At 54.2% G+C, this 57,671-nt stretch carries 52 protein-coding genes and 2 tRNA genes (1 of these 54 running past the window's edge); 29 read left to right on the top strand and 25 right to left on the bottom strand.

All coding sequences use genetic code 11. The features are described from left to right. The 3 genes from FDK21_RS06335 to FDK21_RS06325 form a co-directional block, all read left to right on the top strand. A protein-coding gene (locus FDK21_RS06335) for an amino acid ABC transporter permease (protein WP_114011208.1) crosses the window boundary here: on the top strand, window positions 1-1,251 show its 3' portion. Its footprint begins 57 nt before the window's first position; only the last 1,251 of its 1,308 coding nucleotides appear in the window; its start codon lies off the left edge, out of view; the stop codon is at window positions 1,249-1,251. 16 nt (window positions 1,252-1,267) lie between these two features. After that, window positions 1,268-2,068, top strand: a complete 801-nt coding sequence (locus tag FDK21_RS06330; RefSeq protein WP_114011207.1) for an amino acid ABC transporter ATP-binding protein — start codon at window positions 1,268-1,270, stop codon at window positions 2,066-2,068. A 92-nt stretch (window positions 2,069-2,160) separates the two neighbouring features. Beyond that, window positions 2,161-2,679 carry a formyltransferase family protein gene (locus FDK21_RS06325; RefSeq protein ID WP_138147834.1) on the top strand — a complete coding sequence of 173 codons (519 nt, stop codon included), beginning with the start codon at window positions 2,161-2,163 and terminating at the stop codon, window positions 2,677-2,679. A gap of 14 nt (window positions 2,680-2,693) precedes the next feature. On the opposite strand, the gene sseA is transcribed toward FDK21_RS06325, so the two are convergent. The 3 genes from sseA to FDK21_RS06310 all read right to left on the bottom strand — a co-directional run bounded on the left by sseA (window position 2,694) and on the right by FDK21_RS06310 (window position 5,472). Continuing rightward, window positions 2,694-3,545, bottom strand: a complete 852-nt coding sequence (gene sseA / locus FDK21_RS06320) for a 3-mercaptopyruvate sulfurtransferase (RefSeq protein ID WP_138147833.1) — start codon at window positions 3,543-3,545, stop codon at window positions 2,694-2,696. Window positions 3,546-3,743: 198 nt separating this feature from the next. After that, window positions 3,744-4,088: a carboxymuconolactone decarboxylase family protein gene (locus FDK21_RS06315; protein ID WP_114011204.1), complete on the bottom strand. Its 345-nt coding sequence runs from the start codon at window positions 4,086-4,088 to the stop codon at window positions 3,744-3,746. 343 nt (window positions 4,089-4,431) lie between these two features. Then, the gene (locus FDK21_RS06310; protein ID WP_138147832.1) at window positions 4,432-5,472 is read right to left on the bottom strand and encodes a cysteine synthase A; all 1,041 of its coding nucleotides are present in this window, start codon (window positions 5,470-5,472) and stop codon (window positions 4,432-4,434) included. A gap of 409 nt (window positions 5,473-5,881) precedes the next feature. Between FDK21_RS06310 and FDK21_RS06305 the strand changes: the two genes are divergently transcribed. The 4 genes from FDK21_RS06305 (at window position 5,882) to FDK21_RS06290 (ending at window position 11,326) form a co-directional block, all read left to right on the top strand. Next, complete coding sequence (locus tag FDK21_RS06305; RefSeq protein ID WP_138147831.1) at window positions 5,882-8,488, top strand: ABC transporter ATP-binding protein/permease; 2,607 nt, start codon at window positions 5,882-5,884, stop codon at window positions 8,486-8,488. A gap of 64 nt (window positions 8,489-8,552) precedes the next feature. Continuing rightward, the gene (locus tag FDK21_RS06300) at window positions 8,553-8,996 is read left to right on the top strand and encodes a Crp/Fnr family transcriptional regulator (RefSeq protein WP_114011201.1); all 444 of its coding nucleotides are present in this window, start codon (window positions 8,553-8,555) and stop codon (window positions 8,994-8,996) included. 47 nt (window positions 8,997-9,043) lie between these two features. Continuing rightward, window positions 9,044-9,892: an MBL fold metallo-hydrolase gene (locus FDK21_RS06295; RefSeq protein WP_246657515.1), complete on the top strand. Its 849-nt coding sequence runs from the start codon at window positions 9,044-9,046 to the stop codon at window positions 9,890-9,892. Between the two features lie 54 nt (window positions 9,893-9,946). After that, entirely contained in the window at window positions 9,947-11,326 is a 1,380-nt protein-coding gene (locus FDK21_RS06290) for an adenylate/guanylate cyclase domain-containing protein (protein WP_210238683.1), read from the top strand. Between the two features lie 9 nt (window positions 11,327-11,335). Here the strand turns inward: FDK21_RS06290 and FDK21_RS06285 are convergent, their stop codons facing one another. The 3 genes from FDK21_RS06285 to FDK21_RS06275 form a co-directional block, all read right to left on the bottom strand. Further along, window positions 11,336-12,394, bottom strand: a complete 1,059-nt coding sequence (locus FDK21_RS06285) for a metal-dependent hydrolase (RefSeq protein WP_171021961.1) — start codon at window positions 12,392-12,394, stop codon at window positions 11,336-11,338. A gap of 209 nt (window positions 12,395-12,603) precedes the next feature. Next, window positions 12,604-13,623 (bottom strand): TRAP transporter substrate-binding protein, encoded by a 1,020-nt coding sequence (locus FDK21_RS06280; RefSeq protein ID WP_245418534.1) that lies wholly within the window; start codon window positions 13,621-13,623, stop codon window positions 12,604-12,606. A gap of 218 nt (window positions 13,624-13,841) precedes the next feature. Further along, window positions 13,842-14,540, bottom strand: a complete 699-nt coding sequence (locus tag FDK21_RS06275) for a GntR family transcriptional regulator (protein ID WP_210238682.1) — start codon at window positions 14,538-14,540, stop codon at window positions 13,842-13,844. A 464-nt stretch (window positions 14,541-15,004) separates the two neighbouring features. Between FDK21_RS06275 and FDK21_RS06270 the strand changes: the two genes are divergently transcribed. From FDK21_RS06270 to FDK21_RS06255, 4 genes are all read left to right on the top strand, one after another. Further along, a complete protein-coding gene (locus tag FDK21_RS06270) occupies window positions 15,005-15,853 on the top strand; it encodes a TRAP transporter small permease (RefSeq protein WP_114011197.1) in 849 nt (282 codons plus the stop codon). Next, window positions 15,853-17,481: a TRAP transporter large permease subunit gene (locus FDK21_RS06265; protein WP_138147828.1), complete on the top strand. Its 1,629-nt coding sequence runs from the start codon at window positions 15,853-15,855 to the stop codon at window positions 17,479-17,481. The genes FDK21_RS06270 and FDK21_RS06265 overlap by 1 nt, the downstream gene beginning before the upstream one ends. A gap of 174 nt (window positions 17,482-17,655) precedes the next feature. Continuing rightward, window positions 17,656-18,636 carry a D-erythronate dehydrogenase gene (gene denD, locus FDK21_RS06260; protein WP_210238681.1) on the top strand — a complete coding sequence of 327 codons (981 nt, stop codon included), beginning with the start codon at window positions 17,656-17,658 and terminating at the stop codon, window positions 18,634-18,636. Between the two features lie 66 nt (window positions 18,637-18,702). Continuing rightward, entirely contained in the window at window positions 18,703-19,635 is a 933-nt protein-coding gene (locus FDK21_RS06255) for a sugar phosphate isomerase/epimerase family protein (RefSeq protein ID WP_138147827.1), read from the top strand. A 162-nt stretch (window positions 19,636-19,797) separates the two neighbouring features. On the opposite strand, the gene FDK21_RS06250 is transcribed toward FDK21_RS06255, so the two are convergent. The 4 genes from FDK21_RS06250 to ltnD all read right to left on the bottom strand — a co-directional run bounded on the left by FDK21_RS06250 (window position 19,798) and on the right by ltnD (window position 23,504). Then, window positions 19,798-20,559 (bottom strand): TIM barrel protein, encoded by a 762-nt coding sequence (locus FDK21_RS06250; RefSeq protein ID WP_138147826.1) that lies wholly within the window; start codon window positions 20,557-20,559, stop codon window positions 19,798-19,800. Beyond that, a complete protein-coding gene (locus tag FDK21_RS06245) occupies window positions 20,559-21,206 on the bottom strand; it encodes an aldolase (protein WP_114011193.1) in 648 nt (215 codons plus the stop codon). The genes FDK21_RS06250 and FDK21_RS06245 overlap by 1 nt, the downstream gene beginning before the upstream one ends. After that, window positions 21,203-22,480, bottom strand: a complete 1,278-nt coding sequence (gene otnK, locus FDK21_RS06240; RefSeq protein WP_138147825.1) for a 3-oxo-tetronate kinase — start codon at window positions 22,478-22,480, stop codon at window positions 21,203-21,205. Before otnK ends, FDK21_RS06245 begins: the two co-directional genes overlap by 4 nt. A gap of 124 nt (window positions 22,481-22,604) precedes the next feature. Further along, window positions 22,605-23,504, bottom strand: coding sequence for an L-threonate dehydrogenase (gene ltnD, locus FDK21_RS06235; RefSeq protein ID WP_138147824.1), 900 nt, complete (start codon window positions 23,502-23,504; stop codon window positions 22,605-22,607). Between the two features lie 218 nt (window positions 23,505-23,722). Here ltnD and FDK21_RS06230 point away from each other — a divergent pair, with 218 nt between their 5' ends. Next, a complete protein-coding gene (locus FDK21_RS06230; protein WP_171021960.1) occupies window positions 23,723-24,718 on the top strand; it encodes a LacI family DNA-binding transcriptional regulator in 996 nt (331 codons plus the stop codon). Window positions 24,719-24,800: 82 nt separating this feature from the next. Here FDK21_RS06230 and FDK21_RS06225 read toward each other — a convergent pair whose 3' ends face one another. Further along, the gene (locus tag FDK21_RS06225) at window positions 24,801-25,628 is read right to left on the bottom strand and encodes a phosphogluconate dehydrogenase C-terminal domain-containing protein (RefSeq protein ID WP_138147822.1); all 828 of its coding nucleotides are present in this window, start codon (window positions 25,626-25,628) and stop codon (window positions 24,801-24,803) included. A gap of 196 nt (window positions 25,629-25,824) precedes the next feature. Between FDK21_RS06225 and FDK21_RS06220 the strand changes: the two genes are divergently transcribed. Further along, window positions 25,825-27,162: a four-carbon acid sugar kinase family protein gene (locus FDK21_RS06220; protein ID WP_281405406.1), complete on the top strand. Its 1,338-nt coding sequence runs from the start codon at window positions 25,825-25,827 to the stop codon at window positions 27,160-27,162. An 85-nt stretch (window positions 27,163-27,247) separates the two neighbouring features. On the opposite strand, the gene nanR is transcribed toward FDK21_RS06220, so the two are convergent. Beyond that, window positions 27,248-27,973, bottom strand: a complete 726-nt coding sequence (gene nanR, locus FDK21_RS06215; RefSeq protein ID WP_171021959.1) for a transcriptional regulator NanR — start codon at window positions 27,971-27,973, stop codon at window positions 27,248-27,250. Between the two features lie 232 nt (window positions 27,974-28,205). On the opposite strand from nanR, the gene oiaX reads away from it, so the two are divergent. The 6 genes from oiaX to FDK21_RS06180 all read left to right on the top strand — a co-directional run bounded on the left by oiaX (window position 28,206) and on the right by FDK21_RS06180 (window position 35,948). Then, the gene (gene oiaX / locus FDK21_RS06210; protein ID WP_138147821.1) at window positions 28,206-29,474 is read left to right on the top strand and encodes a 3-oxo-isoapionate-4-phosphate decarboxylase OiaX; all 1,269 of its coding nucleotides are present in this window, start codon (window positions 28,206-28,208) and stop codon (window positions 29,472-29,474) included. A 495-nt stretch (window positions 29,475-29,969) separates the two neighbouring features. Continuing rightward, window positions 29,970-30,869: a dihydrodipicolinate synthase family protein gene (locus tag FDK21_RS06205; protein ID WP_138147820.1), complete on the top strand. Its 900-nt coding sequence runs from the start codon at window positions 29,970-29,972 to the stop codon at window positions 30,867-30,869. A 23-nt stretch (window positions 30,870-30,892) separates the two neighbouring features. After that, complete coding sequence (locus FDK21_RS06200; protein WP_138147819.1) at window positions 30,893-31,570, top strand: GntR family transcriptional regulator; 678 nt, start codon at window positions 30,893-30,895, stop codon at window positions 31,568-31,570. A 548-nt stretch (window positions 31,571-32,118) separates the two neighbouring features. Next, window positions 32,119-33,717 (top strand): FGGY-family carbohydrate kinase, encoded by a 1,599-nt coding sequence (locus FDK21_RS06190; protein WP_138147817.1) that lies wholly within the window; start codon window positions 32,119-32,121, stop codon window positions 33,715-33,717. 28 nt (window positions 33,718-33,745) lie between these two features. Beyond that, window positions 33,746-35,386: a signal transduction protein gene (locus tag FDK21_RS06185; RefSeq protein ID WP_138147816.1), complete on the top strand. Its 1,641-nt coding sequence runs from the start codon at window positions 33,746-33,748 to the stop codon at window positions 35,384-35,386. Between the two features lie 247 nt (window positions 35,387-35,633). Then, window positions 35,634-35,948 (top strand): DUF1272 domain-containing protein, encoded by a 315-nt coding sequence (locus FDK21_RS06180; RefSeq protein ID WP_138147815.1) that lies wholly within the window; start codon window positions 35,634-35,636, stop codon window positions 35,946-35,948. A 98-nt stretch (window positions 35,949-36,046) separates the two neighbouring features. Here the strand turns inward: FDK21_RS06180 and FDK21_RS06175 are convergent, their stop codons facing one another. Beyond that, window positions 36,047-36,403, bottom strand: a complete 357-nt coding sequence (locus tag FDK21_RS06175; protein ID WP_114011182.1) for a cupin domain-containing protein — start codon at window positions 36,401-36,403, stop codon at window positions 36,047-36,049. A 141-nt stretch (window positions 36,404-36,544) separates the two neighbouring features. Between FDK21_RS06175 and FDK21_RS06170 the strand changes: the two genes are divergently transcribed. Then, entirely contained in the window at window positions 36,545-37,339 is a 795-nt protein-coding gene (locus FDK21_RS06170; RefSeq protein WP_246657495.1) for an AraC family transcriptional regulator, read from the top strand. 334 nt (window positions 37,340-37,673) lie between these two features. Here the strand turns inward: FDK21_RS06170 and FDK21_RS06165 are convergent, their stop codons facing one another. The 6 genes from FDK21_RS06165 to FDK21_RS06140 form a co-directional block, all read right to left on the bottom strand. After that, window positions 37,674-38,885 (bottom strand): ABC transporter permease, encoded by a 1,212-nt coding sequence (locus FDK21_RS06165; protein ID WP_138147813.1) that lies wholly within the window; start codon window positions 38,883-38,885, stop codon window positions 37,674-37,676. A 5-nt stretch (window positions 38,886-38,890) separates the two neighbouring features. Beyond that, a complete protein-coding gene (locus FDK21_RS06160; protein ID WP_138147812.1) occupies window positions 38,891-40,027 on the bottom strand; it encodes an ABC transporter permease in 1,137 nt (378 codons plus the stop codon). Beyond that, window positions 40,024-40,734 (bottom strand): ABC transporter ATP-binding protein, encoded by a 711-nt coding sequence (locus FDK21_RS06155; protein ID WP_138147811.1) that lies wholly within the window; start codon window positions 40,732-40,734, stop codon window positions 40,024-40,026. Before FDK21_RS06155 ends, FDK21_RS06160 begins: the two co-directional genes overlap by 4 nt. Beyond that, a complete protein-coding gene (locus FDK21_RS06150) occupies window positions 40,731-41,873 on the bottom strand; it encodes an efflux RND transporter periplasmic adaptor subunit (protein ID WP_138147810.1) in 1,143 nt (380 codons plus the stop codon). The genes FDK21_RS06155 and FDK21_RS06150 overlap by 4 nt, the downstream gene beginning before the upstream one ends. Before the next feature lie 105 nt (window positions 41,874-41,978). Next, entirely contained in the window at window positions 41,979-43,067 is a 1,089-nt protein-coding gene (locus FDK21_RS06145; RefSeq protein ID WP_138147809.1) for a helix-turn-helix domain-containing protein, read from the bottom strand. Window positions 43,068-43,402: 335 nt separating this feature from the next. Beyond that, window positions 43,403-44,443 carry a zinc-dependent alcohol dehydrogenase family protein gene (locus tag FDK21_RS06140; RefSeq protein WP_138147808.1) on the bottom strand — a complete coding sequence of 347 codons (1,041 nt, stop codon included), beginning with the start codon at window positions 44,441-44,443 and terminating at the stop codon, window positions 43,403-43,405. Between the two features lie 139 nt (window positions 44,444-44,582). Here FDK21_RS06140 and FDK21_RS06135 point away from each other — a divergent pair, with 139 nt between their 5' ends. Further along, entirely contained in the window at window positions 44,583-45,050 is a 468-nt protein-coding gene (locus tag FDK21_RS06135) for an Lrp/AsnC family transcriptional regulator (RefSeq protein WP_138147807.1), read from the top strand. A gap of 16 nt (window positions 45,051-45,066) precedes the next feature. Here the strand turns inward: FDK21_RS06135 and FDK21_RS06130 are convergent, their stop codons facing one another. After that, a complete protein-coding gene (locus tag FDK21_RS06130) occupies window positions 45,067-45,978 on the bottom strand; it encodes a LysR family transcriptional regulator (RefSeq protein WP_138147806.1) in 912 nt (303 codons plus the stop codon). Window positions 45,979-46,068: 90 nt separating this feature from the next. Here FDK21_RS06130 and FDK21_RS06125 point away from each other — a divergent pair, with 90 nt between their 5' ends. Further along, window positions 46,069-47,058, top strand: a complete 990-nt coding sequence (locus tag FDK21_RS06125; RefSeq protein ID WP_114011173.1) for an aldo/keto reductase — start codon at window positions 46,069-46,071, stop codon at window positions 47,056-47,058. Window positions 47,059-47,211: 153 nt separating this feature from the next. Here FDK21_RS06125 and FDK21_RS06120 read toward each other — a convergent pair. Then, window positions 47,212-47,287, bottom strand: a tRNA-Asn gene (locus FDK21_RS06120). A 277-nt stretch (window positions 47,288-47,564) separates the two neighbouring features. Between FDK21_RS06120 and FDK21_RS06115 the strand changes: the two genes are divergently transcribed. The 3 genes from FDK21_RS06115 to FDK21_RS06105 are packed head-to-tail and all read left to right on the top strand — an operon-like array spanning window position 47,565 to window position 49,919. Next, window positions 47,565-47,828: a hypothetical protein gene (locus tag FDK21_RS06115; protein WP_138147805.1), complete on the top strand. Its 264-nt coding sequence runs from the start codon at window positions 47,565-47,567 to the stop codon at window positions 47,826-47,828. Between the two features lie 16 nt (window positions 47,829-47,844). After that, window positions 47,845-48,399 (top strand): bifunctional adenosylcobinamide kinase/adenosylcobinamide-phosphate guanylyltransferase, encoded by a 555-nt coding sequence (gene cobU / locus FDK21_RS06110; RefSeq protein ID WP_138147804.1) that lies wholly within the window; start codon window positions 47,845-47,847, stop codon window positions 48,397-48,399. A 50-nt stretch (window positions 48,400-48,449) separates the two neighbouring features. Next, window positions 48,450-49,919 (top strand): cobyric acid synthase, encoded by a 1,470-nt coding sequence (locus FDK21_RS06105; protein WP_138147803.1) that lies wholly within the window; start codon window positions 48,450-48,452, stop codon window positions 49,917-49,919. A gap of 71 nt (window positions 49,920-49,990) precedes the next feature. Here the strand turns inward: FDK21_RS06105 and cbiB are convergent, their stop codons facing one another. Both cbiB and cobD read right to left on the bottom strand, forming a co-directional pair. Next, window positions 49,991-50,992 carry an adenosylcobinamide-phosphate synthase CbiB gene (gene cbiB, locus FDK21_RS06100; protein WP_246657494.1) on the bottom strand — a complete coding sequence of 334 codons (1,002 nt, stop codon included), beginning with the start codon at window positions 50,990-50,992 and terminating at the stop codon, window positions 49,991-49,993. Continuing rightward, window positions 50,989-52,017 carry a threonine-phosphate decarboxylase CobD gene (gene cobD / locus FDK21_RS06095; RefSeq protein ID WP_245418381.1) on the bottom strand — a complete coding sequence of 343 codons (1,029 nt, stop codon included), beginning with the start codon at window positions 52,015-52,017 and terminating at the stop codon, window positions 50,989-50,991. The genes cbiB and cobD overlap by 4 nt, the downstream gene beginning before the upstream one ends. A gap of 214 nt (window positions 52,018-52,231) precedes the next feature. Between cobD and FDK21_RS06090 the strand changes: the two genes are divergently transcribed. Then, on the top strand, window positions 52,232-52,960 hold the full coding sequence (locus tag FDK21_RS06090; protein ID WP_138147802.1) for a hypothetical protein: 729 nt from the start codon (window positions 52,232-52,234) through the stop codon (window positions 52,958-52,960). A 226-nt stretch (window positions 52,961-53,186) separates the two neighbouring features. After that, window positions 53,187-54,161 (top strand): sensor domain-containing diguanylate cyclase, encoded by a 975-nt coding sequence (locus tag FDK21_RS06085; RefSeq protein ID WP_114008676.1) that lies wholly within the window; start codon window positions 53,187-53,189, stop codon window positions 54,159-54,161. A gap of 40 nt (window positions 54,162-54,201) precedes the next feature. Here the strand turns inward: FDK21_RS06085 and FDK21_RS06080 are convergent. Continuing rightward, window positions 54,202-54,275, bottom strand: a tRNA-Cys gene (locus FDK21_RS06080). Between the two features lie 273 nt (window positions 54,276-54,548). Here FDK21_RS06080 and FDK21_RS06075 point away from each other — a divergent pair. Together FDK21_RS06075 and FDK21_RS06070 are read left to right on the top strand one after the other, a co-directional pair. Next, window positions 54,549-55,202, top strand: coding sequence for a protein-L-isoaspartate O-methyltransferase (locus tag FDK21_RS06075; RefSeq protein WP_114008677.1), 654 nt, complete (start codon window positions 54,549-54,551; stop codon window positions 55,200-55,202). Window positions 55,203-55,543: 341 nt separating this feature from the next. Continuing rightward, complete coding sequence (locus tag FDK21_RS06070) at window positions 55,544-56,995, top strand: TolC family outer membrane protein (protein ID WP_245418382.1); 1,452 nt, start codon at window positions 55,544-55,546, stop codon at window positions 56,993-56,995. A 153-nt stretch (window positions 56,996-57,148) separates the two neighbouring features. Here the strand turns inward: FDK21_RS06070 and FDK21_RS06065 are convergent, their stop codons facing one another. Beyond that, complete coding sequence (locus tag FDK21_RS06065; protein ID WP_171021977.1) at window positions 57,149-57,640, bottom strand: CinA family protein; 492 nt, start codon at window positions 57,638-57,640, stop codon at window positions 57,149-57,151. Window positions 57,641-57,671: the final 31 nt, after the last annotated feature.

Genomic DNA, 57,671 nt, shown 5'->3' with positions numbered 1-57,671 from the left:
GAAAAACCTGCGCCTTCCAGCATCAGAGGGCCCGTGCATTGGATGAAAGAAAGCCTCTTTTCCTCCGTGTCCAATACCTTGCTGACATTGTTGGGGGTATACCTGATCTATCTTCTGGTGCCGCCGCTTATTCAGTTCGCTTTTGTTGACGCCGTCTGGGAGGGCACCAACCGCGAAGCCTGCGTTGACACGCATGGGGCCTGCTGGGCCTATGTGAAGGCCTATTTCCCGCAGTTCGTCTATGGTCGTTATCCAGTAGAGGAATACTGGCGGGTTAACATTGTTTTCCTCGTTGGTGCTCTGGGACTGGTCCCCGCGCTCATTCCAGCTTTGCCATTCAAGCGTGAAAACATTCTTTTCATGGTGCTGGTCTATCCAGTGATGACCTTCAAGCTGTTGACCGGGGTGTCCCTGTCTTTCGAGACCTGGATTGCCGAATTTGTGATTGCAGTTGCCATTCTGCTCGGCATCGGCGCGGTGACTGCCTACGCAACCAAAAGCCCGATCAAGCCGCTTATGATCATCATCGGCGTCATTGCACTGGGTTTTGCGGCCATTCTTGCCGTCATGTCGATCGATTTTGGTCTGATGCCGGTTGAAACCGCAAAATGGGGTGGCTTCCTTGTGACCCTTGTGATCGCCATCACTGGCATCGCGGCATCCTTGCCTTTGGGTATCGCCTTTGCGTTGGGACGTCGGTCGAAAATGCCGGCCGTACGCCTCGTATCGGTGTTCTTCATCGAATTCTGGCGTGGCGTGCCGCTGATCACCGTGCTCTTCATGTCGTCTGTGGTGTTGCCACTCTTCCTGCCGGAAGGGGTTACATTTGACAAGTTGCTGCGCGCGCTGATTGGTGTTGCGCTCTTTTCCGCAGCCTATATGGCCGAGGTTGTCCGTGGTGGCTTGCAAGCCATCCCAAAAGGGCAGTATGAAGGGGCCGACGCACTGGGTTTGACTTTCTGGCAATCAACCGGACTGATCATTATGCCGCAAGCGCTGAAACTGGTTATTCCAGGCATCGTGAACACCTTCATCGGCTTGTTCAAGGATACCACGCTTGTGCTGATCATCGGTCTGTTCGACCTGTTGGGGCAGGTGCAGCTATCCTTCACGGATCCCAACTGGTCAACGCCATCGACGTCTCATACGGGCTATTTGTTCGCAGCCTCGATCTTCTGGATCTTCTGCTTCAGCATGTCCCGTTACTCAATTTTCATGGAAAACCGGCTGCACACCGGTCATAAACGATAAGCTTTAGGAGCACACTATGACTGATAAAACAGTTGACGCCTCCGAAATCCACGCTGACCGCACAAAGATGCATATATCGGACAGCGAAGTTGCCATCGAAATCGAAGGCATGAACAAATGGTATGGTGACTTCCACGTCCTTCGTGACATCAATCTCAAGGTCATGCAGGGAGAGCGTATCGTTATCGCCGGCCCATCCGGTTCAGGCAAATCCACGATGATCCGCTGCATCAACCGCCTTGAAGAGCATCAGGAAGGCAAGATTGTCGTAGACGGCATCGAGCTGACCAACGACCTCAAGAAAATCGACGAAATTCGTCGTGAGGTGGGCATGGTGTTCCAGCATTTCAATCTGTTCCCGCATTTGACCATTCTTGAAAACCTGACTTTGGCCCCGATCTGGGTGCGCAAGATGCCCAAGAAGGAAGCCGAAGAGATTGCGATGCACTATCTTGAGCGCGTCAAGATCCCTGAGCAGGCCTTGAAATATCCCGGCCAGCTCTCCGGTGGTCAGCAGCAGCGTGTGGCGATTGCCCGCTCGCTCTGCATGAACCCACGCATCATGCTGTTTGATGAGCCAACCTCAGCGCTCGATCCGGAAATGATCAAGGAAGTGCTCGATGTGATGGTGGGTCTTGCCGAAGAAGGCATGACCATGCTCTGTGTGACCCACGAAATGGGCTTTGCCCGTCAGGTTGCCAACCGCGTGATCTTCATGGATGCAGGCCAGATTGTTGAACAGAACGAGCCGGAAGCCTTCTTCACCAATCCGCAGCATGAGCGCACAAAGCTCTTCCTCAGCCAGATCCTGCACTAGGCAGAAATTGGGTTTGAACAAACTTGAGGCCCGGTCCATTGGATCGGGTCTTTTCGATTGGAAACCAGAACAAGACGTGATGAGTTTTTGGCATGACAACAGAGACAGTCGACAAATTGATCCTCTTGATGCCGGAACAGGAAGCTGACTATTTTGCGCAGCGGCTTTCTCATGTTCGACCCGAGCTGCAAACCAGCATTGCCCCGGACAAGGCAACGCTCGAAGCACTCTTTGCCAAGGCACCGACCTCGGTATCCCTATTTGGCTTTCTGACTGATGTCATCGTACCGGAAACGATGCTGTCGCAACTCGACCAAGCTCTCAATATCCACCCGGGACCGCCATGGATGCCCGGATATAGGCCCACAAAGACACTTTTGAAAACTGGGCAGAGGGCCTATGGCGTGACCCTACACGCAATGGCTCGCGACGTGGATACCGGACCGATCATCGCGGTCCGGCGATTTCAGGTGCCGCAAAGGGCGACACTAGAGCTGATCGAAACCATGGCCTATCAGCATAGCTTGCAACTGGCTCTTGACAATTTGGATCTAATCGCCGGGCACAAAAAGCCAATTTTTCACCCAACCGAACGCTGGGGAAAGCAATAGAGCGTGAAATGGCGCTAGGCTTCGGAGAGGATCGGACTGTCTTCCTTGGATGCCCATTCTGTCCAGGACCCATCATAGAGCGACAGGTTCGTCGCGCCAATCGTGTCCAGCGCCAAAGTCAGCACAGCCGCAGTTGAGCCAGATCCGCAAGACGTGATGATCTTCTTGCTCAGATCGACACCCGCTTCATCAAAAATCTGCTTCAATACATCAACTGGTTTCAAGCATCCGTCTTCGTCCACCAAAGTGACAAAGGGCACATTTTTCGAGTTCGGCATGCCGCCCGATGGTAAGTTTGGCCGTGGTTCAGGCGCAAGGCCACGCCAACGCTCTTCAGACCGTGCATCGACAATCTGCGCTTCCGGATCCTCGATTGCCTTGAGCATGTCGGCATAATCTTTGACCGCGCCATGATCGAGCCGCGCCTGAAAGCGACCCGTGACCCGGTGCGTCGGCTGATCGGTGAGGGGGCGTCCCTCGCGCTTCCATTTCGGCAAACCGCCATCAAGCACATAGACGTCTGACACGCCCATGGTGCGGAATGTCCACCAGACGCGCGGGGCTGACCAGATTCCCTTGCTGTCATACACGACGATCTTCTGGCCAGTTGAAATGCCAAGCGCTTCCACCGAGGTTGCAAAATAGTCCGGCGTTGGCAGCATATGTGGCAAGTCGACACTCAAATCAGCGACAGCATCCATGTCAAAATAGATTGCGCCGGGAATATGCTCTGCTTTGTGTTCGGCGATTGGATCTCTGTCTTCAATGGGCAGAAACCAGGAAGCGTCCACGACAACGAGGTCCGGGCTATCGAGATGGCCTTCGAGCCAGTCCGTGCTAACCAGCCATTTTGTTCTTTCACCCATTGGAACCTCCCAAACATCTGCCGCATCGGCATACCGAAAATCAAACCAACCCTAGCCAACGAGGTCGACCGCGAAAAGAGCCAAGCCCATTCATGCACCAAAAATGTATGGCAGCGAGGAAGTCTGGCACGAAAAAGCCGGATACAAAAAAGGCCGGGACTGCCCGACCTTTTCATTTCATTCAAACCACAGCGGCAATCATTCACCCGCCAGCTGTTCCCAGCAATCCATTGCCTTGGCCGCATACATCAGGGAAGGGCCTCCGCCCATATAGATCGCGGTGCCAAGAGCTTCTTCGAACTCGGCCTTTGTGCAGCCCAGCTTTAACAAGGCGCGGGTATGGAAGGCGATGCACGGCTCGCACCGCTGACCAATGGCGATTCCAAGCGCGATGAATTCCTTGGTTTTGGAATCAAGCGCGCCGGGCTTGTCAGCCCCGGCTGACATGGCGGAAAAGCCAGCCATGGTGTCCGGAATATCCTTGCGCAAGGTTCCGATTTGTTTGGACACATCAGTCATCAGCTTTTTATAGTCAGTCGCCATGGGAATCCTCATTTAGTCAGCGTCTTTCGAGCCAGATGCCCACAAGGAGCATCGAACAAATGACAGCAGGGTTGTATCTCGCCAGATAATCATGCCCGAACAGGCACCCGGGAGCAGATCCTGTCGTATCTGCATGATCGTCTTACGCCTCTGCCAACCGTATTTCAATTATCGTGAAAATATAGGCAGTGCATAACCATTACTCTGGCTGTTTATGGCAGCAGAGTGCCATAAACCCACCCGCTGCCAATGAACTTATTTGTCGCAAGTCTCGGTTTCCACAAAAGGTATGAAAAAAGGGCGCCGCAAGGCACCCTTTTCATGGTCACATTGTTAATCTTCATCAGGCCTCGGCCACCAGTGGCGGCTTGACGCGGCTCTCTCGGGTCAACCATTGCGGCACAGGCAGGCCCTTGGAGGCCAGAAAATCGGGATTGTAGAGCTTGGACTGATACCGCGTGCCATAGTCGCACAGAATGGTTACGATCACATGGCCCGGCCCCAATGCTTTTGCCAACTCGACTGCACCGGCAATGTTGATTGCTGATGAGCCACCAAGGCACAGGCCTTCATGTTCGAGAAGATCAAACACATAGGGAAGGGCGTCCTTGTCGGCGATCTGGAAGGGATGATCCACGCTCAGGCCTTCCAGATTGGCCGTGATCCGGCCCTGACCGATGCCTTCTGAAATCGAAGATCCTTCAGATTTCAACTCACCATGCTTGTAATAATTGTAGAGTGCGGCGCCATGCGGGTCGGCCAGACCGATCTTGATATCCGGGTTGTGGGCCCGCAGACCCTGAGCGGTTCCAGCCAGCGTACCGCCAGTCCCGACAGCGCAGATGAAACCGTCGATTTTGCCATCCGTTTGGTGCCAGATTTCCTGCGAAGTGGTCTCGATATGAGCCTGACGGTTGGCCACATTGTCAAACTGGTTGGCCCATATGGCTCCATTTGGTTCACTCTGATTGAGTTGTTCAGCGAGACGCTGGGACACCTTGACGTAATTGTTGGGATTGCGATACGGCACGGCTGGCACTTCCACCAACTCCGCGCCCGCAAGGCGCAGCATGTCTTTTTTCTCCTGAGACTGGGTCTCAGGAATGACAATCACCGTGCGATAGCCAAGAGCATTGGCGAGCAGCGCAAGCCCGATCCCCGTATTGCCGGCGGTGCCTTCGACAATTGTGCCACCGGGGCGCAAGCTGCCATCAGCAACAGCTTGTCTGATAATATAGAGGGCGGCACGATCCTTGACGGACTGCCCCGGATTGAGGAACTCCGCCTTGCCAAGGATTTCACAGCCCGTCGCCTCACTCGCCGCATTCAAGCGAATAAGGGGGGTGTTGCCAATTGCATTGGTCACATCTGCACGGATTTCCATGGGGTCGCTATCCTGTTCTGGTCTGATTTCATGGATGGAATGTAGGAAAACCGCGCTTTGGAAACAAGCCAGTCCCAATGCGTGAGGCAATACAAAAACCGCGATTTTTCGTACATGACACCATCTGCGGTGGCTCGGTCTCTTACGATCCAGCTTCAGGGCAAATTTTGTCATGCCGCCCGGCTTGCGAAAAAGACTTTTTCATGCACAACGGATCGGGACCTGCATCGGGAGCAGCCGATCAGAATGAACCCAACTGCAAGCAACTGTGATTGGACAAGGAGCGATTGCATCTGACTATGATGTCAAACAATGGTTATTGATGTTGCGCCCCATAGATGCCATGGTTGCATCAGTGGATTAGCGCTTCAAAAACACTTGGCAACCAACAGGTTGAAGACGGGGAAGCATGGAAAAGAGCCTTTTTCAATTTGTCTGGCGCTACAGTAGGACACAGCAGATCATCCTGTTTCTGATTACGCTGCTTTCCTTTCCTATCCTTTACTACACGCTTGAGCTTCCCAAGCTGATCGTCAATGACGCAATTTCAGGAAAGAATTTCCCGCGATCTCTTTTGGGAGCCGAATGGGGGCAGATCGACTATCTGCTGCTCCTGTGCTTCTCCTTCCTTGGCCTCGTAGTGATCAACAATGCAGTCAAATATGTGTTGAATGTCTATCGCGGGCTGGTGGGTGAACGGATGCTGCGCCGCTTGCGCTATGATTTATATAAACGCGTCCTGCTGTTCCGTTTGCCTCGTTTTCGCAAGATGAGTTCCGGTGAAATCATCCCGATGATCACCTCGGAAGTAGAGCCACTGGGCGGGTTTATCGGCGATGCAGTGGCGTTGCCCGCCTTTCAGGGCGGTCAGCTCCTGGTCTATCTGGTCTTCATCTTCGTGCAGGACCCGCTGCTGGGCGTCGCAGCGATCACTTTCTATCCCGTTCAGGGCTATATCATCCCCAAACTGCAAAAGCGGGTGAATATGCTCAATAAGGAGCGTGTCCGCAATGTCCGGCGTATTTCCGACCGGATCGGGGAAAGTGTGCAGGGCATCACAGAAATCCATGCCAACGACACCGCCCAATGGCATCTGGCAGAATTGACCGACCGGCTACACGCCAATTTCACCATCCGGTTTGCGGTTTTCCGCCGCAAATTCATGATCAAGTTCATCAATAACTTCATCAACCAGTTGACCCCCTTCTTCTTCTACTCGATCGGCGGATATCTGGTGATCAAGGGCGACGTCAGTTTTGGGGCATTGGTTGCGGTTTTGGCTGCCTACAAGGACTTGGCGGGTCCATGGAAGGAGCTGCTCGGCTATTACCAGAATCAAGCCGATGTACGCATCAAATATGAGGCCATTGTCGAGAATTTCGATATACCCGATCTGTATCCAGACACTCGTATCTCTACGGAACCGACTGAAGATCTGCTCTCTGCAATGGCAGGTCAAATGAAACTCGATCATGTCACCTATGTGGGAGATTCTGCCGGGCAGGAGCTGTCCGCCATCACCTTGTCGATAGACCCCGGCGAGACGGTTGCCTTGGTGGGAGGAGATGGGAGTGGCCGCACCGAACTGGCCGCCATGCTAGCAGGTTTGCTGTCGCCCAAATCGGGTCGCCTGACGGTAGGAGGCAAGAATCTTGAAGAAATGCCGGAAAGCGTCATCGGACAGAAGGTTGCCTATATCGGCCCATCGCCGCAGATCTTTTCTGGCACCATTCGATCCAATCTGCGTTACAGCATTCGCAACCGGCCAATTTCCACCCCCGAAGCGCTTGATGATCTGGCCGATCGCATGCGGGAAGCCGAACTGACCGGCAATACACCCTATGTTATTGAAGCCATTTGGGAAAATTATCAAGCGGCAGGCGTTGCGACACCCGAAGAACTCGACACCCGCGCTGTCGAATTGTTGAATCATGTGGGACTTGGAGATGACATTTACCAGATGGGACTGCGCTCTCGCTTTCCTGAAAATCTGGATGAAAAGACCCAGAATGCCATTCTGATGGCGCGTAACAAGTTGTTCGATGATGTTCAGGCAAACCGCAACCTGTCCTCCAAAATCGCCTTCTGGATCAGGGATGCGTTCAACCCCACTGCAACGCTCGCTGAAAATCTGCTTTTTGCCACCTCCGCCGATCGTCATACCGAAGTCGGCATGCTGTCGGAAAATGACCATGTGCGTGCCTTCCTCAACCAAAGCGGTTGCCGCAAGCTGTTTGTCGAAATCGGCATAGCTGTGGCCGATGCGATTATCGAACTCTTCTCTGACATAGACGGAGACAGCGCTATCCTCGAGTCCCTCGACCTGATGACTGCGACAGAGTTGGTTGAATATCGCAATCTTGTTGCAAAGGCACACAGTCAGGGAGCAGAAGCGCTTGAACGCTGGGAAACACGCCGTTTCATCGCGCTGGCCTTTCGCCTCAGTCCCGCTCGCCACCGTCTGGGTGTGTTGTCAGATGAGCGCGCCGCACAAATCGTCTCCCTGCGGGAAGCCTTTCGGCAAAGCCTGTCTGAAGAGGATCGCAAGGATTTCGCCTTTTTTGATCGCGACGCAGTCCATCCCTATTTCTCCATTTCGGAAAATTTGGTCTTCGGCCTGCCACGTGCGGATCGCCGGGGCAGCCAGGAGACCGTCGCAAGGCTGGTCTCTGACATCAGCGAAGAGGTAGGCCTCACGGCCTATATCATGCAGGCGGGGCTCGACTTCGATGTCGGCGTGATGGGCAGCGTTCTATCCGTCGGGCAAAGACGCAAAATTGCGCTGGTTCGTGCCTTGCTCAAACAACCAACAATCCTCATCGCTGACGATCTGCTGCAAGGCACATCCGAAGATCAGGTAACCCACGCTTTGGTGGAACAGGCGATGGCCAATAAGACCGTCATCTGGGGCGTCAATCGTCCCGACTTGGCACCCAATTGTGATAAACTCCACATCATGCAATCAGGCCGGATCGTCCAGTCCGGCGCACCACAAGACATTCTGGAGACTGTCTGATGCTAGTGATCCGCGACCGACAACAGCAACAGGACACCTGCCTTCATCACCGGAGGAAACACTCATGGGCTTGAATACTGAGGTCGAAACGCTCAAGAAAGTGCCCCTCTTTAAGGGCATCGAAGCGGCCAAGCTCAAGCTGTTGGCCTTCATCAGTGATCGATTGTTTTTCACTCAAGGAGAGCATCTGTGTGATCAGGGTGAAACAGGCGATGCCGCTTACATCATACTGGATGGCACAGCCGATGTTCTGGTTGATACGCCCGATGGTCCGGTCAAGGTTGCCGATTTCACCGTCAATGACATTGTGGGTGAAATCGCTATTCTTTGCGATGTGCCCCGCACAGCAACCATTGTAGCGGCGACGGATCTGGAAGCTTTGGCAATTTCTAAAGACAACTTCCTTAAACTGTTGCGAGAATTTCCAGATGTTTCATTGGAAGTGATGCGGGAATTGGGTCAGCGCCTGGACCGGATGAACAAGGAACTGACCTTGCTGAAGTCGTGAACCGGCGCATGGCACCAAAGCCGTAACAGGAGACAACATTGAGTGAAGTGGTAAAGGTACGGTTTTGGGGCGTTAGAGGGTCAATACCCTGTTGCACACCGGAAACGAGCCGCTATGGCGGCGACACAGCCTGCATTGAGATTTCCTGCGGCGATGATGTCATCGTGATTGATGGCGGCTCTGGCATCCGGCATCTCGGGCTTGATCTCATCTCCCGCGGAACAGAGCAACTGGATCTGTTTGTCACGCATTATCATTTTGATCATCTGTGCGGCATGCCTTTCTTTTGCTCGGCCTACAATCCCAATGTGAAGGTGAGGGCCCATGGCCCGATCCTCGACAACGGCGTGACCTTGCATGATGCCTTGTCAAAACTGATGGAACCGCCGCTTTTTCCGGTGACCACCACACTTCTGACATGCACCACCTTCAGTGAATTTACCATCGGCGAGACCATGGAACTCGATAACGGTGCCAAAATCCAAACAATCCGGCTGAACCATCCAGGTGGGGCCTGTGGTTATCGGATCGAATGGAAAGGGCGTGTCATCGCCATCGTCACTGATTTTGAGCATGAAGCAGGTGGCCTTGGTGAAGATATCAAAGCCTTTGTCAGTGGTGCCGACCTGATGGTTTTTGATGCGATGTATACAGCAGAGGACTATCCCAAATATGTTGGCTGGGGTCACTCCACCGATGATGTGTGTCTGCAACTGGCGAAAGAGACATCGGTCAAGCAATCCATTCTGTTTCATCACGCACCTTACCGTACGGATGAAGCACTCGATCAGATACAGGCCCATGTCAATGCCTCATCAAATGGTGTCACCGTCGGTCGGCAAGGCATGGTGGTTGAGTTGCCTGCCGATTTGTCAGACGATCAAACGCCGGATTAAACACGCTATACAGATTGTGTCGCAGCGCTCATATCAATTTTGATTGCCAACATCATGACTTTGCCAAAGATCCTCCGGACAATCATCAATATGGGCCACAATCGGCCCGATGAGCATGTCCCCCGGCGTGTGCTTAGAGAAATCCAGACACAGGAAGAAGCCGCCGAAATCCTGATCGGCTGGGTTCAGTTGTTGGTTATCTGCCTGTTCGGCACACTCTATCTCATTGCGCCTCGGGCGGAAGGCGGCAATCTGGGGCATAATTTCGTGCCCATGGCCCTGGTCGGCTATCTGCTGTTCACCCTCGCCAAGCTCTTTCTGGCCCACCGCCAATTGCTACCCAACTGGCTGATCATTCTGTCGATTCTGATTGATGTTTCGATGTTGCTGGGGATCATTTTCAGCTATCATATCCAGTATCTCCAGCATCCTTCATTTTATCTGAAATCGCCGACCTTCCTATATTTATTCCTCTTCATCGCTCTGCGGTCCTTGCGGTTCGATGCTCGCTATGTGCTTTTCACGGGTGCTGTCGCGGTTGTCGGTTGGATAGGAATGCTGGGCTATGCGCTTTTTTCCGACATGGACGGTATGCTGATCACGAGGAACTATGTCACCTACATCACCAGTGACTCGATTCTGATTGGAGCAGAACTGGACAAGATATTTGTCATCATCGCCGTGACCATCATTTTGACATTGATGTTGCTAAGAGGCCGCAGTCTGCTTTTCACGGCGGTCAAGGAACAGACAGCAACGCAACAATTACAGCGCTTCTTCTCCGATGATGTTGCACGTTCAATTACCGATTCTGACGAGGTGATGCAGGCCGGTGAGGGGGAGTTACGCGATGCGGCGATCATGCTGGTTGACGTACGGGGCTTCACCCGAATTTCCGCAGATCTGGCGCCCGAACTAACCATCCAGATCCTTGCAGACTATCAATCCATAGTCGTCCCGTTGATCGAGAAGGCCGGTGGTTCGGTCGACAAATTTCTGGGTGACGGCATATTGGCCACTTTTGGCGCGGTCACTGTCATCGAGAATCCCGCAGCCCGAGCTTTGGAGGCCGCAGAATCAATTATCCTGACCATGGCTGAAAAGTCCCATGCCTTTACAGAACTGGGGTGGCCGGAGCCCTTCAGGATAGGTGTCGCAGTGGATTTTGGTCGCGTGATGGTTGGCGTTATTGGAGTGCATGATCGCCTTGAATTCACGGTGATTGGCGATGCGGTCAACCGGACTGCCAAATTGGAAGATGCCAACAAGGCGCAACAATCATGCCTTGTCACGTCCAAAGCCTGTTTCGAGCGGGCCGTCGAGGATGGTTTCACACCGGGATCCCGAACCGATCACCGCATAGGCGTGCCGGTTGCAGGATTGCCTGACCCGATCGATATTGTCGTCTGGCCGGAGCCCGAGAGACGAGCTTAACGGGGCCCGTCAGTTGGCCATGCTGGCTGCAGGATCGAATATGCGCTGCCAGAGGAAACCAAACAGGCGACTGTCGAGATGTCCACGCACATGCTCTGTCGGCATCAAGGCCACCGGATCCTCAGCGGCGTCTGGCCGAGCGGCCAATGCGAAGTTGAACCCGAAATGCGGTGGATAGCCCATCCGCATGTCGGCAATATAGATGCGCCCTTCCGTCTCGGCCAAGCGATAAAATCCATGAGAAAAAGCCACGACCTGTTGCGCTTTTGAACCATTTGTCAGTAAGGCGATCAGATCAGAACGTCGCTCTTGCGTCCTCAGTGCGATTGGCTTGTCCGCATCTTCCAGCAACGACCGCAAACCATAATGAACCTTGTCACCTTCGCGCACCATTACATACCAAAGCACCGAATTGCCAAAAGTTGGCGTGACATAGACATCATCAATTTTCGTTGCCGTGGCGGCCATCTGCGCTCTGAGCTTTTGCTCTACCTGATTTTGCGCGATCAATCCCCAACCGAGATAAAGGGTGGAGAAGAGCAGGGCCACAATTGTGACGGATCCAGCACGTGTTGCTCGGCCATCTGGCCGCACACGACCTCGCACCAAGATCCAGATGGTCGCAAACAACAAGGGCAGAGTATAAACCGGATCAATGATCGATATCGACGCAACCCCGACCGGTGCCTGAGGCAGCGTCGGAATGATTTCCTTGAGACCCCAGAATATTTGCGTACCGTAACTCGTCAACGCATCGAGCATGATGTGAGTGAACAGGATCAGCCACGCCATATAAATCATGCGCATTGGTGCAGCACGCGCTGTCTTATGCAGGCGACTGATCATCAACCCAAGGGGAAAGGCTGCCAAACCCGTCAGAATCAAGGAATGCGACCAGGAGCGATGCATGACGAAACTGTCGATCGGGTCCACATAGCGCACCAGCACATCCAGATCGGGCAGGGTGCCCAAACCGATCCCCCACAAGGCAGCCTTGCGCCCCAAATGGCGACCACCCACTGCATAGCCGACTGTTGCGCCCAATACCGCCTGCGTCAAGGAATCCATATACTGCTCCAACCTGCCTGACAAATGACCTGTGTCTTGCTCATCAAGTCTTGGCAGCATGTAGGCCCTTCATCCACCAGATACAAGCGCCAACCCTTTGATAGGTGGCTTTTCGTGTGCGACAGCTGGAATGCAACACAAGATCGCAAACATAAAAAACACCCCCAGCCGATTGGCTGGAGGTGCCTTTTAGTGTGGGGAAGAGGAGCCTATTTGGACAGGCCGATGCGTTTCAGGAAGGCTTTGTGGCTATCAACCATTTTGGCGGCTTCCGGCGTTTTCTTGGCCCATGCATCCCACGCGGTTTTTGCAGCGCTGCGGAACTGAGCACGATCTTCTGCGGACCAGTCATAGGTGGAGACACCCATATCGTCCATTTTTGCAAAAGCTTCGCCGTTTTCGATCATCGTGATCATCACATAGTCAGACATCAGCTTCTTATGTGCGGTTTCGATGATGCGTTGCTGGCCTTTGGACAGACCATCCCAGGCATCCTGACGGCAGGCCAGCTGGTCAGAAGACATGGAGTGGAAGCCCGGATAGGTGGTGTGCTTGGCTACGTCATAAACACCAAGGGAGGTGTTCTGAGCGAGTGTGGAAGCGTCAGCACCATCAACAATACCGGTTTCGAGAGCGGTAAAGATTTCGGTGAAGTCCATGACCACAGGCTTGGCGCCAAGAGACTGGAAAATTTCTGTTTCCAGGCCCGGAGGAGAGCGGAATTTGAAGTTTTTGAGGGCACCAATGTTAGGCAATGGCTTGGTTGAGTTCAGGGATTCCTGACCACCAACCTGTGCACCGACGAAGTGCATGTTGTATGGAGCATAAAGCTCATTGATCGCTTCGCGACCGCCGCCAAAGTTGATCCATGCCAAATATTGCATTGGGGTGTCATAGCCACCCATTGTATCGGCAACAAACTGGAAGGCCGGGTTTTTACCGGTCTGATAAGACCCGTTGGTCATATCACAATCAAGAATACCCGTGGCAGCAGCGTCAAAGGTTTCAGACGGTTTTACCAAAGCAGCCGAATAGAAGAATTCGACCTTGATCGAGCCTTCAGACATCACTTCGATATCATCGACGAACTTGGCGAGCAGTTTACCCTGTGTTGATTCTGGCGCCATATGCGATTGGATTCGCAATGTGACATCTGCAGCGCTAGCCGCAGACGTAAGAATGCCGAAGCTGAGTGCCGTAGCCATCGCCAGTTTAGTTGATAGTTTCACCTGAGTGTCCTTTCAAATATTGGAACTACCAGGCGCCCGGATCAAAAGATTCGGGCTCCCCCAAAAGACCCGCGAAAGGGTCGCTTGATCGCCTGAAGAGACTGTGTTTCTCCATATCAGCCGACTATCAGTCGGTCTGAATCCCCTCTTCAGACAATTTCTAGGCGCACGACCATCATGGTGGTATCCGCGCGTGCCCATAAATCAGATACACATCCTCACATTGAAGACGCCGGTTTGTTAAGATTCTGCAGCAAGTGGTTGGTCAGATGCTCACGCACCGCATCAGCATCCTTCTCAAGCGCAGCATCCAGAATGCGCTGGTGATGATGAATGTTGGCAGGAACCTTGTGGAAGTCTCTGTCTTGGAAATTGAGTTGCTGTCGATGACGGAAGAAAACACTCTCATGCGTCTGGATCAGAACGTCATTCTGGCAGGCAGAGATCAGCGTCTTGTGGAAGTCCAACTCGGCATGCATCCATAGCATCAGCAGTTCCGGAGACGGATCTTTGTTATCCTTGGCTCGGGATTCAATATGCCCCAGAGCATAGTGCGCCGCGGACAGCTGCGCCTCCCAGGCAATGCCTCCGTTACGCACGGAGTGCACCGCACCCTCGCATTCGAGCAGAATGCGAAAATGGGTCAATTCATCCTGCAACTGGTCAGATTGAGCAGGCTTACGAAACCCGCGCTGCTCCTGAAAATCGACAAGTCCAAGCGTTGAGAGCCGGAAGAGGACTTCTCTCATTGTCGAAGCCGAAACCCCATAATCCATCCGCAAGTCTTCCGCACGAATGCGTTGCTGAGGTGCAAATTCAGCGCTGACCATCCGGTCGCGCATATTTTCGAACATATCTGCTATTTCTGACATTTTACCACAAAGATGTTTGTGTTTAAAAATCACGAGATAACGCATAATTTCATAATTTTTGTATAATCTCAATGTTTTTCTTGCGGCCTTTGGTTTTGGACGTTAACTTTTATCCCTAGGAGCTAGCCTCGGCCTCACTTATCCAAAGGCCTAATCGGGCAGCCTGATGCATTGGCAAGGAGTTGGAGGATTCCAAGATTGTCAGCGTTGGGACGCACGGTAGGCCAGGGAAGTCCGCGCCAGTCCATCACGTTCAGCGTCAGGTCTGTTCTAAAAGATGGATATCCAGTTGGCTCTCAAAGCCGGATAAAGATCTGGGGGGTTGCATGAAAACCAGCGCATGTTTCAAAGCACCATTGGAAGGTGACCGCTGCCAACGATAGGCAGCAGTTGACTACCCATCGCAGGTTAACCAGCGATGGGTGCTTCAATAGTGCACATGGACCCAACTACCCGATGTTTCATGACCGGCTCTGTGAAAATACCAGTTCGCATAAGGAGGATAGGTTATGCGAGTGTCTACCGGGGAATTGCGAGAGTGGATCATTCCCTCCGCATTTCTGATTTGCGGAGGATGGGTTGTCTGGCACATGCCGGCCTTTATCCTTGATATTTATCCGCCCGAGAACCAAAGCCTCGTCGACATTATGAGCCAGCTGCATGCCAGCAAGGATATCGCACCGGGGATTCCGGGTTTATTCGGAGGTCATGCCGATCCCATCGACTGGCTGGCAATGGTGCTTATTCCCATATTGTTTGTGATTGGCTGTTTAACCGTCCGGATTGCACCCAAAGAGTATCAGCACTGGAGGCAGGTGGATCGCCTCTCATTGTTCGTCTCTCGTGTCACGATGATCATCATCATCAGCATGTCGTGCATCATGCTTTACGAGGTGTTCCTACGCTATGTCTTTGAGGCCCCGACACTTTGGGCCAACGAAATGACCCAGTGGCTAGCCTGTTTCGTGTTCCTGTGTTCGGGTCTTTATGCGATGCAGCAAAGATGCCACATCCGCATTTTCCTGTTCTATGATGTCGTCCCCCGCACCATACAGCGTGTGTTTGACATCATCGCGGTTGCGACGGTTTGCCTGACGGCTTTCTTCCTTGTCTATGGCAGTTTCTATCAGGTTTTCGTCAACAAGTTCTACAAATGGGAAATGTTCGGCACAGCCTTTGATCCTCCCATTCCGGCGACTGTTCTTCCCGCAATTCTGATCGTCATATCCCTTATCGCCATTCAGTCCGTCATCAATCTGGTTGCTGACTGGAACGAGAAAAAGGTGCTGCATAGCGCCGCCGATGAAGTGGATCAGGACGAGATCGATACCCTCAAACGCACTGTTGGAGTCGAATAATGGACGTCGGAACAATCTCAATCGTCCTTGTGGTGGCAATGTGCATGTTGCTTGCCATTGGTGTACCGCTGGCTTTTGCTTCATTCTTCCTGGCCGTTCTGGTCATGGTCATGAAATTCGAACCCGCATTGCTACTTGACCCGTTTACCTTCGGCGAAGGCTTGCTAACCGGAAAGGCAGGAACCGGGCCTCTCTATATCCTGACACAAAAGGTCTTCGGCCTACTGACCGACTATGTCATGATATCGGTGCCGCTATTCATTTTCATGGCCGCCTTGCTCGAACGCTCTGGCATCGCCAAGGAAATGTATAAGGCTCTTGATTATTGGCTTTCGAGTGTCCGGGGCGGTGTCGCAATCGTAACGTCCCTGATGGCCGTCATCATGGCCGCCATGTCGGGCATCGTCGGTGGTGAAGTGGTGCTGCTGGGGCTGATTGCTCTGCCTCAAATGCTCAAGCTTGGTTACAATCAGGAACTGGCAGTCGGCACGATCTGTGCGTCCGGCACGCTGGGAACGATGATCCCGCCATCGATCGTCTTGATCATGTATGGCCTGATCACCGAGACTTCAATCAAGGCTTTGTTCACCGCAGCCTTCCTGCCTGGCTTCATGCTTGCCAGCTTCATCATTCTTTATATCGTCATTCGCACCCAACTGCATCCTGAACACGCCCCATTGCCCGATCCCAAGCCGGGTGATCCGACCGGACGGCAAAAGATGGGTATGTTCGGTGCATTCTTGTCCATTCTGTTGGCAGGTGTCTCCGCTCTTCTGCTGCTGCGCGTGTTGTTCTTCACTGTAACCGGTCAGAATGCCAACCTTGGTGAAACCGCAGATCCCATCGCGTTGGGTATGTCTTGGCACATCCCTTATCTGGCGGGCTTTGTCGTCTTGGGTCTTTTCCTCGTGTATGTTGTTTTTGGCCGTGAGCGATCCGCTTTGGGCTGGAAACACGGCAAAGGCCTTGTCCCGCCTTTCACCGTCATCAGCGTTGTGCTCGGATCAATCTATGGCGGCATTACCGGCATTACCGAAGCTGCGGGCATGGGGGCGTTTGCCGTCTTCGTAATTGCCTTGCTGCGGGGAGAGGCGTCCATCGGCCTGTTGTGGGATTCCATGATGCGGACGATGAAGTCCACCGGCACCATTTTGTGGGTCACCATCGGTGCGGCGGCTTTGGCCGGGTCATATACCCTGTCCGGTGGGCCGCGTTATATTGCGGATATGATCGTCGGATCGGAAATGCCGACCATGGTGATCCTCTTGACCATGATGCTGATCCTTCTGTTCATGGGGGCCTTCATGGACTGGGTCGGTATCGTGCTGTTGATTATCCCGGTCTTCCTGCCAATCGTGCAAAGATTGCCGATTGAGGAAATCGGCTTCATTGGTCAACTGGACCCCAACATGGTCTCCATTTGGTTTGGTGTTCTATTCTGTATGAATATGCAGGTGAGTTTCCTCTCGCCGCCCTTCGGGCCCGCGGCATTCTATCTCAAGTCCGTCGCGCCGGACCATATCTCTCTGACGGACATCTTCAAAGGCTTCCTGCCCTTCATCGGGGTGCAGGTCTTGGCGATCTCCATTCTTCTGATATGGCCAAACATTGTGACCATACTTCTCTGATTGAAAGGACCGCATCGGGTTCCGCTCCCAGTGGGCGAAATCCGGTGCGTCACTCCCGCCGTTTTGACGGCAATGCCGGTGCCTTCTGACACCATGCATGAATTGGCGAACAATTCTGGCAACCCGCTGGAAGGGCTTCGCACGCGGTAAATCCGCACAAATACAAAAGGTGACATGATGAAAATACTAGTGACTGGTGCTGGTGGTTTTGTTGGACAGCGCGTGGTGCGAGACCTTGTCGAGCGCGGCGCAATAACGGTCGATGGTACCGAGCAGCCTGTCGATGCTGTTTATGCCTGCGATATGTTTGCAGACGGTGTTGAAGGGTTGGCGAGCGACCTTGATAAAGTCGAAGCGCTGGTCGGTGATCTGACCGATACAGCTCTTTTGAAAAGGATCGACGAGATCAAGCCAGACATCTTTGTCCATCTGGCCGCCGTGGTCAGCTCGGCTGCAGAAGCGGACTTCGATCTTGGCATGAAGGTCAATGTCGACGCGCTGAGAGCGCTGATCGACAGCTGTCGCAAACAGCCAAAACCGCCGGTTTTTGTCTTCACATCCTCAATCGCCGTCTTCAGCTGCGCGGGCAATTCCGACATTGACGAGGACCTGACCCCCATGCCGCTTTCTTCCTATGGCATGGAGAAGGTCGTCGGCGAGTATCTCGTTCGCGACGCCAGTCGCAAGGGCTTCATCAAGGGACGCACCATTCGCTTCCCAACCATTTCCGTTCGTCCGGGCAAACCGAACAGTGCAGCATCCAGTTTTGCCAGTGGCATCATTCGTGAGCCACTTTCCGGTGAGCAGGCCCTGCTTCCGGTATCCCGCAACACGCGCTTGCATCTTGGATCGCCGGATATGGCCGTCTCCTCCGTCATGCATGCCATTGCTCTGGGTCAGGATGTGATCGGGGATCGCGGCGCGATCACTTTGCCGGGCTTGAGCGTCTCCGTTCAGCACATGCTGGATCGTCTGGAAGCCATTGCCGGCAAGGATGTGGTCGCCCATGTCAAGGACGCCCCGGATCCCAAGATCGAAGCGATTGTTGTGACCTGGCCAGGGGGCATTGCAACGCCTAAGGCAGAGGCATTGGGTTTCAAGGCAGATGCCTCCTTTGATGACCTCATCACCTCCTACATGAATGCAAATCTGTGAGCAACACGACCCGCAACGGCGGCTGACCTGTCTGGTTGGCCTGCCGTCAAATTTGGAGATAGCAAAATGAGTAAATACAGGTGGACGCGCGACAATTGGCCGATTGCCTGTGCGATGATTCCCTTCTCCCCGGTGCTGCCGGACGGCTCTCTGGTGCAAGACGCGCCAGCCGAGATTTGGGCCGATGCACTCATACAGGTGGCAGAGGAAGGGTTCACCGAACTAGACCCCACGGATAGCTGGATGCGGATTGCCGATCTGGAACCATCCCGTCTTGACGAATTCAAGGCCGTGGTCAAGCAAGCTGGTTTGACCATCCCTGCCATGTCGACATCCCGCAAATGCGTGATCGATCCCGAGGTCGGCGATCAAACGCTGGCCTATTGCCACCGTTTTCTGGATACCGCAGCAGATGTTGGCGCCAGCGAAGTTGCATTTGGATTTTTCGGTCCCTTCACGCCAGCGCAGGAAAAGGCGCTGTGGTTCTGGCTCGCCGAGGGCTACAGCAACCCCGATGACCCTGCGACATGGAAGCTGGCGGTGGATCGGATCCGCGAACTGGCCGATCATGCAAAGGAAAATGGCATTTCGATCGCCATGGAAATGTATGAGGACACCTATATCGGGACACCGGACAGCGCGGTACGCTTTGTCACTGATGTGGACCGGGACAATGTCGGCATCTGCGCCGATATCGGCAACCTTGTTCGCTTGCATCGTCCGATGGACAAGTGGAATGACATGCTGGCGAAGGTCGCTCCCTTCATGAAATATTGGCATGTGAAGAACTACACGCGCGATGAAGACCCGGCCACAGGCAGTTATGCCACGGCACCGGTTCCGCTTGAATTCGGGGTAATCAACTATCGCGAAGCCATTCGCATGGCACTGGCAGAAGGCTTTGCAAGCCCCATTCTGCTGGAAAGCTATGGTGGAGACGGGCTATCGGTTTGCGGCAAGAACCTGCAAACCCTCCGCCGCATCCTACCGCGCGACTAGGCTCTGTCCGACACATCAAAACCCTGCCGACCGGATCTGGTCGGCAGGGTTTTTGTCTTTTGCTCACCGTAATTTCTTTGCCCGCAGGCCGACAATGTCAATGACTTGTTGCAGCCCCGCCCTGCATGCCTGCCAGAGAAGGCAAGGCGGGGCACAAGCCCGTCAAGCCCTCAACCAACCGAGCGTTTCGTCAGTTGGTGTTGAGCCGGGCTTGTATTCTGCACCAAGTGGCGTTGTCCATTTGAGGCTATCGGCCACTGCAAACAGGAAGGGATAGTTGACTTCCCCATGATCCGGAGCCCCACGGTCTGGCACCGAGGCAAACTGGATATGACCGATGTGGGGTAGCAATCTTTCCAGCCGGTTAGCCAGATCCCCCTCCATGATCTGCAAGTGATAGCAGTCAAACATCAGTTTCAGGTTTGGTGCACCAACTTCCAGAATGATGGCCTTGGCCTGCTCTGACGTCGCAAGGAAATAGTTTGGCGCGTCATAGTGATTGAGTGGCTCGATCAGGATTGTAATGCTGTGTGCCTCAGCCTGTTTGCAGGCATAGTTCAGATTGTCAACGAAGGTCGCGTGAGCCTTCGGGCCACCCGCAAAGCCGGCCATGACATGCACATTCGGTGTTCCGATGGCAGCGGCATAGGCGACCGCCTGATCAATGGCCGCTCTGGCTTCCTGCTCGCGACCGGGAATGGCAGCAAGGCCATTGTCACCGGCGGCCGTGTCGCCACGCACCGTGTTGAGCCCGAGCATTGTCAGGCCGGTCTCATCCAGCGCCTGTTTCACGTCTTCGGCCGGATAATCGAACGGCCAATGGCATTCCACAGCATCAAATCCGGCGGCTTTGGCCGCCCGAATGGCATCTGGAAGTGCCAAGTCACTCCAAAGAAACCCCAAATTTGCTGAAAACTTCGTCATCACTCCCACTCCACGTCAAATTTCGTAACCAAATTCCTGATTTGCTCCTCACCCAGACCTCGGGGATGGAGGCCGCGCGTCATCATCGCCAAGCGCGCCGTATCCTCGAGTTCCTCGATGGCGTTGCATGCTGCTTCCACATCCTTGCCTGCGACAACCGGGCCGTGATTGGCCAGCATCACGGCCGAACGTTTGCCCGCCAGCCCGCGGACGGCATCTCCGATTGCCGCATCGCCCGGCATGAAGAAGGGCAGCAACTTGACCTTGCCAAGCTTCATGATGGCATAAGGCGTCAGATGCGGCAGAAAGTCATCCTCATTGGCATCCGGCATCATCGACAAGGCAACTGAATGACAGGAATGCAGGTGAACGACAGCACCAGCCGTCGACCGGGTGTCATAAAACGCGGCGTGCAGGGGCATTTCCTTGGTAGGCTTGTCCCCGTCGACCAACTTGCCTTCTGTGTCGAAGCGGCTGAGTTTACCCGGGTCGAGCCGACCAAAACACGAGCCGGAAGGGGAAACCAGCAGGCCTCCATCCGCAGTGCGGGCCGAGATGTTGCCTGTTGAGCCGCCAGTTAAACCACGATCAAAAAGCGACTTTGCCAGCAGGCACATCAATTCCCTTAATTTGGATTCCTCGCTCATGCTGCCTCAAGCTCCTTCAAGCGCGCCAAAGCATCGGTAAAGAACCCCTCTGACCCGAAATTGCCGGACTTCAGGGTTAAGGCGACCTTTTTGCCTGCTGTTTCACAGAAGGACCATGGCACACCGGGTGCAATTTCGACGCTGACATCGAGCTTGTTGATACCCAGTGCCTGGGTCACCGCACCCGATGTCTCACCACCGGCGATGACAAAGCGCTCAGCCCCCTGATCGCGTGCAGCAACCGCCAGCGCAGCCAAAGCTTCTTCGACAAGTTCCCCCGCCTTCATGACGCCCAAGGCCTCTTGCGCTGCCTTGACCTGATCAGGCTCTGCGGTTGCATAAACCAGAGGAGAATCGGCAAGATCCTGCTCAGCCAGCCAATCGAGGGCAGCTTTCGGGCCATTCTGAGCCAGTTCCAGTGGGTCCAGCCGATAGCTGGGCGCTGTTGCGCCATAGGCTGCAACCTGTGCCCGTGTCATGGCTGAGCAGGAACCGGACAGGATAATGGCTTTGTCGGCAAGATGAGGAATTTCGGTCTTCCCGGCATCAGCAGAAAGCAGCCCTTGCTCCAGATACAACATAGGCAGCGGCATAGCGATGGCACTGCCACCCGTCATCAGAGGCATGTCCTGACAGGCCTTGGAAATGGTGAAGAGATCCTCGTTGGCCACAGCATCGACAATCACATGGGCCACCCCTTGCGTCTTCAGCTCGTCCAGTCTTTGCTGAAGAGCCTCAGGGCCTTTGGCAACACAGAGCCTATTAGCGAGCCCGACCGGTTTGCTCACCTGAGGCTGCAACAGGCGCATCAGGTTGCTGTCCTTCATGGGGGTCAGGGGGTGGTCCTTCATCGGACTTTCTGCGATTGGCTGTTCACCGACAAACAGATTGCCCATGAAAATTGATCGTCCATTCTCGGGGAAAGCCGGGCAATAAATCGTCTGTTTTGCGCCGATCTTTGTCATCAGGGTTTCGGCAATCGGTCCAATATTGCCTTTGTCCGTTGAGTCAAAGGTCGAGCAATATTTCCAGAAAAACCGCTGTGCACCTGCCTTTTTGAGCCATTCATAGGCAGCGAATACATCAGCGAGCGCTTCATCAAGCGGTGCGGTGCGGCATTTCAGGGCAATGACCTCGAAGGCCGCCGTATCGACAGGCGGCTCGGTCGGCAAGCCCATACGGAGTGAAACCTTGACGCCGGAACGCGCGAGCAATCCGGCGAGGTCGGTTGCACCGGTAAAATCATCTGCAATGCAGCCAAGCAGGGTAGCCATGAAAAAATCCTTCCAAAGTGGGTGTCCAAGGTGACGAAACAGGCGACCTCATTTGGGAGTGAACCAGTGGAGCTGTTCAGATAGAGGCCGCCTGTTCCAGTCGGAGGAAACGGAGTATTGATGCCTATTCCATACCGGGCAGCAAGATGCCGGCATTGCGCGCATAGACCTTGGCGACCGCTGAATCATCTTCGCGACCAAGCCCTATCCCGGCAGCCGTGACATATTGCTGCAACGCTGCTGCGGTGATCGGAGCGCTGAATTTCGCAGACTTGGCGATGTCCAGCACGATACCCAGATCTTTGAGCCAGATTTCAATTGCCGAATGCGGTTTATAGTCTCCGGCAACAATGTGCGGTGCACGGTTTTCCAGCATCCAACTGGTGCCGGCACATTTTGAGATGACTTCGACAAAGGTGGCCGGATCAATCCCTTGGGTCACCCCGAAGGTGATCGCTTCCCCCATGGCTGCAATATGGACGCCAGCCAGCAACTGATTGACCGCTTTCATTGCAGAGCCAGCACCGGCACAGTCACCAAGCCGGAAGACGGTTTCCGCGGTGGCCTCGAACATCTCTTCGGCAGCGGCATAGGCTTCAGGCGTCGCTGCTGACATGATGGAAAGCTGGCCTTTGGCAGCCTTCACCGAACCGCCGGAAATGGGAGCATCAACGTAGAGAACGCCATGCTCGGCGCATCTGGCTTCCATCGCACGGGCAAAGTCCGGCGCTACGGTGGCACATGAGAGGACAACGGCGCCCCTTTTAAGCCGGGGAGCCACCCCATCGTCTCCAAACAGGACGGCTTCAGTTTGAGCCGCATTCAATACACAAACAACCACAGCATCGAGACTGGCGGCAATGTCGGCGATGGGAGCGGACTTGCCGCCTTCAGCCGCGAGCCGCGCCATCTGGTCGGGAACGACATCATAGCCATAGGTTTCATGCCCCGCTCGTATCAGGCTCTGGGCCATGCCATACCCCATGGAACCAAGACCAATTGCTGCAACTTTCTTTTGGGACATAAGATCCTCCCGATCCAACGCGCACCCGCAGCAAGCACCCTTGCCAAGGTCGCGGATTGTTTGTATTGTGATCGGTATCGGTATCGATACCGTTATCGGTAACAAAATATTGAATGGAAGCCGTCATATTGTCAAGTTGCAAAGCCATTTGTCGGTCGTGATAAACAGGGCTTGTGATAAACGCGGTAAAGTCACGCATGAAAAGGGATGAAAATCGAATGGCTCGTGTCACATTGTCAGATGTCGCTAAAGCCGCGGGCGTCAGCAAGATGACGGCATCGCGCGCCCTGCGGGAACATTCTGATGTTGCAGCAGGCACGCGCGACAAGGTCAGAAAGATCGCTGCCGAGATGGGTTATATTCCCAATCAGATGGCCTCGATGCTGTCTGCCAAATCAGTGCCGATTATACCGATGATCATCCCGTCTATCTCCAACAATGTATATGCGGATATTGTCGCTCACGCGCAGCCTGTGTTGCATGGGGCGGGGTATCAGATGATGCTGATTAACACCGACTATTCTCTGGGGCGCGAAGAACAGGCAATCGAGGCCTTGATGGCGTGGTCTCCGGCTGCTCTTATTGTCTCCGGGATCGAGCACACAGACCGCGCGCGGGGGCTTTTGCAAAGGGCAGGGGTCCCGATTGTTGAAATGATGGATTTGCCAGACAGCCCGATTGATCTCTCGGTCGGATTTGACCATGTCAAGGCTGGCAATGAAATGGCGAACTATTTGCTCAATCGCGGCTATCAGCGGTTCTGCTTCTGTGGTTGTCAGTTGCAGATGGACAAGCGCGCCTACAAACGGTTTGAAGGCTTTCGGAACGTCCTTCTTGCCAAGGGGGCTGAAGAACCGATGCTGATTGACATCGACAAGAATGATGACATTTTATCAGATGCGGATTTTGATCGGCTGATTTCTGCGGACCCCGCACCTGATTGTATCTATTTCAGCAATGATAATCTGGCAGTCTCAGCCTTGCTGATGGGTGCCAAACGCGGCTTATCCGTCCCCGATGATCTGGCGATAGCCGGGTTCAACGATATATCGATCGGCAGGCAAACAATGCCGCAGCTGACAACGACACAGTCGCCACTTGGTCGGATCGGGGAACTGGCGGCACGGTACGCGTTGGACGCCATCGCAGAAAAGAAAATCTCGCCACGCAGTCTCGATCTCGGATTCAAGCTGCTTCCTCGCGAAAGTGCCTGAAACAGGTCGGGCGCTAAACAAAAACCCTCTGGTCCGGATTATGGAACAGAGGGCTTGTTCGTTTGGAAAATTCAAGGTGTCATCACGTGATGCGTTTAACGCTGGCGAGGATCTCTTCCTTCTCAAACACTTTTTTCCAATCATCCTTCATTAGGGTCGGAATGCCGAACTCGATGGCCTTGTTGCAGGCATCGGAAAAGACACCCTGACGTTCCTCGAAAATCACGGCTGCAAGGATGTTCATGTGACCCAGCAGGAAGTCGCGAGCACATTCCTTGCTGACCCCGGTCTTGATGACTTCATCCATGGCTTGGCGCATGACAACCAGCAATGAGGCACACACGGTTTCGGACAGGCCCGGCTCCAGAAATGCCATCTGTTCGACGGTGCAGCGGTAGGTGTTGGCAACCGGAGCATAAATGGCGCGTGCCACCTTGTCACCCAGATCATAATGCTCTTCCGGCCCTTGCATCAGCGCATTGACAACACCCTGTTTGGCATAATCACCACCGAAATGATCCTTGCGACCTTCCGGCGTTGACTCGTCATTGAAAATTGGCGGGTGACAGGGATGCGTGACGAAGTAGGTGATGTCTTCACGTTCGGGAAGATAACCCGCATAAGGAGCGGCCGCATCCAGCACGACCACCATGGTGCCAGAGGCAAGGGTAGGGACCAAGCTCTCGGCAAGCTTACCGATCACGGTGTCCGGCACAGCGAGAATGACCACATCTGCGCCATCAATGGCTTCTGCCTGAGCAACGGCTTCAACACCATGTTCCTTCTTCAGCAACGCTTTGCCTGCGTCGGACACTTCCACATGGCGCACTTGAAAATCTGTTTTCATCAGGTTGCGCCCCAGACGCATACCCATTTTACCGCCAGCACCGAATAAAGCGACGACTGTCATGGTGGTGACCTCCCTTTCTTGAACAGCTGAACAAAAAAACTTCAACTGGTATGATGACCTAATGATGATATCAGTATATATTCAGCCTGCATTGTCAACTCAGCTATCAAAGTTGGCTGCTTTATTCGCTGAAATTTCTCGGGAGAACGCATTGGATCCGCATAACCACGACGAAACATTGTCGCACAAACCTTGGGTGACCTGGTATGGAGACGACTTCACGGGCGCCGCAGCCGTGATGGAGGTCCTCGCCTTTGCCGGACTACCAACGATCCTGTTTACGGAAATTCCCTCCGATAGCTTGAGGCAACGATTTTCTGACGTGAAGGCAATCGGATTGGCTTCCACAGCGCGGTCCAAAAGTCCTGCATGGATGAGAGATAATCTGGCGGATCCTCTTGCCTGGCTCGACAGCTTCAATGCCCCCTTGTTGCATTACAAAATCTGTTCGACCTTTGATTCCTCCCCCGAAATTGGTGCAATCGGCACAGCAATCGAGGTTGGCCTTACGGTTCGACCGGCCCGTGCAGTTCCCATGATCACAGCTGCACCGCAGATGCGTCGCTATCAGGCATTTGGCAATCTGTTCGCAGGCACCTTTGAAGGGGTTCACCGGCTTGATCGACACCCGGTGATGTCCAGACATCCCGTCACACCGATGAGCGAGGCCAATCTGCTAGTCCATCTTGCCCGTCAAACGGTTCTGCCCAGTGCCCTTATCGATCTCGAGGCCTTGTGGAGCGACCCGCAAAAAGTGCTCAATGTGGCACTTGCCTCCCGCATAAAGATTCTTTCCATCGATTCCATGGAGGAAAGATCAGAACGAGCCGCTGGCAAGCTGATTTGGGAAAATCGTGATGCACTTGGCTTTGTCGTTGGCAGTCAGGGAGTTGAATATGCACTCGTCCGACATTGGATCGACCGTGGCTTGTTGACGGAACAGTCCGAGCCACCCGCCCTTGATCCTGTTTCCCAGATTGTTGGAGTGTCGGGGTCCGTTTCACCCATGACCGCCGAACAATTGGCCCATGCAGCCAAGGACGGCTTTGAGTTGATTACCTTCCGAGGCGATCTTGCCTGTGGCGAAGAAAGCGACCTGCATCAGGAAGTCGAGCGTGTGGTCCGATTGTCTCAGGATGTCATCGCGCGGGGAGCCAGCCCTCTGGTTTGTTCGGCTCAGGGAACAGATGATCCGACGGTAGAAGCCTTCCACAAGGCACTGGCCAACAGCACCATCGATCGTTCTATTGCCAATGAAAGAATTGGCGTGTCACTCGGACGCGTCCTTGATGGGATTTTGAAAAGCACCAGTATCAAGCGCGCCATCATTTCAGGCGGCGACACATCAGGCTACGGCCTGCAGCAATTGGGAATTCAGGCGCTGCAAGCCAAGGCAGCAACGATTCCCGGTGCATCCATTTGCAAAGGCTTCGGCGATGGCCATCACGACGGACTGGAAATTGCCCTCAAAGGCGGGCAAATGGGCACAAGGGATTTCTTCAGTTGGGTACGCAGCGGCGGTGGCGCGCGATAACGCACACCGGACCGCCCAGCCTTTATCCGGCGGTCAATTTCGGGCTGGGCGGGGCACTCTTTCGAGAGAGCGGCAAAGACAAAAGTTACTGTTTGGCAGGTGTGGGCGCATTGGCACGATCGAGGTGGCGAACCATGTCTTCGACCGCGGCCTCTTCGTCGCCCGCTTCCATATGATCAACAATCTTTCTGTGTTCCTTGAGAGAAATGCTCTCATTCCCAACCCAGTGCAACAGATCGTATTGATAGTCAAACAACCATCGCAACATCGCCTTGGACGCCGCCGCTATGATAGGATTTTGGGTGATATCCGCAATGCGGGCATGAAATTGAATATCCGCTTCCACGAAGGCTTTCGGATTGTCGAGGGCATTCTGCTGCCTATCCAGCAGGGCACGCAAATCGCGAATATCATCAGGTTCCGCCAGACGCGTTGCTTCTCTGACCATGCCACGCTCAACCATACGGCGCGCCTGTTTGAGATGATCAAAATTTTTCGGAGAAGAATAAAGCAACAGGCGGGCAATTTCGTTGGCATGATCGAGTACCGCGGTCGCCGTCAGTTTATTCACGCGGGACCGCTCGCCATGTTTGATCGTGATGAGCCCCTGGGTATGGAGCGATTGAAGTGCCTCCCTGACCGCAGGGCGACCGACACCGAACCGTTGCATCAGGTCACGTTCCGACGGCAGATAGTCATCGGCGGCGAACTCACCAGAACGGATCATTGCGTGCAATTCATCCAGCACCTGATCAGACAATTTCTGGCGTACGATCTTGCGTTCCACTCTGGCATCATTTTTCTCAGTCACGCTTACTGTCTCCCGCTTCGATCAACCGCGAACGACCCTATCAGATCGTATTGTGCGGCATTCTTCACTCTTACTGTCGAAGATCCATTCCGTCCAGACACCATCCGCCAACCAGCCATGTTGCAACCCCTTTTTCGATGCGACGATCAATCTGATCGAATTCACTGGGAAAGGTTAAGCAACAGGTATTATGACAATACCAGTATGGCAAGCAATATATGGGAAGGTCTCCATGCAAAACCAAACCTCAAGCAGCAACATTATCACTGTCACTTACAGGATCGAAACTGCGGGTGACCCTGAAGCGATTGCGCAAAAGATGGCCGGGGACCAGTCAACGGGGACCTTCACCGCGCTGCCCAATGAAACCGAACAGGTGCGTGCGCGTTGTGCAGCAAGGGTCACGGCGGTGCGCCCGTTAGCCCCCCATGACACACCTTCTCTGCCAGACCCAGACACCCGCGGTCCGTATCATCGCGCAGACATTGACATCGCCTTTCCGCTTGAGGCCATTGGCATCGACATTGCCGCCTTGACGACAATCGCCTTTGGCGGGGCCTATTCCATGCGCGGCGTCAGTGGCATTAGAGTGATGGACGTCGATCTACCCGATGCGTGGCAGAGCCATCCGGGGCCACAATTCGGCATCAAAGGCTCCCGCGCCCTGATGGGTGTCGACCATGGGGTGATGATAGCCTCGATCATCAAGCCATCTCTGGGCCTTCTGCCTGAAGAAACAGCCCCGATCATTGACGAACTTTGTGCTGCCGGAGTGGATTTCATCAAGGACGACGAAAAGCTGATGAGCCCCGGCTACTCGCCACTTAAAGATCGCGTCAAGGCCATCATGCCAGTGATCCGGGACCATGAGCAAAGAACGGGCAAGCGCGTGATGTATGCCTTTGGCATATCGTCTGCCGATCCGGATGAAATGATGCGCAATCACGATATGGTTCTTGAGGCCGGAGGCAATGCTGCGGTCATAAATATCAACGCCATCGGTTATGGTGGCATGAGCTTCTTGCGCAAGCGTTCGAGCCTTTGCCTGCATGCACACCGCAATGGTTGGGACATGATGACCCGCAATCCCGGCATGGGAATGGAATTCGCTCCTTACCAGAAAATCTGGCGTCTGCTTGGCGTCGATCAGTTTCAGATCAACGGGATCCGGGCGAAATATTGGGAATCGGATGAGAGCTTCGTCAAGTCCTTCAAGGATTGCATGACGCCTGTCTTTGACGATAGCGACCGGCCCTTGCCAGTGGTCTGTTCCGGGCAATGGGGCGGGCAGGCGATCGATACCTACAACCGAACCGGCAAGACGCTTGATCTGATGTATCTTGGAGGAGGAGGCATCCATGGCCATCCTATGGGCATCGCCGCCGGTGTGCGCGCCATCCGGCAAGCATGGCAGGCGGCCGAGGCGGGGCTCTCATTGCATGAGATGGCAAAGTCCTGCCCGGAGTTGGCCGCATCCCTTGCCAAATGGGCTACGCCCTGAAGGAGGATCACGCCTAATGCAATTGCTGCCAGTTTTTGCCCATCAAGGACCACAGCGATGGATCACTCGTTTGGTGAAACAGATCAGCAACAGGATGTGGCGCCCATCACCCCAATGCCTCTGAACACGCAGAACAGGGCTTGATCAACAGTTCCTTATTTGGCCATTCTTTAGAGCGATCTGGGTCAAAACAGAAGACCTGAAGATGCTTGGGCAAAGCATCGACGTCAGAGTGGGAGCCGCGAGACACTGTTCTTAGTAGAAGGCAACGAGACGGGCTCCTTCTTTTCACGGCCTTTATTGCTGAAATCACAGGTGGCTGGTCAGAGTGAATGATTTTCCTTCCACCATCGTTTGTGGCTTCCGAGACAGCCTCGTGACTGAACGGAATTTGGTATGGTTCTAACTGATAGCAACACTTATTGTATCAGTCATAAAATCATGTATACTGTTGAGACATATCATCGCTGCGATGATCTCAAGAAAGCCAATTCCATGCTGCAAAATACCGACCTTAAGGGCGTCGTTGGCGCCGTTATCACGCCTCTCAACGAGACCTTTGATATTGACCTTCCATCGCTACAGCATCACTGCAACCAGTTGCTCGCCGATGGCTGCTCCTACGTTTCTCTGTTTGGCACCACAGGCGAGGGGCCATCCTTCTCGGTACAACAGAAACTGGATATATTGCAGGCAATGGCCGATGGCGGCATGGATATGTCCCTTCATATCCCAGGCATCATGACGGCATCCCTTGATGACGCTGTCGCGCTCTATAAAGCCTACGCAAAGCTGAAATGCCGCGCCGCTTTGATCATTCCGCCCTTCTTCTACCGGGATGCGGATGTTCAGGGAATCGCGGACTATTATCAGGCAATCGTAGAAAAGGCCGGCGATCCGGGCCTTGAGATCGTGCTCTACAATTTCCCGCATTTCAGTGGCATCACCTTCACCGTGGAACAGGTTGAGGCTGTTCTCGAAAAACTGGGAACGACGGTCATCGGGATCAAGGACTCAACGGGAGATCTAGAAGCCGGTCTGAAACTGATCCGTGCTTTTCCTCAATTGTCTGTCTTCACAGGCAGCGATGTGATTCTGCGTCAGATGGTTGATGCCGGTGGCGCTGGCATGATTGGTGGAATGACCAATCCATTTGCCAAAGATTGTGTGCAACTTTATCGTGGTGGTGTCTCGGAAGGCTTCGTCAAGAGAGCTTGCATGCGCATCGAGACCGTTGACGGCAACGGTGGCTTGGCCGTACTCAAGGCGCTGATGGCTGAGCGGTATGGGAACCCGGCCTTTGCGCGCGTGGTGCCGCCATTGCGACCGCTCTCCATGGACAAAATGGCCGAAATCAAGGATGCCTTGAAGCTGGCTGAGGCTGCTGCACTCTAGGCATCGGATCAAGGGAGCGAGAAATGACCGGAAACACACTAACCGAACAGACCGAGGCAGCGGTCAGCGTCAAGCAAATGGCCTATGAGTTATTTCAGGCAGCTTTGTTCGATGGCAGGTTGAAATCCGGTCAGTTGGTCAGCCAGAAAGATCTGGTCAAGCTCCTTCATCTCTCTATCGGTGCTTTGCGGGAACTCTTGCCGCGCCTTGAAGCCGAAGGTCTGGTCACGGTGGTTCCTCAACGGGGCATCCAGATCACGGCAATCGACCTGCCCATGATTCGCGATGCCTTTCAGATGCGGGCCGCCCTTGAACGGGAAGCCACCATTCACGCGGTCCGCAACATGCCATCCATGATTCTGGAAGAGCAGCGCAACCAACATCTTGAGGTTCTAGAAGCCTTGAAAAACGGGGCTACAGATGACCTGCTCAATCTTGGTCAGGAGGTTGATTCCGAATTCCATGATTTATTGATCCGCTCCACAGGCAACGAAATCATGATTCTGGCCTACAAAATCAATTCCATCCGCATTCGTCTCATCAAGCGCGAGCGTATCAGCCTGAATGAGCAATTGCTGCCCAACACATTTGCCGATCATCTCGCGATCATCGATGCCATTGCTGATCGCAATGAGGCCCGTGCCATTGCGGCCATGGATACACATATTTCCAATGCCCGGCAAAGAGCGACGGAGTTCTGATCAGTTATGCCTGCCCCATCTGGAGTTTGCTGGACTATCCCGACACGGTTACGCTGCCAACATCTTTCCGAACCAGTCGGGCTCTATGAATTCTATATCAATGGTGAGCAGATCGGTCACGACGTGATGGCTCCTGGCTGGACAGACGATCTCCAGCTGGTTGAGTACCAGTCTCACGACGTGACCGATCATCTCTTGGCTGGGACCAATTGCCTTGGGGCAATCATTGGTGAGGGATGGTATTCTGGACGCGTTGGACACAATCAACGCCGTGCAGGCAATCATGATGGCAGACGCCCGGCCATGCAAAACCTGAGGCGGCACGCTGTCAGTCGGCGAGGGACGTTGACCAGCTTACTCCTTGCTCCATCACACAATTCTCCATCACACAATGTCAGCCCAATCGCAGCTGGAGTGATGACTGAGCATGGCTCCAATTTCACGCTGGAACCGGGACAATACAGGCAGATTTCGCAGACTGAACAGGTTTGAGCACATCTAAAATACAAACGACTTCTTTTTCAAAGTGAAAAAGTCGGGAGGGAAATATGGAAGACGCATTTTACATTGGGATTGATGTTGGATCTGCCAGCACCAGAACCGGGGTCTATGACAAGGACGGGAACCGACTGTCCTTCGCCACACGCGCGATCAAACAGTTTCACCCAAAAGCAAACTTCGTCGAACAATCCTCAAGCGACATCTGGCACCAGATTTGCGAGGCAACACACGAAGCGATCAAGAAAGCTGACATCGATCCGCAGAATATTCGCTCGGTTGGCGTCGACGCCACTTGTTCCCTCGTCGCGGTCGGAGAGAATGGTGCCCCTATCTCGGTTGATGAGCATGGCGACCCCGAGCGCGATATCATCATGTGGATGGACCACCGCGCCGATTTAGAGACCAGTGCGATCAATGCAACCAAACATGACGCTCTCAAATATGTGGGCGGAGAAGTCTCCATCGAGATGGAGCTGCCGAAAATTCTCTGGCTGAAAACCAATCATCCCGACCGATATTCCAATGTCTGGCGCTTTTTTGACCTTGCTGACTATCTCATTTGGCGCTGCACGGCTGCCGATGTTGCCAGCACATGCACATTGACCTGCAAATGGAACTATCTGGCCCATGAAAACAGATTTCCTGAGGACATGCTGCAATCGGTTGGGCTTGAAGATCTGACGTCAAAGGTCCCTCCGGTAGTCGCGCCTTTGGGGGATGCTGTCGGCACCATTGGCAGCAAGGCGGCAAAAGACCTTGGCATCCCGGAAGGCGTCACAGTCGCAAGTGGCATTATTGATGCGCATGCGGGCGGCCTTGCTCTGTTGGGAGCCAAGCCAGAAGGTGGCCTTGCCCTCATATCAGGGACTTCCAACTGCCACATGATCGTCAATCGTGAACCGGTCATGGTACCCGGCGTCTGGGGGCCTTATTGGGGCGCAATGATCCCGGGCTACTGGCTGGGTGAAGGAGGACAAAGCGCGGCCGGTTCTCTGGTCGAATGGACCATTGAACAAAGCGACGCAAGCGAGGAGTTGAAACAGGAAGCAGAGCGTCGAGGCATGCATCCGGTTGCCTTGCTAAACGAATGGGTTGCCGATCTCGAAGCCCGTGAGCCATATCCGACGCGCGACTTGCATATTCTGGGCGACCACCACGGCAACCGCTCCCCACGCGCCAATCCGCATGCACGCGGTGTGGTGTCCGGTTTGACCCTTGAAAAGGGACGGGACGCGCTTGCCCGTTTGTATCTCGCCACCTTGCAGACTGTCGCCTATGGGACCCGTCACATCATTGAGGAAAAGACAAAGGCCGGCCATTCCATTGACACGCTCTATGTCTGTGGTGGCGCGACGAAAAATCCGCTTTGGCTGCGTGAATATGCCGATGTTACGGGTTGTGACATTCACATGGCCGCCGAAGAAGATGTTGTAACACTCGGCGCCGCCATTCTTGGCGCTGTCGCCAGCGGCGATTTCGGATCCATTCCAGAAGCCAGCGCGAAACTGGTTCGTCCGGGTGAGACCGTCAAGGCGAACCCCGACAAGGCCGCATTCCATGACGCCAAATTCAAGGTCTATCTCGCGCTTTACGAAAACCGTCAGCAACATAACCGCTTGATGGCCGATGCCCTTGCCAGTGCATGAAAACCAGAATCATAGAGGAACTCTATCCATGCTAAAACTTCCGGAACAAAGCCCATCCATCGTGGCTGGCGAGAAAGAAATACTGGTTGTGACCAATGCAGATTTGCGCGAAAGCGCCAATGTGCCCTGCTGGCCGATCTATCAGGACTATTCAGAGCGCCTAGAACGTGAGCTGACCGCTCAGGGCTACAAGATGGTGCGGGCCCATGGCTATGATGAAAGCCGCGGCCATGGCTTCATTTCATCCCAAAAAGAAGGATCAGAGCTCTTCTCCCGCATTGATCCCGACGCCCCGCTGATTGTCTTGCTGACCGCCTGGCAATATTCCCATCATATTGCCCCGTCTCTTGCATCCCATCGCGGCCCCATCTTGCTGCTCGCCAACTTCGATGGCACGTGGCCCGGGCTGGTCGGCATGTTGTGCATGGCTGGCTCTCTGACGTCGCTGGGTGTCGAGTATGCTCGCCTCTGGTCTGACAGTTTCGAAGACGATTTCTTCAAACAGGGACTGGCAACCTGGCTGGAAAGCGGCAAGATCGATCATAATCTCTCCTATCTCGAAGATGTCTCGTCCGATCATCCGGTTTTGCAAACCCCGGCAGGCAAGGATGGCATCAAGGTCGGAGAATATATCCTGCGCAACAAGGCGATCCTGGGCCTCTTTGACACGATGTGCATGGGCATGATGAACGGCTATTTCCCGATCAAGGCGCTGACCGATATCGGGATGCCGCTTGAAGGTCTGTCCCAATCGGCTTTGCTGGTTGAAATGGAAAAAGTGCCCCAAGATCTGCGGGAAGCCTGCCTCAAATTCTATGAAGATCGCGGCATGCAGTTCCAGTGGGGCGAGGATGAGGCAACCGAACTCACCCGCGCACAGGTACTTGAGCAATGCGCCATGATGATTGCTATGGCCCGATTCACCAAACGCTTCGGGCTGGCCGCGGTCGGCGTTCAGTATCAGCAGGGCCTGAAAGACTGTTGCGCAGCGTCAGACTTCGCCGAAGGAGCTATCGGCTCAACCGAGCGCTTCCCGATCCCCGATGAAGACGGATCCATCATTTGCGAAGGCAAGCCCATCCCGTGCGTCAACGAAGTCGACATGGGAACAGCCATTCCGCAGACCATGCTGTTCCGCCTGCTCGACGCCATGGGGCTTCCATCCGAAACCACCTTGCATGATGTCCGCTGGGGCAGCGCGTATGAGGGCACATTCTACTGGGATCTCGAAATTTCCGGGGCTGTGCCATTCGAGCATATCAAGGACGGGATTGCCGGTGCGAAAGGTTACCGCCAGCCGCCGATGTTCTTCCCGAAAGGTGGGTCAACCATTGCCGGTCAGTGCAAGGCTGGCCGTTTCATCTGGGCCCGCGCTCATTATGTCGGAACGGACGTAATCATGCATATCGGCACCGGTGAAGCCTTCGAATTGCCAGAGGATGAATTTGAACGTCGCCGCAAGGCCACGACCTATGAATGGCCTTTGATGAATGCGACCCTTGATGGCGTAGAGCGCGACGACCTGATGGCAGGACACCAGTCCAACCACATCACAATTGCCTATGTCGCCTCAGACAAACTGCAAGACGTATTGCGTGCATTCGTCGCGCAGGCTCTCACCCAGGGGATAAAGGTCAAAATTGCGGGTTCGGCAAAAGACAGCCTTTAACCGCAGAGCTTTCCCACTTACGAACCCTATTGGATTGTAGGAGGGAAAGGGAAACCAGACAAAGCCTATGCCGCCATCAGTGTGACACCTGATTGGCGGCATTGCTATGACTAGATCTGCGGTGATCCTTGCGGAGTGAAATGCAGCTACGATTGAACAACTTGTTGGGAGCGCGTGATCAATTTGGGACTTATGCCAAGCGCTCAGAGTTGCTATCATTATTCTGGTCTGCAACAGGAGACCATACATGCTTGAACTTCGACCCAATTGTGAACTCTGTGATCGCGACTTGCCTCCGGAGAGCTATGATGCCCGGATCTGCTCATACGAATGCACCTATTGCGCCGATTGCGTGGAAAAGATCCTGCACAATGTCTGCCCCACTTGTGGGGGCGGCTTCACTCCGCGACCGATCCGCCCCAGCAAGGCCTGGCGAAGCGAGAAGAAACTTGGCCTTGGCCATGATCCCGCAAGCAGTGACAGAATCCATACAAAATACTCAAAAGAAGAAATTGAGACGCTGGTCTCAAGGATCAAGAATTTAAAACCCCACGAACGCTAAAGACGACCTGCTGGGACTTTATGAAATGCCCGGTTCTTGACACTGTTGAAAGACGCTGCGGCGGGCAAAATCGACAGCCCACCCGCCGCGATTATTCACTAAATACGGGTCTTTGGCGCAGCCTTGCGGTTCGAGTCGCCCGAATTTGGCTCACCTTTCGGCTCGATCAGCAGCAGTTTGACCTCGCTGGCGGCCCGCGGTCGATGCACCACCCCTTTGGGGACAACAAACAATTCTCCCGCTTTGATGGTACGTGATGGCTCCCCTTCAATATCCATCTGTAACTCACCTTCCAGAACGAAGAAAAAGTCATCAGTCGTGTCGTGTTTGTGAAATTCATACTCACCGAGGATTTTAACAACCATAATCTCATTATCGTTATAATCGGCAACGACATGCGGGTCCCAGTGCGTTGAAAATTGCGACAGCTTTTCCGCCAAATTGACTGACTGCATTGATGATTTCCTTCCAGTTGTTGTTATATGTATGTTTGTGACGTCCTTAGGAGAATTACGATCCAACACGAACGACAAACCAGAGAAAGAAGATCACATGACCTCACACCGGGTCTTGAACGATCGTGCACGAGCGATTGGGTGGTTGCCGCTCCCTGGCAGACTGGCATCCAGCGGATCGAGGCCTATTTCTCAGGTGAAGCCTACGCCCCGCATCGTCACGACACCTACTCGATCGGTTACACGATCAAGGGCGTCCAGAGCTTCGATTATCGTGGCGTGCGTGCTGATAGTCTCGCAGGGCAGGTGATCGTCCTCCACCCGGACGAAATTCATACAGGCGAGGCAGGATCCGAATCCGGGTTCCACTACCGAATGCTGTATGTCGAGCCGTCGCTGTTGCGCTCGGCTTTGGGGACGAGGACCAGTGCACTTCCCTTTTTGCGTGAAGCAGTCCTTACGGATCGCCGCTTAATGCTCGCGCTTCATGCGGCATTCACCGATATGGACACGACACTCGAAACGGTCGCGATGGATGAGCTGGTCGTGTTGCTGGCTGACGGGTTGCTGGCGAATGACAAATCCGCGCAGCGAGCAAATAGCACTCTGATCGATTTCGGTGCGGTAAAACGCGCAAAGGACTTTCTTGACAGCAATCTCGATCAGGTCGTCCACTCCAACCAACTGGAGAAAATCACGGACTTAGACCGGTATGCTCTGTCTCGCCAGTTCCGCAAAGCATTCGGAACCAGCCCGTATCGATATCTGACGATGCGTCGTTTGGATCAAGTGAGAGGCGATATCGCAGCGGGCGCAAGTCTGGCTGACGCCGCTTTAAGAGCCGGTTTCAGCGATCAGCCGCACATGACGCGACAGTTCAAATCGGGTTTTGGAATGTCACCCGGATATTGGCAACGTCTGGTTCAACGCGTTTGAGATTGTCAAACAACCTCTCGTCATCAAATCATTCTGTAGGTCCAAACGGTTCAGATAAGTTTGTCTGCGTGCGGCAAAGGCATGGCCGCTTTACGTCTTGTCGCGGTCCATGCCTGATCATTGATCCCCGGCGCATCAAACAATTGCAAAGCTCCAGCTCAGTTTTCTCGTCTATTCTTACACCAAATGGCTCTTTGACGCTCTGCGCCAATCGACTCTGGGTCCTCTCAAAATGTCCACCTGCTGCGAGGGGTTACAAAATCTCGGTAGAAAAAGTGCGTCCTGATCGGTTAGGATCAAGATGCACTTTCCCTGATCGTTCATCAGAAGAGACTTATCCTCTTGCCCTGAGCGCTTTGGTGATTGGCAAACGTGCGGCTGAAATCGCGGGCAGGGCACCACCAATGGCTCCGATCAAAAGGCCGACCGCCCCCGCCTTGACGATCACCTCATCACTGACCACCAACTGAAATGCCATGCGGGCATGGTTGGCCCCAAGGGTGCTGGCTTGCCAACCGTTGAAAACCAGCCAAGAGGCCCCGAGACCCAACGCGACGCCGAGGATCGCCAGCAGCACGGCTTCAAGCCATGTGGCAAGAAAGGCAGAGATGCGGTTGAAACCGAGCGCACGAAACGTGGCGATTTCAATTGTCCGGTCTGCCAGCGAACTCATCATGGTATTGAGTGCACCTGCCGAGGCACCGATGGCCATCAGCAATGCCACAGGCCAGCCAAACAAACGGATCAATCGGGCTGTCCCCGCTGCCTGATCGGCATAAAGCGCCGCTTCTGTGACGATGGTCAGGGGACTTGGGGCAAGATCGGACAGTGCTGCCTGCAGTTTGGATAAGGCCTGATCCTGTTGAGCCGCCAGCCGCACTCTAAGGCTTTGTATCGCACCGGGCCTGTCGAACGCGGCGCGGACGGCGTCGAGATCGCCCCAGATTTCGGATTCAAAGACGCTGCCATGGGCAGATATGTGCCCGACAATACTCCATGTCACCGGCCCCAGCTGCACCTTGTTGCCGACGGCAAATCCCGGATAAGTGGCGGCCAATTGATCGCCGACCATGATTTCGCGACTACCGGGGGTGAATAGGCGTCCGGCTGAAAGGCTGATGCCATCGCGAAGGGATGGGCCGGATGGGTCCATACCGCGCAGGGCCAGCATGTCGCCTGCTATCATTGCTCCGTCTGCGCGATATTGCACTGGCGTAATGATTTCTCGTGACAGAAGCGGATTGCCCGCCTTGTCGCGTTGCGCACCAATATCGCCAGACAGCGCCATGATTTTGCGCACAATATCGGCTGAAAGCTCTGAGTTGGCCTCACTATTGGTGCCCCCCCCAAGAATGATAGCAATCTGGCTCGAGCCCGCGCTCTTGAGCGTGCGCTCAAAGCCTTGTGCCATGGCCAAAAATCCGCACAGGACACAAACGACCAGCATGATCGATCCAACCATCGAGAAGGAAATCGCAAGGCGTCGCGGCAAACTGAGAAGGGTCGCACGGCTCGTCGCCACACATTGTCTGATAAAAAACTGCATGGATATTACCTCATTTTAAAAGAAGACAAAATTGGCGTGCGCATGGCTGATAAGGCAGGCAACAATCCGGCGATCAAACCGAGTAGCACCATGAAGATTGCTGATTGAAGAGCTGTGGACACGCCAAGCACGAGCCCCAGCTCAGCAGGAGCCGCAAGGCTCGCGACTTTCGCAAGGCCAAGGCCTAAGAGGCCGCCGATAACAAAGACAAACAGAGCCTCGCCAAGAACCATGAGTAGAATATGCCATGAGCGAAGACCGAGCACTTTCAGCACCCCGATCTCGAAACGACGTTCGCGCAAGGCGAAAGTCATGGTGTTGGTGACAATCATCAACAGCGTAATGAACGAAGCTCCAACCACAAGTGTCACAACTTGTTTGACATCGGCATACTGGCTGAGAAAGGCGCTCAAAAACTGCTTTTCAGACATGGTGCGGGTCGGAGCGGCAGAATTGGCGAACAGCGTATCAATCTGGGCTGCTAGCTTTTGCGGCGTGACATTGCTGTTTGGCTTGAGAGCAAAGGTCGATGCCGTGTTTGCTCCACGCTCTCGGCCCATATTGATATAGTCATAGTGGGCAATCATGAAATAGGTGTCGGTGCTGGGACTGGCACCGTCAAAAATGCCAGCAATCTCAAAGTGCCAGTCGCGATCACCACCGCTATGCTTGACGCGAAAGGCCTTCAGGGTCAGCCGGTCACCAACCTTCCAGCCTTGCGCGGTTGCCAGCGCCCGACCAACAAGCACATTGTCTCGCCCGGTTTGAAGCGCCCCGCTCAAGGCGGGCGTCAGGCCCAGCTCCTTGCCACTCACCTCCATCAACTTCTCCGGATCCCCAGCGGACACCGCAACGACATTGCGGGCATCTCCGATGCTACCGCGCAGTCGCATGACGGGGCTGACCGCAGCCACACCATCCAGCGCCTCAATGCGCGGCAAATAGGCCATCGGCAATGCTCCGCCTGTTGCACTCATCACCCCCAGAAGCGTATCACTGGCTGCCTCTGTGCCTTGGGTGCCATTGATGAAACTGGCCGTGACGCCATGGATCAGAAAGGCCATTCCCACTGACAGCATAAGCAACAGGCTGCGCACGGGTTTGCGCAGGGCACTTTTGCGTGCAAGTTTGAAAAAGGTCATGACGCCATCTCCATCTGGTCGACAAAGACACCCTTGTCGAGATGAAGCGTCCGGCCAGCCTTGGCTGCTGCCTCCCCATCATGGGTGACCATGATGATGGTTTTGCCCAGCTCACGGTTCAGGAACCCGAGCATCGCCAGCACCTCGTCGGCTGATTTGCGATCGAGATCCCCGGTCGGTTCATCGCATAGCAGCAAGGCGGGATCACTAACGATGGCGCGAGCGATGCCGACACGCTGCTGTTGACCTCCCGACATGGAGGCAGGGTTTTGCCTGCCCCGACCGCTAAGGCCGACGAGATCAAGCACTTTTTCCACCCGGTCACGTCGTGCGCGCGCCGACAACGGTTTCAAAAGTAACGGCAACTCAACATTCTCCGCCGCATTGAGCATCGGCAGCAGATTATAGAACTGGAAGACGATGCCGAGTTGATGCGCCCGCCAGCCGGAGCGAGCCGCTTCCCCCATATGGTCAAGCCGCTGTCCATTGACGTGGATCTGGCCCTCATCGGGACGGTCGATCCCGGCAAGTAGATTGAGAAGCGTCGACTTGCCCGAGCCGGATGGCCCCATCACGGCGACAAATTCACCGCGTTCAATGGTCAGGTCCATCTTGTCGAAAATGGTCAGGCGTTCCTTGCCCGTCCGGTAGCCTTTGGTAATCTTGCGAAGGGCAATAAAAGGGTCTGAGCTGTTATGTCCAGTCATGGCTGTTGGGTTCCTTGTTGCTGATTGGAGGATGGGTCCGGTTTGGTCAGGATGATGCGAATGCGCGCCGCCATGCCTGGGCGGATGCCAACGGGCGGGTTTTTCGGCACTAGCCGAAGGCTGACGGTGCCCTTGGCACTATTAACCTCCGGTGCTATGCGCTGGATTGCGACGGCAAATGGCTGGTTGGCAAAGGCGTCAAGCGTGGCTTCGCCCTCCAGTCCGGAGGTGAGGCCGCCCAACGCCTTTTCTGCCACATCGGTATCGATCACCAACTGGTCAAACCGGGCGATCGCGACAAGTCCATTGGAACGAATGGCGTCGGCAAAATCCGGCACCCTATCGCCCTTATGCGCAGCGACTTGTAGCACTGTGCCTGAGATCGGTGAGCGAATGATGAGGTCGGCGCGCTTTGCTTCGGCGTCACGCAAGTCGAGTGCGCTCTTGTCAGCGGCGACACGGGCCTGTTCCACCATGTTCGTCGCTTTGAGGGCCGCAACTTTTGCCTTTTGAAGCTCGGTATCCGAGACAATGCCGCGTTTGTTGAGCCCTATATAGCGTTTGAAGGTGGCGTCCTTGTCAGAAGACGCGATGCGTGCCGCTTCAAGGGCAAGCACGGCTGCCTTTCTTGACGCGATGGCTTGCTGCACAGCGAGGCGGAGTTCGAGATCATCAAGGGTGACAAGCGCTTGGCCAGACGTGACTTTATCACCCGGCTTGACCGAGACTTCTGTAATTCGGCCCGCATATTGGGCAAAAAGGGTCACTTTGTCGGGCGCAACCACATAGCCCGAACCCGTCACTTGTGCAGGGACTGCCACTCGAATCGCTGGCTGGAGGCTTTTGACCTTGCCCTCCAGCATGGAGTCTGGCTCGGGTCGCGGCGCTGCTTGGGTGAGCGGTTTCTCAGCAGGTGCGCCCAGTATTTCGTGAAAAGCAGCGGGCAGATCGGGTTCAAGAAAAACGACCGATCCAATGATGAGAAATGCGCCCGCTGTTAGCAAAAACCCCCTTTTGCGGGAGAAGAGCTGCCGCGCCGAGGGCTGCATTCTGTTCGTCGGATGATCGACGGGAGCATCGTCTGAGAGAGAGCGCAGCGTCTGGGCGATTTTGCGTTCCTGTTCGGTGATCATGTTCATTCTATCGAGGTCCGGGGTTGGTGTGCGAACTAGACACAGCCAACATCGGCGCCGCACCGCAGAAGTGCGACCTCAATCATGAAATGATACGAACTGAATCGCGATCTAGTCCTTTTCAGTCCGGATTGACGGGGATGCTTCGTCCGTCTGAGAGCCTTCGGTCTGGGCCTTGCGCCACTGCAAGGGCGTCATGCCTGTCACGCGGCGGAATTCTCGGTTGAAGTTGGATTTGGTCTGAAATCCGACGTCCAACATGATGGTTGTCACAGGCACAGTGTCAGCCAGAAGGCGTTCACAGGCTTCTGCGATACGGAAATCATTGACATATTGCGAGACATTCATGCCTGTCCTTCGATTGATCGCTGCTGATATCTGTCGCGAAGGAATAACGGCCTTTCTTGCAAGACGATCAAGGTTGAGATCCAGATCGCGATAGATCTGTTTTTCGGTCATCAGCATCTCGATGGCGGCCATGGTTTTTGCATCTTCCTCGTCTTGGAAACTTGCATTCTCATCCGCCTGCGAAGCGGTGTCCGAGCCGCGAAGCGAGTCTGGGGATGCGCGACTGCGACTGGCAACGGCGACCGCAATGGAGAGAAACAAAAGCGTACTGATGCTACCCATTGTGGCGGCCAGCGCCATCCACTGCGCGTCATAGAAGATAGCATTGATGCTGATGAGAGTATCCAGACTGGCTGAAAAAATCAGGACGAACGCGCTATATAGAAGCGCACGATGCGCCGAGCCTGCGCTTTCCAATGAGGCAAGGCGAAGCTCATCAGGGCCGCGCCACACTCTGTGCAGGATGAGCAGCGCATAGATAATAAAGATCAGAATGATCGTCCCGTCGATGAACTGCGGTAAGCGAACCACAAGCAAAACCAGCATGATGACTGGCGACAGGGCATGCGGCATGAGCGCGCCCAAGCTTTGCTTTTGCACCGAGCCGGTAAAATGCAGTGCGCCGCGGTAGACAAACACAGGCATAATAGATGCGAACAGTGGTGTGACCAAGCCTGCCCATTGCAAATGGTAGCCAAAGCGCAAGCCCATCAGTATCGATTGAAACGCCGCCAACAGGATTAGTAGCAAAAAAGGCCAGTTTCGAGGCCGCTCATCATTGGTCCTGACCATAAAGACAAACAGGACGAGCAGTGGCAAGGTGACAACAAAGGACAACGGGACAAAAATCATAAAAGTCTGACGCGTTTCGGCTCGAGTAACGAGGATATTTTCACTTCTTGAGTTGCATGATCAGGGCAGCGACACAACCGCCTTATATGGCAAAGGTTGCTTCATTCTCAAAAAACTGATCATCAGACCAAAGACTTCGCATCCTAAGCATAAAACCAGATCCTGTCTGCCACCTTGTCATAGGGGAGTTTCGATCACTGAAGTGCCTTGCAGTATGGACTTAAAATATGTGGCACTTTGTCGAGGGACAGAAAGCCAAAAGCGGATTTGCAGTAACGGCTCACCGAGCAATGTCGACCGTGGCCATGATTGCAAATGCCTCTGCTCAACTTTTCTTAGAAGCTTGTAATGACAGTTGCGCCGACAGACTGGAACTTGTTCATGTTCATCAGGGCCTGAGGGGCCTCTGCCAGACAGATCCTGTCACCCACCAGACGAGTGGGATCCAGTTTCCCTGAGGCAATCATATCCAGCATCGCTCCATAACGATGGGCTTGCATACCGTGCGACCCGAGGATTTCCAACTCCTTGCCGATAATCTTCGGCATCGGAATCTGTGGCAACGTATGATCGCCCAACATTAGCCCGACCTGAATATGTTTGCCGCGGGCACGCAAATTTTGAATGGAATTGAAGCAGGTTACGGGATGGCCAAGAGCATCGAGTGAGACATGCGCTCCGCCTTTGGTCAATTCTATCACCGCTTCAGGCACATTTGCGACCGACGCTCCATTGATGGTGGCCACCGCTCCCAACTCGCGCGCCAAAGCTAGCTTCTCATTATCAATATCGATGGCTATGACATTGGCTCCGACAGCATTGGCAATCATCACCGCCGACAGGCCAACCCCACCACATCCATGGACTGCCAGCCACTGACCAGCCGAAGTCCGGCCCTGATCAACCACCGCGCGGAACGCGGTTGCAAAACGGCAGCCAAGGCTGGCAGCCGTGGCATATTCCATGCCTTCTGGCAGGGCCACCACATTGAGATCGGCCTGATGAATAGGGACATATTCGGCAAACGATCCCCAATGGGTGAAGCCGGGCTGCTCTTGATGATCACAAACCTGCTGATGGCCCGCATGGCATTCAGGGCAAGAGCCGCAACCACAAATGAAGGGAACCGTTACCCGATCACCGACACTCCATTTGCGTACGTCTTTGCCGACCGCTTCGATAGTTCCGGCGAGCTCATGCCCCGGTACGTGCGGAAGCTCAATAACGGCATCGTGCCCCATCCAGCCATGCCAGTCACTACGGCAGACCCCGGTTGCCTGTACCTTGATCACCACTCCATGGGGTGCGGGGCTGGGATCAGGCAATGTGGTGACCTTGGGGGCTTCTTCGAATTTCTCAAACAATACGGCTTTCATGATGGGATCCTTCAAGAGCAAAGCTTTTGCCAATTCTACTCAGTTTCATTGAAAGGGCCTTGCAATTCTTGCTTTGATGTCAAAGAATTTTTGCAAGGATCCTCCAAAATCAAACAAAAAAAGAAAAGCACCTACCCCAATGACAGATATTGACAAAGTGAATGCCGAAATTCTCGACCTCCTTCAGAGTGACGGGCGGATGTCCAACGCGAAGCTCGCCCAGCGTCTCTCAATGAGTGAAACACCCTGTTGGCGCCGCCTGAAAAAGCTGGAAGAAAATGGCATCATCGAGGGCTATCAAGCCAATCTGAATCGCCGAAAAGTGGGGCTGGGTGTGATGGCTTTTGTCCAGTTGAGATGCTCGGAACACAGTCAGGAGGCCACGCAACAATTCCAGCATATCATCGAAGATTGCCCCAACATCCTATCCTGCCATAACACCACAGGGGATGACGACTTCCTGCTTGTCACTGTAGCAAAGGATCTCGATGACTACAGCGCATTCGTAGACCGGGTCTTGCGCAAACTCCCGGGTGTCACCTCCATTCGCTCCAATCTTTCGCTCAGGGAAATGAAGGCTTCAAGCCGCCTTCCAATTCCGCGCTGATGTGGTCAAGCGGATCTCACGCAGTTGCAAGTGCATCGCGATGCTGTCGAATGATACTCCGACAGAATTCTGCAACAGCTTGGATGCGACGTGACTGCACCAAATCAGACTGCGTGACGAGCCAGATTGTCTGATCGATGCCAAGCTCACCGTCCAGACAGATCAGTCCGTTCGACCTTGCCAGAAAATGCGGCAGAATTGCAAACCCCACCCCGGCGCGGCAGGCCGCCAGTTGTGTTGCAACACTTGATGTGCTCAAAGCCGGCGCGCGACCTTGCAGGCGACTCTCCACCCATTGTGCGGCAGGCAGATGGGCCTGAGCCTCGCCCCAAGTGATAAAGTCGTCTGCATCGAAATCGGCTGCATCCGCATTGCTCCCCCTGTGCTCCAGATAGACATCCGAGGCATACAGGCCGTAGCCCAACGTGCCCAAGCGCTGAAGCGACACATGGCCTCGGTCTGGCTTGACCATACGCAGCGCGAGGTCGGCATCCCGGCGGTGCAGGTTCACCGTGGCGACATCTGTCACAATATCAAGTGTCAATCGTGGATATTTGGCACGGAATTCGGGTAAGTTGGGCAGGAGCAATCCGGTGGCAAAATTCTCGGCGGTCGCCAAGCGGACACGCCCTGAAACCTCAGGGCTTTCCGCCATCCCGGAGGTTAGAGACCGTGCGGCGGCTTCCATCTCTTCGGCGCGTTCAATCATCGCGGCACCATCTTCAGTCAGGCGATACCCGGTCTGTTGGCGCAAGAAGAGCGGCTGTCCTACAGCCGCTTCCAGTCTCTCCATACGGCGTGACACTGTGGCCAGGCCAAGCCGAAGGCGTTTGGCCGCACCACTCAAGGTGCCTTCACGACTGATCGCCAAGAATATGCGTAGATCGTCCCAGATGAGCGTGCCATCAGCGTCATGTTTTCCATTCATGGAAATCAGATCTCCATTTCAATGCCTACCATCCAATCCCGGAAAATGGCATATGTCCGACAAGCGCACAACATTCGAAAGGGAAAAGAGATGAAAAAACGACATCTGTCAGAGGGGTTTGAAGTGTCGGCCCTGGGATTGGGATGCATGGGAATGAGCGAGTTTTATGGCCCGAGGGATGATGAAACCTCGCTTGCGGTGCTGAACGAAGCCGTGTCCCGTGGGATCACCTTTCTCGACACCGCCGATATGTACGGCCCCCATCACAATGAGGAACTGCTGGGACGATTTCTATCGCAGAGCGGCAGCCGCTCACAACTGAAGATAGCGACCAAATTCGGCATTGTTCGCAAACCAGGCGAATATGCTCGCAGCTTGGATATGAGCCCCGCCTATCTGCGGCAAGCCTGCGAAGCGTCGTTGACACGTCTCGGAGTGGAGCAGATCGACCTATATTATGTTCATCGCGTAAACCCGGATCAGAACATCGAAGATACTATGGGTGAGTTGTCGCGACTGGTCGAAGAAGGCAAGATCGACCGGATCGGTCTGTGCGAGGTGAGTGCCACCACTTTGCGTCGCGCCCACAATGTCCATCCCGTCACGGCTTTACAGACGGAATATTCGCTCTGGTCACGCGGTGTCGAGGCAGAGATACTGCCGGCCTGTCGCGAACTCGGTATCGGCTTCGTTCCATATTCGCCGCTCGGGCGAGGGTTTCTGACCGGACGCTTCCAAGCGGCGGGGAAATTCGGAGATGACGACTTCCGCAGCTTCTTGCCGCGTTTTCAACAAAGCGCAATGAAACAGAACATTCGGATCGTCGAGGCCGTGCAGACCATGGCGCACCAGAAAGGGTGTACCCCTGGTCAAATCGCCCTCGCTTGGTTGCTTGCACAGGGAGACGACATTGTTCCCATCCCCGGCACCAAGCGATTGAGCTACCTCATCGAGAACATCGCGGCTGCAAACGTGAGTATGACACCGTCCGATATGCAAAGTCTGGACGCCATACTATCCACCATCCCGGTGACCGGTGAGCGTTATACCGAAGAAGGCATGAAGGGCGTCAACGCATAGCTCCTGGTTGGAAAGTTCCCCGATCATTTGCACTGTTCGGGTTTCTGACCCATTTTCCATTGCATTCTTCATACAACAGTCTTTGTCGTCTAATGATGATGGCTGATTTTTAACGAAAAAGGGCCTCCTGAACTTAATCAGAAGACCCTAATATGGCTCCCCAGGCCGGACTCGAACCAGCGACCCAGCGATTAACAGTCGCTTGCTCTACCAACTGAGCTACTGGGGAAAACTCTTTTTCGTTAGCGCTTCAAAGCGTCTCAACGTTGGTGAGGTGGTTTCTAATCGAGCTTTGCCGTGTTGCCAAGCCCCTTTTTTCAACTTTTTCGCTTCTCTTGTGGAAGAGTGGAAAAGCGCCCGGAATTGTCACGTTTTTGAGAAACTGGATATTCACAGCACCAACCCCATCTATAAATCATCCCCTTAGCAGCGAGCGATTCTAGGGTGTGGATCACATCCACCACGGGCCATGCCCGACGGAATCAAGCAAAGGACTAACAAACCGAATGATCAAACCAAAGCGTGAATTCAAAATCGGCCGCTGGACTTTCCCCATTCCAGGTTCTCCTTTTGGCCGCTACTGCCTTGGTGTTGCTCTGGTCATTGGTGGAATCCTCGGATTTCTGCCAATTCTGGGTTTCTGGATGATTCCTCTGGGGCTGGTGGTCCTTTCGGTTGATTTGCCTTATCTGCGTAAATATCGCAGAAAGTGGGAAGTGAAATTTGAAAAACGCCGTCGGGAAAAACCCCAAAAATCCGACGGCCAATAAATCAGGAAAACCCTTGATGGATGCACACAATGCCCGCACCAATTTCATTTTTGGCGGGGCGCGGTCCGGCAAAAGCCAATTTGCAGAAACACTGTGCCATGAGAGCGACTGTGATCTGCTCTATGTGGCAACATCGCCTGTGATCAAAGGAGACGCAGAATATGCCGATCGCATCAAGATGCATCAGGATCGACGTGGGCCACGCTGGCGGGTCATCGAAGAAGAGCTGGCTCTGGCCGAGATACTCAAAGCCGAAAGTCGCCCTGATCTCGCCATCCTGATCGATTGCATGACCCTGTGGCTGAACAATGTGCTCTATCACAATCTGTCCCTTGAGGACCGTCTCAAGGCCTTTATCGATGCGATGCAGACCTGCCAGTCCAGGATTATCCTGATCTCGAACGAAGTGGGGCAGGGCATCGTTCCTTCCAACCCGGAAGTCAGAGGCTTTCGTGATCATCAAGGGCGCCTTAATCAGACCCTCGCTGCCCATTGCGACCGCGTCATCGAAGTGCGCGCCGGCCTCCCACTCATTCTCAAGCCAAACCAGCAACCCGCCATCACGCTCTGAGCCAACATCAACGGCCCGCGCCAACAAAAGCAAGAACAAGGAAGCCCCTCATGTCCGCGATCATGTTTCAAGGAACCGGTTCCAATGTCGGCAAATCGATGCTGGTGGCCGGATTCTGCCGCTATCTGACTCAACAGGGTCTGAAGGTTGCTCCCTTCAAGCCGCAAAACATGTCGAACAATGCGGCCGTCACCCACGAGGGCGGGGAGATTGGTCGGGCGCAGGCCATGCAAGCACTGGCCTGTGGACTGGAGCCAAGCATCCATATGAATCCGGTCCTGCTCAAACCGCAAAGCAACATCGGCTCTCAGGTGGTGGTACAGGGCAAATCCATTGGTCAGATGATGGCCCGCGATTACGCGGCCAACAAGCAGAAATTGCTTACATCCGTGATGGAATCCTACAACATCCTCAAATCCCAAGCCGACATTGTGGTGGTGGAAGGTGCGGGCAGCGCTTCGGAAGTCAACTTGCGCGCGGGCGACATCGCCAATATGGGCTTTGCTGCCGCTGCCCAGTTGCCGGTCATCCTGATTGGGGACATTGATCGTGGCGGCGTCATAGGCTCGCTGGTCGGCACCGAGCGCATCGTCACCGATGAGGATCGTGCCCTGATCAAGGGATATGTGATCAACAAATTCAGAGGCGATCCGACCCTGTTTGATAGCGGCCTTGATATCGTTACCAAAGAAACAGGTTGGCCGGATTTCGGTGTGTTGCCATGGTTCGATTTGGCAGGACGCCTGCCTGCTGAAGACAGCGAGGATCTCTCCCGCGACGCCGCCGCTGCAAAGCGCGATGGTCGGCTGAAAATCGCTGTTCCCGTGCTGCCCCGTATCGCCAATTTCGATGATCTGGATGCCCTACGCACAGATCCAGCCATTTCAGTGGAAATGATCCGTCAGGGCCAGACCATCCCGGTTGATGCGGACCTGATTATCCTGCCGGGCTCCAAAACCACCATCGATGATTTCAAGGCAATGCAGGCCGAGGGATGGGATATCGACATCAAGGCTCATGCCCGCCGTGGTGGCTATGTACTGGGCCTGTGCGGTGGCTATCAGATGCTGGGAAAGGTTATCCGCGACCCTGAAGGCATTGAGGGCCCGAAAGGGGCTGTCTGTGAAGGTCTCGGCCTTCTGGACATCGAAACCAACATGGCTGCAGAAAAGCGCACCGTACAAGTGACTGGTCACCATGCCGCCAGCGATCTGCCGATGCATGGCTATGAAATCCATATTGGCAGCAGTGACGGCCCCGACCGCGCTCGCCCGATGTTCCGCATTGAAGGCAAGGAAGAGGGCGCCATTTCTCGCTCCGGCCGCATCATGGGCAGTTATGTCCACGGCCTGTTCAATCAGGATGACTTCCGCAAACATTTCCTCACCCAGCTTGGTCATGAGGCAAGCAGCCATTCTTATGAAGCGATGGTCGAAGACACCCTTGACGCCTTGGCCGATCACATTGGCAAGCATCTGAAGGTCGACGGCCTGCTGGATGTCGCAAATAGAGGCATCTAGCCCCGCAAGAGAAAACAAAAAGAGCGCCAATCAGGCGCTCTTTTTGTTTGCATTTGCTTCGAATTGGGCTGTCAAAGAAGACAAAAACCGGCAATCGCTGCAATGGCCAGAAACTGGACGATCAGACTGGAGCGATAGAGCCGCAAGGCATCGCCGACTTCCACTGGGCCGATATCCACCCGGCCGCCATCATTGACAAATGGCTCGTCAACCAGCTTGCTGCCATAATAACGCGGGCCCGACAGGGCAATATCCAACCGCCCTGCGGTCGCCGATTCCGGCCAGCCGGCATTCGGTGAGCGATGCTTCGGTGCGTCCCGCTTGATCGCCGCCCAGACAGCACCAACGCCCATCGCCGCCCGCCCGCCAACCGGATGAAAGGGCGATAAGAGCAGCAACAACATGGTCAACCGCGCAGGCATCAGATTAAGCAGATCATCCAATCGCGCCGATGCCCATCCGAACCAAAGATAACGGTCATTCTTGTGGCCAATCATGCTGTCGGCTGTGTTGACGATTTTGTAGGCCACCAACCCGGGAAATCCGAACAGAGCGAACCAGAAGACAGGTGCGACAATGCCATCGGAGAAATTCTCCGCCAAGCTCTCAATGGCTGCACGGGCAACCCCGTCTTTTTCGAGGAACTTCGTCTCGCGCCCAACGATCATCGACACTGCCTGCCGCGCGGCGATGATGTCACCATCCTCAAGCGGTTTCTGCACCGCAAGAACATGATCATACAGGCTCTTTTGAGCGATGAGCACAGAGCTGACCAGAGCCAGCACGACACCTCCGAAAATTCCGAGCGATAGGAGGCTTTCTTGTAGAAGCCACGCCAACGCTGTACCACCCGCGAACAGGACGATGATCACCATCAATCCTGTGAGACGCCCGACAAAGGGGCTTTGTTCGGATGGGTGATTGAACAGTCGATCGCACAGGCCGATTGCCTTGCCAAACCAGACAACCGGGTGAGGGAACCGCGCCCACACCCAGTTCGGTTCACCCAGCAGGGCATCAATCGCAAGGGCAACGAGAAGAACAAGGAGGATTTCAGGCCCGAACGCAATCACCGGATGCTCGCCACGTCCAATGCTGCGTCGAGACGATCCAGCATCGCCTGATCCGTCGGAACACCAAAGCGGATATAGTCCGGATTGTAATCGAAGACGCGGGTCCAGATTTTTTGCTCGGCCAGTTTTTCATGCAGATCGCGTGCATTCTCTTTGAGAACCAGCCGGAACAACGGCGTACCTCCGGCGACATAGTATCCGCGTTTCTTCAGAATCGCATCAAGCTTCTCCGAGAAGTCGATCAGATTGCGGCGTTGCTCATCCTGCCATTTCACATCGCGCAAGGCTTGCCGACCGATGCGCAGGGCAGGGGTTGAGACGGCCCATGGGCCGAGCATGTCACGGATCTTGCTAATATGCGTTTCATGTCCCACCAGAAAACCGAGGCGCAAACCGCCAAGACCGAAAAACTTGCCGAATGATCGCAGCACCACGACATTGGGCATATCGGACAAGCGATCAACAACACTATTTTCCGGAGTCAGATCGGCAAAAGCCTCATCAACGATCAACAAACCTCGTTGCTTGCGCAACTTCTCGGCAATTTCAACCAGCGCATCCGGCGGCAACTTGCGTCCATCCGGGTTGTTCGGGTTGACCACCAAAAGACAATCGCCCGGGAAGAATTCCTTTGGCATTTCTTCAACCATGGCGACATCAACGCCTGCGCGCGCCATGGCGCGCTGATGCTCACTGTAGGTTGGCCCAAGAATGAGACAACTCTGGTTGGTGCCAAGCAGAACCGGCATCGCCTGAATCAAAGATTGCGTGCCGGGGGACGCAACGACCGAGATTTCATCGGGCACCTTATAGGCGGCTCGCGCGGCGGCAAGGCACTCAACCAGATCACTCTGATTGGGCAGGGCACCGATATCGGCAATCGCCTGTGGGCCATCAAATGGATAGGTGATCTGGTTGATGCCGCTGGACATATCCAGCCACTCTTCACGGGTCCCACCATACTTGGCCATGGCAGCGGACAAGTCTCCGCCATGCATCATAATATTGTCGTCACTGGCAACCATATCAACACTTCCATGTTCGAGGAGAAGCACGCTTAGCACATAGACTTTTTATCTAAGGGATGCAAACTATACGCGACGTCCGTTTGGTTAGTCCGCAATCGGAAAAACGCCCAAATCCTGTCTTTTCCGGCCAACACTATTCCAAAAGAGCAGGTCCGAGTTGATTGTTTCCACCGCGCAATTTACAAGACTGCACCACAAGATGGAAATCAGCATGACAATTAAAGACCTCATCGCCCGCAAGAATGCCTGGATAGACGAGAACCGCACAGGCGACCTACAGACAGCAAGGCGTCACAAGGACGCATCACTAGCCATTGCGGGCCAATATCGGGCCTTCGAGCGGATCCGCAAACAGCTTTTCAAGGGAAGCGTGATACGCGAACGGTTGGATGAGGTCGAGTTGTGCATTCTCGATGCACTTGTGGAATCCGGCCTCGCCGATCCATTGTCAAATGGCTGTTATCGGGCGGCAAGCGCGGAAAGCCGCCGTTATATTACCGGTGGCTGGTTGGAAGAAATCGCCTGTCTGGCAGCCCTTGAGGCCGGTGCAGATGAAGCGCTCTATAGCCAGCAGATATCATGGCAAAGCGATGGTTATTGGGGCGAGAATGAAATCGACATACTTGCACGCTTTGGCGATCGCCTCGCCTTCTATTCCTGCAAGGCTTATGGCGCCACCTATCGGCGCAAAAACGACCGCAGCCGCAAGAAACTGATGGAAGCGTTACATGAGGCCGACAATTTGGCCGACCATTTCGGCACCCCGAATGCCTTTGTCGGTCTTATCCTCTCGACCGATTTGTATGACGAATACAACAAGCGTCCAAAATATGAAGCTCTGTTCGGCAAGGCCAAGGCTTTGCATGTTGATCTGATTACTCTTGAAGATCTGAAATGGGAAAAACTTGTCAGCGCCATGGGGCGAGCCGGTCAAACGTAAGCCTCTAGCTGACTATTTACCTATAAGTAAAAACCACTATTCAAGTCCTTCCCAGTAATTCAACTAGCCGCCTTTCGCAGAAGTTACATATTTTTTAAAAGTATGTAAGAAAAATGTGAGAAGACATTGATTGAAGCCGTTGCTAGTTTATTTGCGAAACAGAATATCCTGCGGAGTTGCTTCAATTGGAACACCAAAGGTACTTTGCCAAAGGGGAGCCAGCGAGGTGGATCAATCCAGTGAGAAGCAGCGTCTTGAAGATCTCAAACACTATGCCTTGCTCGACTCTGCGCCGGAAGAATCTTTTGATCGCATTACCCGCATCGCAAAGAAAGTCTTCGGCGTTCCTATTGCGCTGATATCTCTAGTCGACGAGAATCGGCAATGGTTCAAATCACGCCAGGGGCTTGAGACTTGCGAAACCCCACGTGACATCTCCTTCTGTACCCACGCCATTGAAAAGAACCAACCTCTCATCGTCCACGATGCCAGTGAGGACCCGCGCTTTAGAGACAGTCCCCTGGTAACAGGCGATCCCAACATCCGATTCTATGCAGGCATCCCGTTGCGCTCGCCCAAGGGTTTCAATCTCGGCACTTTGTGCGTCATGGACCAGCAACCCCGCATAGCATCGCTGGAGCATATCGAAATCCTGCGCGATCTGGCCCGTCTGGTGGTAGACGAGATAGAACTCCGCGCTTTGGCGGCCTTTGACTGCCTTACAGGGATGCATCGACGCACCAAATTCATGGAAGTTGCGGAAACGGAATTGCAGCGCGCGACTCGTTACGGCTCCAACTTCAGCATCTTGATCTTCGACATCGACCATTTCAAAACCATCAATGACACGCATGGTCACGCCGCCGGTGACCTCGTGCTGCAAAAAGTTGCTGAAATCTGCAAAGCGAATCTCCGGTCCGTCGATATCGCATCGCGCTTTGGAGGGGACGAGTTTGTTGTTTTGCTACCGGAAACGAATTTGTCGGATGCCCGCGTGATCGCTGAGCGGCTTCGCCACCAGTTCGAAACCTGCCAAATCGAAGAAGGGGGCCATATCATGCAATTTACGACCAGCTTTGGCCTTGCAGATCACGCAAACTCGGACCTTAAGACCATCAACGCGATCCTGAATGAAGCCGACGACTACCTGTATGAAGCCAAGACCAACGGCCGCAACAAGGTGCTGACGTCAACGGCATAACCCGCGCCGAGATTCAAAATTCAATTATATGAGAAGAGGTTGGAGGCTCGAGCCGGAATCGAACCGGCGTACACGGATTTGCAATCCGCTGCGTCACCACTCCGCCATCGAGCCATCCATGCGTGTGGTGCATGGTCAATAGCAAAAGCCGTTGCCGCACTCAAGTCAATATCCACCACATTTTGATTTTTTTGTGAAGGCCGGGTGACACAGGCCCACTGGCACGTCAGTCTATGGATTGATTTTAAACAACAATGCTTGCAACTCGCGGTCAGCGGGCCTATGGAAAATACTCATAAGAGTGTCTAACATGCCCAGCATGTGCGACCAGCACCGGTTGCCTTGCCATCGGACCCAAGCACTGATCAGCAACGTGAGGAATGCGCCATGAACAAATTTCGACAAGCGCGTGAGCAAATGGTCGATAATCAGGTACGCACCACCGACGTCACCGACTATAATGTTCTGGACGCTTTCCTGACTGTACCGCGCGAATTGTTTGTGCCCTCAAAGAAACGATCTTTGGCCTATTCGGACGCTGACATCGAAATCGACAATGGCAGAATCCTTACCCAACCGTCTCCTTTGGCAAAATTGTTGCAGCTTGCAGACATCTCATCCGACGATCTGGTTCTGATTATCGCGTCGAATTCCGGCTATTCAGCAGCGCTTGCCTCTCGGTTGGCCAACACGGTGGTTGCGGTTGAAAATAACGACGATCTAACCCAACAGGCCGAAACTGTCATTTCGGAACTTGGATATGACAATGTTGCCATGATTTCCGGTCATCTGAAGGAAGGGGTGCCGACGCAAGGGCCTTATGATGTGATTCTCATCGAAGGCACGGTCGGCGAAGTGCCGCAAACCTTGCTGGATCAGCTCAAGGATGGTGGCAAGCTTGTCACCGTCGAAGGCAACGCACGTCGTGCGGAAGCCATCAAGATCCTTCGCACTGGCGACCACTTTTCCCGCATGTCCGCCTTTGACACCAACGCACCAATTCTCCCGGAATTCGTCAAGGAAGACGCTTTCGTCTTTTGATCAATCGCATACTGAGCAAAGACCCCAAGCCTCATCGTCGGCAACAATCTCCATACAACTGATGGACTTTGTTGCAGCTGCTATATTCAATTTTGCAAAACTTATCCCGCATCCAAGACTGCATAGCCTGCATGATTGTTGCCAGAAAGCAGCATTAAAGATTTTTTAACCATTAACCGAATTCTTCCGCTTTGCAAATTCGACTCAACCGATTATGTTCCAAGCAAAATTTGGCAGATGGGTGCCGTAAGAAAGTATGTTCTCCAAGCGCCAGCAATGGGGAATTCCAGATTTTTATGCCGCCACCACCCCAAAGTGGCGCGCTGGAAGAGACTAGATTATTGAAACAAGGTGGCTTGAAACCCGGAGAAACCGGGACGCAGGTCGCTGAAGTAGGAGTATTGGGTGTGGTTTGCCTTCGAACACTGACGCTGAGCGCCGCCACGGCGCTGCTATTCTCCCTCAATCCGGCGTCTGCTGAAACGCTCTCTCAAGCATTGTCGTTGGCCTACAACAACAATCCCACCCTGAATGCAGCCCGGGCTGAGTTGCGTGCAACAGACGAAAATGTTCCACAAGCAAAATCAGCCTATCGCCCGACCGTTAACGGCACGGCATCGGCCACCCGTTCTTGGTCCGAGCGCGAATATCTTTCCGGCTCTGCCCGCAACACACAGTCCACTTCTACCAGCCTCGGTCTTCAGGTTCAGCAGATCCTGTATCGCGGCAATCGCACCAAAAATGGCGTTGCCCAAGCGGATGCTGCCATTCAGGCCGCCCGCGAAGGCCTGAAGTCGACGGAACAATCGGTCCTGTTCGACGTTGCCACCGCTTACATGGACATCCTGCAAAATCAGGCAATCCTCGAGTTGCGCAAACAGAATGTGGCCTTCCTGCGTGAACAGGCCCGCTCGGCGCGCGACCGTTTTGCCGTTGGTGAAACCATCAGCACAGATGTCAGCCAAGCCGAAGCCCGTCTGTCCGGCGCTATTTCTCAGGTCAGGGTCGCCGAAGCCAATCTGGCAACCAGCCGCGCTACCTATCAGATGCTGGTCGGCAAAAAGCCCGGCAACCTGACCACCGGCTTTGCGGTCGACCGCCTGTTTCCGAAAACCCTTCAGGCAGCGATCGGGCAAGGCATCAACAGCCACCCATCCGTTTTGGCCTCGCAATATAATGTCGACGTCGCGCAGTTGGCGGTCAAAATCGCCGAAGGCGCGTTGTTGCCAACCGTTTCTCTGAGCGGCAACGCCAGCCGCAACTGGAGCAACAACAACTCCAACACCAATGTTTCGGGTTCGACCAATTCGGCCTCGATCACCGGTCAGGTCTCCATTCCCTTCTATCAAGGCGGGGCTGCGCATTCCAAAGTGCGTCAGGCAAAAGAAACACTTGGCCAACGTCGCATCCAGCTTGATCTGGCGCGCGATCAGGTGCGGGCAAACATTGTGTCGTCCTGGAGCCTGTTGGAAGCAACCATTCCGCAAATTGCAGCCGCACAGGCGCAGGTCAAGGCATCCCAGCTGGCAACCCGCGGTGTGATCGAAGAGCAGAAAGTCGGACAACGGACCTTGCTTGATGTCCTGAACTCTCAGGCCGAATTGATCGATGCGCGCATTGCTCTGGTGCAGGCACAGCGCGGACGCATTGTCGCTTCCTTCCGAGTTGCCTCCTCTGTCGGCAATCTCAGCGCCTCCAATCTGGGGCTGAAAGTCGCAACCTACGATCCAGCTGCACACTATACCGCAGTGAAAGACAAATGGTTCGGTCTGCGCACGCCAGACGGTCGCTAAGCCAATTGGTTAGCGTCTCCAATCACTAGCTGACAAAAAGGCCCGGCATGACCGGGCCTTTTTTTTGTAAGTCTGAAACAGAATAAGAAAAGGGGCCTCCATGAACGGACACCCCTTGCAAGAATATTTCGTTTCACAAGAAAAGAATATCATTCAATCAATGGAAACAAATCCTCTGTTGGTGATTGACTCGATAAGCATCACGAGCGCACGCTCCACCGTGGCCGCACGCACATTTGCACGATCCATTGCAGAGAATATCCGTCGCTCATGGCGCTGCTCCTTGCCTTTGCGTGACAGAGCAAAATGCACAAGACCGACAGGCTTTTCGGGCGTTCCACCATCAGGCCCGGCAATGCCAGTCACCGCAATTGCGATATCCGCATTCGATTTTTCCAGCGCACCATCTGCCATTGCACGAGCAACTTCTTCACTCACGGCTCCCAATTTGTCGATCAACCCGGCATCCACACCAAGCATTTCAACCTTGGCCTCGTTGGAATAGGTGACAAAGCCACGATCCAGAACGGCCGATGCACCCGCAACCTCGGTCAAGGTCGCGCTAACCAAGCCGGCCGTGCAAGATTCTGCAGTGACAATTTTGATTTCATTCCTGATGGCGAATTTGATGGCCTCCTTGGCCATCTCTGTGGCGACCGAATGCGCGTACATGGCT

Origin of the sequence: Cohaesibacter sp. CAU 1516 (genome assembly GCF_005771485.1) — a bacterium.
GTDB lineage: Bacteria > Pseudomonadota > Alphaproteobacteria > Rhizobiales > Cohaesibacteraceae > Cohaesibacter > Cohaesibacter intestini.
The sequence above is the reverse complement of the archived record's forward strand: the minus strand, read 5'-3'. Positions and strand labels throughout refer to the sequence as shown.

Excerpts from the sequence above, each read along its gene's own strand:
- FDK21_RS06075 (WP_114008677.1), top strand. The coding sequence starts at position 54,549 with ATGAACAAATTTCGACAAGCGCGTGAGCAAATGGTCGATAATCAGGTA.
- FDK21_RS06090 (WP_138147802.1), top strand. The coding sequence starts at position 52,232 with ATGACAATTAAAGACCTCATCGCCCGCAAGAATGCCTGGATAGACGAG.
- FDK21_RS06115 (WP_138147805.1), top strand. The coding sequence starts at position 47,565 with ATGATCAAACCAAAGCGTGAATTCAAAATCGGCCGCTGGACTTTCCCC.
- FDK21_RS06065 (WP_171021977.1), bottom strand. The coding sequence starts at position 57,640 with ATGGCCAAGGAGGCCATCAAATTCGCCATCAGGAATGAAATCAAAATT.
- FDK21_RS06275 (WP_210238682.1), bottom strand. The coding sequence starts at position 14,540 with ATGCGTTATCTCGTGATTTTTAAACACAAACATCTTTGTGGTAAAATG.
- sseA (WP_138147833.1), bottom strand. The coding sequence starts at position 3,545 with ATGGGTGAAAGAACAAAATGGCTGGTTAGCACGGACTGGCTCGAAGGC.
- oiaX (WP_138147821.1), top strand. The coding sequence starts at position 28,206 with ATGCAAAACCAAACCTCAAGCAGCAACATTATCACTGTCACTTACAGG.
- FDK21_RS06180 (WP_138147815.1), top strand. The coding sequence starts at position 35,634 with ATGCTTGAACTTCGACCCAATTGTGAACTCTGTGATCGCGACTTGCCT.
- otnK (WP_138147825.1), bottom strand. The coding sequence starts at position 22,480 with ATGGCTACCCTGCTTGGCTGCATTGCAGATGATTTTACCGGTGCAACC.
- FDK21_RS06140 (WP_138147808.1), bottom strand. The coding sequence starts at position 44,443 with ATGAAAGCCGTATTGTTTGAGAAATTCGAAGAAGCCCCCAAGGTCACC.
- FDK21_RS06285 (WP_171021961.1), bottom strand. The coding sequence starts at position 12,394 with ATGGATTCCTTGACGCAGGCGGTATTGGGCGCAACAGTCGGCTATGCA.
- FDK21_RS06190 (WP_138147817.1), top strand. The coding sequence starts at position 32,119 with ATGGAAGACGCATTTTACATTGGGATTGATGTTGGATCTGCCAGCACC.
- FDK21_RS06325 (WP_138147834.1), top strand. The coding sequence starts at position 2,161 with ATGACAACAGAGACAGTCGACAAATTGATCCTCTTGATGCCGGAACAG.
- FDK21_RS06105 (WP_138147803.1), top strand. The coding sequence starts at position 48,450 with ATGTCCGCGATCATGTTTCAAGGAACCGGTTCCAATGTCGGCAAATCG.
- FDK21_RS06165 (WP_138147813.1), bottom strand. The coding sequence starts at position 38,885 with ATGCAGTTTTTTATCAGACAATGTGTGGCGACGAGCCGTGCGACCCTT.
- FDK21_RS06265 (WP_138147828.1), top strand. The coding sequence starts at position 15,853 with ATGGACGTCGGAACAATCTCAATCGTCCTTGTGGTGGCAATGTGCATG.
- cobD (WP_245418381.1), bottom strand. The coding sequence starts at position 52,017 with ATGGTTGCCAGTGACGACAATATTATGATGCATGGCGGAGACTTGTCC.
- FDK21_RS06225 (WP_138147822.1), bottom strand. The coding sequence starts at position 25,628 with ATGACAGTCGTCGCTTTATTCGGTGCTGGCGGTAAAATGGGTATGCGT.
- FDK21_RS06125 (WP_114011173.1), top strand. The coding sequence starts at position 46,069 with ATGAAAAAACGACATCTGTCAGAGGGGTTTGAAGTGTCGGCCCTGGGA.
- FDK21_RS06155 (WP_138147811.1), bottom strand. The coding sequence starts at position 40,734 with ATGACTGGACATAACAGCTCAGACCCTTTTATTGCCCTTCGCAAGATT.
- cobU (WP_138147804.1), top strand. The coding sequence starts at position 47,845 with ATGGATGCACACAATGCCCGCACCAATTTCATTTTTGGCGGGGCGCGG.
- FDK21_RS06145 (WP_138147809.1), bottom strand. The coding sequence starts at position 43,067 with ATGATTTTTGTCCCGTTGTCCTTTGTTGTCACCTTGCCACTGCTCGTC.
- FDK21_RS06245 (WP_114011193.1), bottom strand. The coding sequence starts at position 21,206 with ATGAGCGAGGAATCCAAATTAAGGGAATTGATGTGCCTGCTGGCAAAG.
- FDK21_RS06160 (WP_138147812.1), bottom strand. The coding sequence starts at position 40,027 with ATGACCTTTTTCAAACTTGCACGCAAAAGTGCCCTGCGCAAACCCGTG.
- FDK21_RS06230 (WP_171021960.1), top strand. The coding sequence starts at position 23,723 with ATGGCTCGTGTCACATTGTCAGATGTCGCTAAAGCCGCGGGCGTCAGC.
- FDK21_RS06135 (WP_138147807.1), top strand. The coding sequence starts at position 44,583 with ATGACAGATATTGACAAAGTGAATGCCGAAATTCTCGACCTCCTTCAG.
- FDK21_RS06150 (WP_138147810.1), bottom strand. The coding sequence starts at position 41,873 with ATGAACATGATCACCGAACAGGAACGCAAAATCGCCCAGACGCTGCGC.
- FDK21_RS06205 (WP_138147820.1), top strand. The coding sequence starts at position 29,970 with ATGCTGCAAAATACCGACCTTAAGGGCGTCGTTGGCGCCGTTATCACG.
- FDK21_RS06250 (WP_138147826.1), bottom strand. The coding sequence starts at position 20,559 with ATGACGAAGTTTTCAGCAAATTTGGGGTTTCTTTGGAGTGACTTGGCA.
- FDK21_RS06175 (WP_114011182.1), bottom strand. The coding sequence starts at position 36,403 with ATGCAGTCAGTCAATTTGGCGGAAAAGCTGTCGCAATTTTCAACGCAC.
- FDK21_RS06300 (WP_114011201.1), top strand. The coding sequence starts at position 8,553 with ATGGGCTTGAATACTGAGGTCGAAACGCTCAAGAAAGTGCCCCTCTTT.
- FDK21_RS06305 (WP_138147831.1), top strand. The coding sequence starts at position 5,882 with ATGGAAAAGAGCCTTTTTCAATTTGTCTGGCGCTACAGTAGGACACAG.
- FDK21_RS06255 (WP_138147827.1), top strand. The coding sequence starts at position 18,703 with ATGAGTAAATACAGGTGGACGCGCGACAATTGGCCGATTGCCTGTGCG.
- FDK21_RS06290 (WP_210238683.1), top strand. The coding sequence starts at position 9,947 with ATGACTTTGCCAAAGATCCTCCGGACAATCATCAATATGGGCCACAAT.
- denD (WP_210238681.1), top strand. The coding sequence starts at position 17,656 with ATGATGAAAATACTAGTGACTGGTGCTGGTGGTTTTGTTGGACAGCGC.
- FDK21_RS06130 (WP_138147806.1), bottom strand. The coding sequence starts at position 45,978 with ATGAATGGAAAACATGACGCTGATGGCACGCTCATCTGGGACGATCTA.
- FDK21_RS06185 (WP_138147816.1), top strand. The coding sequence starts at position 33,746 with ATGCTAAAACTTCCGGAACAAAGCCCATCCATCGTGGCTGGCGAGAAA.
- FDK21_RS06270 (WP_114011197.1), top strand. The coding sequence starts at position 15,005 with ATGCGAGTGTCTACCGGGGAATTGCGAGAGTGGATCATTCCCTCCGCA.
- FDK21_RS06310 (WP_138147832.1), bottom strand. The coding sequence starts at position 5,472 with ATGGAAATCCGTGCAGATGTGACCAATGCAATTGGCAACACCCCCCTT.
- FDK21_RS06315 (WP_114011204.1), bottom strand. The coding sequence starts at position 4,088 with ATGGCGACTGACTATAAAAAGCTGATGACTGATGTGTCCAAACAAATC.
- FDK21_RS06330 (WP_114011207.1), top strand. The coding sequence starts at position 1,268 with ATGACTGATAAAACAGTTGACGCCTCCGAAATCCACGCTGACCGCACA.
- ltnD (WP_138147824.1), bottom strand. The coding sequence starts at position 23,504 with ATGTCCCAAAAGAAAGTTGCAGCAATTGGTCTTGGTTCCATGGGGTAT.
- FDK21_RS06200 (WP_138147819.1), top strand. The coding sequence starts at position 30,893 with ATGACCGGAAACACACTAACCGAACAGACCGAGGCAGCGGTCAGCGTC.